At 31.4% G+C, this 57671-nt stretch carries 46 protein-coding genes (2 of these 46 running past the window's edge); 2 read left to right on the top strand and 44 right to left on the bottom strand.

Going from position 1 to position 57671, the window contains the following annotated elements:
* From D1816_RS16055 to D1816_RS16065, 3 genes are all read right to left on the bottom strand, one after another.
* On the bottom strand, window positions 1-2478 hold the 5' portion of the coding sequence (locus D1816_RS16055) for a hypothetical protein (RefSeq protein WP_233565202.1). 156 nt of this gene lie to the left of the window's left edge; the window shows 2478 of its 2634 coding nt (coding positions 1-2478); its start codon is at window positions 2476-2478; its stop codon lies off the left edge, out of view.
* A 258-nt stretch (window positions 2479-2736) separates the two neighbouring features.
* A complete protein-coding gene (locus tag D1816_RS16060) occupies window positions 2737-3432 on the bottom strand; it encodes an ABC transporter ATP-binding protein (protein WP_066312269.1) in 696 nt (231 codons plus the stop codon).
* Between the two features lie 5 nt (window positions 3433-3437).
* A complete protein-coding gene (locus D1816_RS16065; RefSeq protein ID WP_118504122.1) occupies window positions 3438-4910 on the bottom strand; it encodes a DUF5687 family protein in 1473 nt (490 codons plus the stop codon).
* Window positions 4911-5140: 230 nt separating this feature from the next.
* Here D1816_RS16065 and D1816_RS16070 point away from each other — a divergent pair, with 230 nt between their 5' ends.
* Window positions 5141-6193: a ferredoxin--NADP reductase gene (locus D1816_RS16070; protein ID WP_118504124.1), complete on the top strand. Its 1053-nt coding sequence runs from the start codon at window positions 5141-5143 to the stop codon at window positions 6191-6193.
* 8 nt (window positions 6194-6201) lie between these two features.
* Here the strand turns inward: D1816_RS16070 and D1816_RS16075 are convergent, their stop codons facing one another.
* The 3 genes from D1816_RS16075 to D1816_RS16085 form a co-directional block, all read right to left on the bottom strand.
* On the bottom strand, window positions 6202-7254 hold the full coding sequence (locus D1816_RS16075; RefSeq protein ID WP_233565203.1) for a glycosyltransferase family 9 protein: 1053 nt from the start codon (window positions 7252-7254) through the stop codon (window positions 6202-6204).
* On the bottom strand, window positions 7241-7849 hold the full coding sequence (locus tag D1816_RS16080; RefSeq protein ID WP_118504128.1) for a DUF4254 domain-containing protein: 609 nt from the start codon (window positions 7847-7849) through the stop codon (window positions 7241-7243). Before D1816_RS16080 ends, D1816_RS16075 begins: the two co-directional genes overlap by 14 nt.
* A gap of 182 nt (window positions 7850-8031) precedes the next feature.
* Entirely contained in the window at window positions 8032-8892 is an 861-nt protein-coding gene (locus D1816_RS16085; protein WP_147405004.1) for a DUF6427 family protein, read from the bottom strand.
* Window positions 8893-9079: 187 nt separating this feature from the next.
* Here D1816_RS16085 and D1816_RS16090 point away from each other — a divergent pair, with 187 nt between their 5' ends.
* The gene (locus tag D1816_RS16090; protein ID WP_066312283.1) at window positions 9080-9316 is read left to right on the top strand and encodes a uracil phosphoribosyltransferase; all 237 of its coding nucleotides are present in this window, start codon (window positions 9080-9082) and stop codon (window positions 9314-9316) included.
* 82 nt (window positions 9317-9398) lie between these two features.
* Here the strand turns inward: D1816_RS16090 and purD are convergent, their stop codons facing one another.
* From purD to D1816_RS16280, 38 genes are all read right to left on the bottom strand, one after another.
* Complete coding sequence (purD, locus tag D1816_RS16095) at window positions 9399-10670, bottom strand: phosphoribosylamine--glycine ligase (protein ID WP_066312286.1); 1272 nt, start codon at window positions 10668-10670, stop codon at window positions 9399-9401.
* 303 nt (window positions 10671-10973) lie between these two features.
* Window positions 10974-11855 (bottom strand): hypothetical protein, encoded by an 882-nt coding sequence (locus D1816_RS16100; protein WP_118504132.1) that lies wholly within the window; start codon window positions 11853-11855, stop codon window positions 10974-10976.
* 324 nt (window positions 11856-12179) lie between these two features.
* On the bottom strand, window positions 12180-12761 hold the full coding sequence (locus tag D1816_RS16105) for a HEAT repeat domain-containing protein (RefSeq protein ID WP_118504134.1): 582 nt from the start codon (window positions 12759-12761) through the stop codon (window positions 12180-12182).
* 11 nt (window positions 12762-12772) lie between these two features.
* Complete coding sequence (locus tag D1816_RS16110; protein WP_118504136.1) at window positions 12773-19345, bottom strand: putative toxin; 6573 nt, start codon at window positions 19343-19345, stop codon at window positions 12773-12775.
* A 14-nt stretch (window positions 19346-19359) separates the two neighbouring features.
* On the bottom strand, window positions 19360-19818 hold the full coding sequence (locus D1816_RS16115; RefSeq protein ID WP_118504138.1) for a T9SS type A sorting domain-containing protein: 459 nt from the start codon (window positions 19816-19818) through the stop codon (window positions 19360-19362).
* The gene (locus D1816_RS16120) at window positions 19808-20848 is read right to left on the bottom strand and encodes a tail fiber protein (RefSeq protein WP_118504140.1); all 1041 of its coding nucleotides are present in this window, start codon (window positions 20846-20848) and stop codon (window positions 19808-19810) included. Before D1816_RS16120 ends, D1816_RS16115 begins: the two co-directional genes overlap by 11 nt.
* Before the next feature lie 28 nt (window positions 20849-20876).
* Window positions 20877-22070 carry a tail fiber protein gene (locus D1816_RS16125; RefSeq protein ID WP_118504142.1) on the bottom strand — a complete coding sequence of 398 codons (1194 nt, stop codon included), beginning with the start codon at window positions 22068-22070 and terminating at the stop codon, window positions 20877-20879.
* A gap of 194 nt (window positions 22071-22264) precedes the next feature.
* On the bottom strand, window positions 22265-23584 hold the full coding sequence (locus D1816_RS16130) for an O-antigen ligase (RefSeq protein ID WP_147405005.1): 1320 nt from the start codon (window positions 23582-23584) through the stop codon (window positions 22265-22267).
* A 99-nt stretch (window positions 23585-23683) separates the two neighbouring features.
* On the bottom strand, window positions 23684-24658 hold the full coding sequence (locus D1816_RS16135; RefSeq protein ID WP_118504146.1) for a UDP-glucuronic acid decarboxylase family protein: 975 nt from the start codon (window positions 24656-24658) through the stop codon (window positions 23684-23686).
* Between the two features lie 2 nt (window positions 24659-24660).
* Window positions 24661-25974, bottom strand: coding sequence for a UDP-glucose/GDP-mannose dehydrogenase family protein (locus D1816_RS16140; protein ID WP_118504148.1), 1314 nt, complete (start codon window positions 25972-25974; stop codon window positions 24661-24663).
* A gap of 14 nt (window positions 25975-25988) precedes the next feature.
* Window positions 25989-27359, bottom strand: coding sequence for an exopolysaccharide biosynthesis polyprenyl glycosylphosphotransferase (locus tag D1816_RS16145; protein WP_118504150.1), 1371 nt, complete (start codon window positions 27357-27359; stop codon window positions 25989-25991).
* Between the two features lie 659 nt (window positions 27360-28018).
* Complete coding sequence (locus D1816_RS16150; protein ID WP_118504152.1) at window positions 28019-29269, bottom strand: glycosyltransferase family 4 protein; 1251 nt, start codon at window positions 29267-29269, stop codon at window positions 28019-28021.
* A gap of 528 nt (window positions 29270-29797) precedes the next feature.
* Complete coding sequence (lhgO, locus tag D1816_RS16155) at window positions 29798-31006, bottom strand: L-2-hydroxyglutarate oxidase (RefSeq protein ID WP_118504154.1); 1209 nt, start codon at window positions 31004-31006, stop codon at window positions 29798-29800.
* A gap of 4 nt (window positions 31007-31010) precedes the next feature.
* On the bottom strand, window positions 31011-32105 hold the full coding sequence (locus tag D1816_RS16160) for a DegT/DnrJ/EryC1/StrS aminotransferase family protein (RefSeq protein WP_118504156.1): 1095 nt from the start codon (window positions 32103-32105) through the stop codon (window positions 31011-31013).
* A gap of 442 nt (window positions 32106-32547) precedes the next feature.
* Window positions 32548-32709, bottom strand: coding sequence for a hypothetical protein (locus tag D1816_RS25770; RefSeq protein WP_158597687.1), 162 nt, complete (start codon window positions 32707-32709; stop codon window positions 32548-32550).
* 766 nt (window positions 32710-33475) lie between these two features.
* Window positions 33476-34237 (bottom strand): bifunctional 2-polyprenyl-6-hydroxyphenol methylase/3-demethylubiquinol 3-O-methyltransferase UbiG, encoded by a 762-nt coding sequence (locus tag D1816_RS16170; protein ID WP_118504160.1) that lies wholly within the window; start codon window positions 34235-34237, stop codon window positions 33476-33478.
* Window positions 34238-34473: 236 nt separating this feature from the next.
* A complete protein-coding gene (locus tag D1816_RS16175; RefSeq protein ID WP_118504162.1) occupies window positions 34474-35598 on the bottom strand; it encodes a hypothetical protein in 1125 nt (374 codons plus the stop codon).
* A gap of 90 nt (window positions 35599-35688) precedes the next feature.
* Window positions 35689-36141, bottom strand: a complete 453-nt coding sequence (locus D1816_RS26250; protein WP_199729925.1) for an acyltransferase — start codon at window positions 36139-36141, stop codon at window positions 35689-35691.
* A complete protein-coding gene (locus D1816_RS16185) occupies window positions 36134-37159 on the bottom strand; it encodes a Gfo/Idh/MocA family protein (RefSeq protein ID WP_118504166.1) in 1026 nt (341 codons plus the stop codon). Before D1816_RS16185 ends, D1816_RS26250 begins: the two co-directional genes overlap by 8 nt.
* A 73-nt stretch (window positions 37160-37232) precedes the next feature.
* Window positions 37233-38333 (bottom strand): glycosyltransferase, encoded by a 1101-nt coding sequence (locus D1816_RS16190; protein WP_118504168.1) that lies wholly within the window; start codon window positions 38331-38333, stop codon window positions 37233-37235.
* A gap of 11 nt (window positions 38334-38344) precedes the next feature.
* Window positions 38345-39385: a hypothetical protein gene (locus tag D1816_RS16195; RefSeq protein WP_118504170.1), complete on the bottom strand. Its 1041-nt coding sequence runs from the start codon at window positions 39383-39385 to the stop codon at window positions 38345-38347.
* A gap of 226 nt (window positions 39386-39611) precedes the next feature.
* Complete coding sequence (locus D1816_RS16200; protein WP_118504172.1) at window positions 39612-40868, bottom strand: O-antigen ligase; 1257 nt, start codon at window positions 40866-40868, stop codon at window positions 39612-39614.
* Window positions 40869-40909: 41 nt separating this feature from the next.
* Window positions 40910-41908: a PKD domain-containing protein gene (locus D1816_RS16205; RefSeq protein WP_118504174.1), complete on the bottom strand. Its 999-nt coding sequence runs from the start codon at window positions 41906-41908 to the stop codon at window positions 40910-40912.
* Window positions 41909-41939: 31 nt separating this feature from the next.
* On the bottom strand, window positions 41940-43019 hold the full coding sequence (locus D1816_RS16210; RefSeq protein WP_199729926.1) for an N-acetyl sugar amidotransferase: 1080 nt from the start codon (window positions 43017-43019) through the stop codon (window positions 41940-41942).
* 124 nt (window positions 43020-43143) lie between these two features.
* Entirely contained in the window at window positions 43144-43908 is a 765-nt protein-coding gene (locus D1816_RS16215) for an AglZ/HisF2 family acetamidino modification protein (RefSeq protein WP_118504178.1), read from the bottom strand.
* 5 nt (window positions 43909-43913) lie between these two features.
* Window positions 43914-44522: an imidazole glycerol phosphate synthase subunit HisH gene (gene hisH, locus D1816_RS16220; protein WP_118506276.1), complete on the bottom strand. Its 609-nt coding sequence runs from the start codon at window positions 44520-44522 to the stop codon at window positions 43914-43916.
* Window positions 44523-44526: 4 nt separating this feature from the next.
* Window positions 44527-45810 (bottom strand): lipopolysaccharide biosynthesis protein, encoded by a 1284-nt coding sequence (locus D1816_RS16225; protein ID WP_118504180.1) that lies wholly within the window; start codon window positions 45808-45810, stop codon window positions 44527-44529.
* Complete coding sequence (locus D1816_RS16230) at window positions 45800-46708, bottom strand: hypothetical protein (protein WP_118504182.1); 909 nt, start codon at window positions 46706-46708, stop codon at window positions 45800-45802. Before D1816_RS16230 ends, D1816_RS16225 begins: the two co-directional genes overlap by 11 nt.
* A gap of 2 nt (window positions 46709-46710) precedes the next feature.
* On the bottom strand, window positions 46711-47976 hold the full coding sequence (locus tag D1816_RS16235) for an MBOAT family protein (protein WP_158597688.1): 1266 nt from the start codon (window positions 47974-47976) through the stop codon (window positions 46711-46713).
* Window positions 47977-48138: 162 nt separating this feature from the next.
* The gene (gene rfbD / locus D1816_RS16240; protein ID WP_118504186.1) at window positions 48139-49026 is read right to left on the bottom strand and encodes a dTDP-4-dehydrorhamnose reductase; all 888 of its coding nucleotides are present in this window, start codon (window positions 49024-49026) and stop codon (window positions 48139-48141) included.
* Complete coding sequence (rfbC, locus tag D1816_RS16245; protein WP_118504188.1) at window positions 49019-49573, bottom strand: dTDP-4-dehydrorhamnose 3,5-epimerase; 555 nt, start codon at window positions 49571-49573, stop codon at window positions 49019-49021. The genes rfbD and rfbC overlap by 8 nt, the downstream gene beginning before the upstream one ends.
* 1 nt (window position 49574) lies before the next feature.
* Window positions 49575-50432, bottom strand: a complete 858-nt coding sequence (gene rfbA, locus D1816_RS16250) for a glucose-1-phosphate thymidylyltransferase RfbA (protein ID WP_118504190.1) — start codon at window positions 50430-50432, stop codon at window positions 49575-49577.
* Between the two features lie 44 nt (window positions 50433-50476).
* Window positions 50477-51490, bottom strand: coding sequence for a dTDP-glucose 4,6-dehydratase (gene rfbB / locus D1816_RS16255; RefSeq protein ID WP_118504192.1), 1014 nt, complete (start codon window positions 51488-51490; stop codon window positions 50477-50479).
* A gap of 48 nt (window positions 51491-51538) precedes the next feature.
* Entirely contained in the window at window positions 51539-52513 is a 975-nt protein-coding gene (locus tag D1816_RS16260) for a type I phosphomannose isomerase catalytic subunit (RefSeq protein WP_118504194.1), read from the bottom strand.
* A 20-nt stretch (window positions 52514-52533) separates the two neighbouring features.
* Window positions 52534-53574 carry a hypothetical protein gene (locus D1816_RS16265; protein ID WP_118504196.1) on the bottom strand — a complete coding sequence of 347 codons (1041 nt, stop codon included), beginning with the start codon at window positions 53572-53574 and terminating at the stop codon, window positions 52534-52536.
* A gap of 104 nt (window positions 53575-53678) precedes the next feature.
* Window positions 53679-55373 carry a hypothetical protein gene (locus D1816_RS16270; RefSeq protein ID WP_066312387.1) on the bottom strand — a complete coding sequence of 565 codons (1695 nt, stop codon included), beginning with the start codon at window positions 55371-55373 and terminating at the stop codon, window positions 53679-53681.
* Window positions 55374-55396: 23 nt separating this feature from the next.
* Window positions 55397-56896, bottom strand: a complete 1500-nt coding sequence (locus D1816_RS16275; RefSeq protein WP_118504198.1) for a GH3 auxin-responsive promoter family protein — start codon at window positions 56894-56896, stop codon at window positions 55397-55399.
* Window positions 56897-56902: 6 nt separating this feature from the next.
* Window positions 56903-57671, bottom strand: partial view of a M23 family metallopeptidase gene (locus D1816_RS16280; protein WP_118504200.1) — the 3' portion only. 104 nt of this gene lie beyond the right edge of the window; the window shows 769 of its 873 coding nt (coding positions 105-873); its start codon lies beyond the right edge, outside the window; its stop codon occupies window positions 56903-56905.

Below are 57671 nucleotides of genomic sequence, written 5' to 3' on the forward strand. Positions count from 1 at the left end.
TCTACTATCTTCGGTTTTTCCTAAACTTAGTAATTCTCCTAGACCTTCAGCTCCTAATCTATCTCTTCTAGTATGTACAACTAAAAATTGTTGATCTTTAGTATATGCATCTAAAGAAACTTTCATTTTATCATATCGAAGTTCTTTGATAATATTCTCTAAATGTTCTTTTAATGCAAGAGCTTGCTCGTTTTCTGCGGTAGAAAAAGTGTACATTAATTTGTGGTTCTTTTCTTCATCTACACCTTCTACAAATACATTATTTTCTATTTGGGGTATTGTTACTTGATAGATTATTTGTGCCTGCTTACCTTCTGGGCTCTGAGGATAATTTAATGCAACATAATTTAAAGCTTCCTTATATGCTTCAAACCCTCTATATCTTCCTATAGCTTGCGCTTTCAATAATTCAAATTTTGGCAAAAATTCATCTTCACCACCATATTTTGTAATTAACTCATCGCTTTTACTAATTACTAGGGCATACTTTTGATCTCTAAAGTCTTTATACAATCTATTATACACAGCATTAGGACTACTACTATCATCTTGTAGTTCCTCTTCAGGATTCAGCAAAATCTTTGCATATCTAGAATCGCTATGATTTGTAATGATGTTATTTTTAAACTCATCGGCCTTGCTAGTATTACCTTGTAATTGGTAAATCTTGTATAGATTATATTTTGCAGGAATAATCAAACGCTGTTCTGGATCATTTTGTAGTAAATCTTCTAATTTACTTGTTGCCAATCCATATTCTTGGAACTTTTCTTTATAGATTACTCCTAATTGATAATATGCAAAATTAAACTCTGTCTTTAAGCTATCTAACACATTTTGGTCTGTAGGGATTTGTGCTATATATGTCTGCGGATCAAACGCTGGATCACTTTCTATAGAATATTCTTCTTTTCTCTCTTGATCGATATCTGCCACTGCGGCTGGATTAGTAATACTTGAAACTCTCCAGTTATCTTGTAATTCTCGATTTCCAAAAGTTCTTTTAAAAGCCGTTTTACCGTAAGCTACTACAGTTTGATTGTAAAAATAAAATTTAGCTCCTTTACTTGTTTCTTTACCTCTTCTAGCCCCAGTTCCGTTTTGATTAAAACGTTGCTCTGTTGGTAATTGGTTTTTAATCTTAGCAATCTCTTCTGCTTTTTCTGCAGCGATTGCTTCTGCTTTCAAGGCTTCGGTAAATTCTGAGTAGTACGCTATTCTTTCATCTGGTGACATTGCTGCTACAGTAAGAATACTATCGTTTGTTTTTGCAATACCTTCATACAAAATAACGTCATCTAGGTTAACGCGTTTTTTCTTTAATACTCGATATCGTTTAGAATCGACAATCATACGTTGTAATGTACTGTCATAATATGCTCCAGAAATAGCATACTCCTTATTATCAAAATTAATATTACCTAGCGTATAATAATTTATGGATTCTAAATATTTGTCTTCAGAATTTGTACGCAGTGATTTATTATAATATTCTACCGCTAAATCCATTGAATCTAACGTTTTAAAATAAACTGCTTTTTGATTGTAGATTCTGTCTAAAAAAGGCCTGTTTTCTCGATTTTCTTCAAGATCTGTTAATAGTTCTAAAAACTCTTCTTTATTACCGCTATCATAATCAAAGTTTCGGGATTTAGCCATATGCGCATTGATCAAATATCTTCTAGGTGTTCTTCTGTTAAGATCTATTACTTGATCAAATGCCCAATTTGCACTATCCTTATGTCCTAATTCATTTAATAACTGTCCTTTTATATATAAATAACGACCTTTTTCTTCAAAATTTTTGGTATGAATCGCTGCTTTATTAATAAATGTTACGGCAGAGTCTTTTTGTTTTAAATTAATATATGCTTGCGCCATCATTGATACAGCATCTGCATAATCTTGAGGTTTCATATATTCTTGCTCGATCATCCTAGTAAGATCTTCAATAGCCTTCTCGTTGTTATCTAAACGAAGATTTGCCTTGGCTCTCCATACTTTAGCATGATTGATTGTGTTACTTGTAGGGTATTTATATAGAATATAATTAAAGGCCTCTAGTGCAGGAATAAAACGTTGTTCAAAGTATCTTGATTTTCCTAGAAGTAAGAATGCTTCATCGATTTTAGGGTTACGTTCCCTGTCATCGATCAACATACTATGTTTTTGAATTGCTTTTACCGCTTTTTCTTCTGCCTTGTCAAAATTTTGGTTTAAAACTTCGCTTGGTAATCGAACATCTTCACTAACGATCATTCTTTCTATCGGCAGTACTTCCCAAAAATTATCCTTGTACGTATCAACAATATCTTGTCGACCTAGATCATAGGCTATCCGGCCATTATAAAGTGTGTTGTTCTTTGTTGTAACATCATGCCAAGCACGATTTACAAATTTGTCTTTTTTACGAGAACAAGCAAGTGCAACGATTGCTAAAAGCAATACCAACGTGATTTGTGATATTTTTTTCCCCAAAGCCAGATAATTTATATAGTGTGATAACTAAAAAACAAGTTTTTTAGTGTATTTGACCCACAAAAATATTGTGTGAAACGTAAAAATACATTTCTTTCGTTAAAAAACAGGTTGTTAACATCTTTTTCTAAGTTTAAATATGATTTTTATTACGCTTTTTAAAGTTGTTAACAACAACGTCATCACAAAGAATTTCTTTGTTTCCTATTATTTATTACTGGTTCTAAGAAAATATTTAAATTCTAAAACGGTAATATATTACTTATTAAAATGTGCTTCAAGTTCTTTTAGTGTTTGCTCTGAGGTAGTAATATCTTTCACTACTTCACCTTTATCCAAAACGACTATACGTTCGCAAACCTCAGTAACATGCATCAAATCATGACTAGATACCAGCACAGTGACCTCTGGGTTAGCGGCCAAGTCTTTTATGATCTTTTTTAATCGTATTTGTGTCGTTGGATCTAAGTTAGCAAAGGGTTCATCAAGAATAATCACCTCTGGGGTACCAATCAAGGCAGCGATAATCCCTACCTTTTTTTGATTTCCTTTAGAAAGGTCTCTCAAGTACTTTTTTTGTCCTAAAATTTCTCCGTGAAAAAAATCCTCAAAATCTGATAACAAACCATCAACATCTGCCTTGTTTTGCCCTCTTAATTCTCCTATAAAATAAAAGTATTCCTCTGCTGTTAAATATCCTATCAAAAAAGTTTCATCAATAAATGCAGCAGTAATAGATTTCCAGTCTTCACTCTTGCTCACATTAAATCCGTTATTTTCTATATGCCCTGTACTTGGGTTAATAAGATCTAAAAGTGCACTAAACAAGGTTGTTTTACCCGCACCATTATTGCCCACAAGTCCAAAGCTATTTCCTTTTTGTATTTCTAGGTGCTCTATATTTAGAACTGTATTTCCTGTGTATGTTTTTGTAAGATTATGTACTGTTATCATTATGCTTAGTTTTTTTGTTTATAGGCCGCTATGGTCTTGTACTTTTCTGATCTATAGATTCTTTCGATTTTATTAAAAACTGCATCCTTAAATGCAAATCCTGCCACGCCGGCAATAGCTACCAGAGCATATCCGGCATAGGGACTATATGCATAATATCCAATAGCATAAAGGATCATAGGCAATGCCATTTTAGGTAAGGATAATAATAGTGTTTTGGTATTAAATGCTTGTTTATCGCCAAATGCCTTCTTGTTACTTGTAAGGTCTATCGGCGTTTTAACATAGGCTCCTGCCCATAATACCACATGAGAATTAACTCCAATATTGTACAACGCTGCTACCAATATTGCCAGATACACATCCCACCCAAAATATAAATATCCTGAGGCTAAAATTGTAGATATCAAGGTTGCAATTACCATTAACCACCATTTAGAAGATAGATATTCTTTGTATCTAATATTTTGACTCATCATTAACGGGTAGTATGAGCTATCCCAACTGGGAACAAATTGTCCAAAACTGAGCAAAAAGCCTCCTGTCACAAAAATTGCCGCAAAGATTTGCCACACTGGACCTTTGTACGTTTCTACGGCACCTGTAAAAAACAGCAATCCATAAAACAAAAACAAAACACTAACCAGGACTGTAGATCTTGCTCTTTTGTTTCTCTTAATAAGCTTAATATCATTTTTAAGAAATGTTGCTGTTTTACCAAATCGATCCAACCAATCCAGATTCTCTGTTTTTATAGTTTTTGCCTTTGTAGCCAAACCGGCATCTAAATACAAATCTTTTACAAAAGATCTGAAAGAAACCCATAGCAATCCAACAGTAATTACAATCGGTATTGCTACAAAAAATGAAGTATCGTATAAGCCTTGAAAAAATGGTGCGGTATACGTAGTTATATTAAAATAGTCATAGTAGTGCAATCCCCCAAGTACTATCATTATCCCACCTATAATAAAAATAAGGTTGTCTTTTTTATTAAGAATAATATTTAGAAAGTTATTACCATAAATCAACGCTATTAAACCTAAGTTCCACAACAGTACATTTATGACTGGATATTCGTTACTAATCAATACTATAGAAAACGGTATAAAAAAGAAGGCATGAATTACATTAAAAAACGAAAACACTGTTTTTCCAAATGCAAAAGAAACAATCTTATTTTTTTGAAAAGGCAGTAATAGAAGTGGTTTTATATTAATCACCGGCATTTTTTGAAGCGCATATCTAAACACTAAATCAAAAACCAACCAGTATATTAAAAATTTATTTATAGTTTCTAATGGCTCTAAATGAAGCTTTTCTTTAATTAATTTAAAGATAGCGGCACCACCAACTGCAGACATAAAAGCAATCCATAATGCCCAGAATCCCATAAAAAGCTTCATGAAAAGTCCAGAGGTTAAAGATGCAGATCTCCAAAAGGATTTCCATTGTAAAACGATAAAATGCTTGAACATAGTAGAAGGTATTTATACTATTTAGTAATCAAAAGTGAAGTTTTGTTACAAAATAGATTCAGATAAATTTTTCTTAAACGCCTTTTGCTGTTCGCGCATTTACTATTTTTGCAACAAAAAGTAGAACATTCTATATGTTGAATTAATTTCAAAGAAAGTATAGAATACATTAACCTTCTAGTTCAAGAAATTTATACGATAATCAGAATTAGAATTTCATTAATAATTGCATGTCAGATTTTCATAAACTTACCATAAACAAGATTACAAGAGAAACCTCAAAAGCGGTTTCAATAACATTCGAAGTACCATCAAACCTAAAGAATATTTTTTCTTTTTCTGCAGGACAGTATATCACTATTAAGACTGAAATAGCAGGAAAAGAAATCCGTAGAGCTTACTCTATCTGTAGTACTCCTAATAGCGGAGTTCTTAAGGTTGCTGTAAAAGAAATCCCTAATGGTACTTTTTCTTCTATTGCTAATAACCAATTAAAAGAAGGAGATACCCTAGAAGTACACATTCCAGAGGGTAATTTTTTATTAAACACTTCTCCTGAGGCGAATAAAACTTATGCGGCATTTGCTGCAGGAAGTGGTATTACTCCTGTAATGAGTATGATCAAGGCTGTACTTGAAGAAGAGGAAAATAGTCGTTTTGTTTTAGTTTATGGAAACCAAAATCCAGAAGAAACGATCTTTCTTAATGAACTCTCTAATTTACAAACGAGCTATCCCGATCGCTTCTTTTTAGAGATGGTCTATAGTAGAACCCGAGAAGAAAACGCTCATTTTGGTAGAATCGAAAAGTCTACGATAAACTATGTTATAAAGAATAAATACAAAGATATTTCTTTTTCTGATTTCTATTTATGTGGCCCAGAAGAAATGATCAACACAGTTACCGAAATTTTGATTGAAAACAATATTCAAAAAGACCATATCCATTTTGAATTATTTACCAGTAGTACAGAAACTGTTGAAATTGACGCCGATCTCGACGGAAAAACTCAAATTACTATTTTGGTAGATGATGAGGAGTTTAATTTTGTTATGGATCAGAAAAAAACAATTCTTGATGCTGCTTTGGATGAAGATATAGATGCCCCTTATTCTTGTCAAGGTGGTGTGTGTAGTTCTTGTATATGTAAAGTTACTGCGGGTAGTGCGGTAATGGAAAAAAACAGCATTCTAACCGATGGTGAGATTGCCGAAGGACTAATCTTAGCTTGCCAAGCACATCCTACAAGTGCATCGCTTAAAATTGATTTTGACGACGTATAATTGATTGGTTATATCAATGCATTAATTGTATTAATAACTGTTTCGGGTTTTATACTATCCATTACTTTTTCATATCCCGGCGGAAATTTATTGCCATAAATTGAAGTAGGAATTTGATCATACTTTGCAAGATTAGGTAAGATTGCATTTTCTATCGGCTGCCCAAAAGGCATAAAACCTGCAAAAGGATGTGTAACTCCCCAAAGCGTGATTGTTGGTACACCATACATTGCTGCTAAATGAGCATTACCACTATCCATAGATAGCATTGTATCCAAATTACCTATCAATTTTAGCTCTTCTTCAAAAGATAGTTTGCCCACTATATTGGTTACGTTTTTGTATTTACTATCGATATTATTAAGGATGTCTGCTTCTTTTTTTCCGCCACCAAATAGGAAAATTTCAAACTGATCCCCTTTGTCCAAGGCATCTATAACCTCAACCATATATTCTAAAGGATATGTTTTACTTTCATATTGCGCAAAGGGAGCAATACCCAACCATTTTTTTGTAGATTGTTGGGTTAGTTCTATAATATTAGAAGTAAGTGATTGCTTTTTAGGAAATTCATGATCATTAAGATCGATAGGATATCCTAATTCTTTAAAAACATCGGCATAGCGCTGGTGTGTGGTTTTTAATTGCTTAAATGCTTTATTTACTGGCCTGGTTAATGCTTTTTTTTCTGATCTTCCTTTATCAACCTGAACAACTTTTGTTCCTTTAAAAGAAAACAATGTTTTTAATACGTTTGATCGCAATACATTATGTAAGTCTGCAACAGCAGTAATACCAAGTTTTTGAAGTTCGTTTTGCAATCTTGTAAGTCCAAAAATTCCCTTATGTTTCCCTTCAACATCCGCATGATATACCTCTAGATTATCTATATCAACAAATATTGGTGCGAAAAACTTTCTGGTGAGTACTGTTAATTTTACATCAGGATATGCCGCCCTAAAAACGCGTAATACAGGAACGGCCATTGCAACATCACCCATGGCCGACAAACGAATTACAAGAACGTTCGTTTCAGATGTTTCAGAATTACTTTTCGCCACGCAATACGGGGTTTAGTTCATCATCATTATACATTTTCATCTGTTTATAAACTTTCATATACTTATCACCTTTCTCTATATCACTTAACAGTGTATCAATAGCCGTAGAAAGATCAACTCTTTGTTCTAATAATACATTAAGTTTTGTCTGACAAGCGGCTTTATGTTCTTCACTTGCCCCTTCTCTAACTGTTTCCTCGTGCATATGATATACTTTTAGGGCTAAAATAGAAAGTCTATCTACTCCCCAAGCTGGGCTCTCTGTATTGATAGTCGCATTAGCTTTCGCTTCTACATCCTTATATTGTTCTAAAAAATAACTATCAATATACTCAACCATATCTGTTCGATCCTGATTAGAAGCATCAATTTTTCTCTTTAAAGTTAGTGCAGCTACAGGGTCAATTTCTGGATCACGAATGATATCTTCATAATGCCATTGTACCGTATCTATCCAACATTTTCGATACAATAAATGTTCTAATACCTGAGATTTTTGATCATATGGGTTGGTAAATTCCTGATCTACGCTATCAATTACATGATATGTATCTATAACTTCTTTAAAAATAATATTTGCTTTATCGGTAAACATGCATGTTGTTTTTAATATGTACTTCTATTTTTCTTTACTATATCCTTCAAAACGATTTCAAGCTCATTTTCTGATTCTAATTCTAGAAACTAATGACTATATAGTATTACTTAAGGGCTACAAAGGTATTATATTTTGTATTAGTAAAGGCATCTAATTAGTATCGCTTTTTCAAATCAAAATCAGAACAATAAAATTGTAAACGGAAGTAATGCAAATACCCAAATATTAATTTCTTTGGCAAGCCAATGATACTCCATCTCCAGATATGTCGATCCCATGATAGCAAGTGGTACAGTAATAAAAAACAATTCTGAAGTATTCTTTTGTTCTGAAATCATCATCACAGCAATGGCAATTACCAGATAGGCTATAATTAACTTTAGTATTGGTTTAACGTTCGTCTTTCTTCGACTAAATTTAATAATATAAATCCCTAGAAAAAAGACAATGCATATTGTCAATATTCCTACAGAAAACAATTGACTTTTGCCAATATAACTCTGAAATGATAATGAAAAAGGCGCTATATAATCCCATATTGAAAAAAAAGAATCATATACCAACAAGGTGTAACAGTTTGCAAAAACAAAGACTGTGCATAACCCAAGCCCTGGAATCATCCAGTTTCGATAGTTTTTAGGTTCAAAATAGAATATTGCTAAAAATAATAGAAGTATAAATCCGATACTCCAAAAATGCGCTACAGAGGCAATCCCTATACACAGTGAAGCATTAAACAAGTTTGCTTTTATAAATTTTCCGTTTCTAAGTTCTAACAAACTTCTTAATCCAAGCAGAATAAATGCGCTGGACACAAGCATATGAATATTTGTTAGCCCATTAGGCAACATACTCGTAAAGAATGCATACAATACTATTGTGTACGTTCCTTTTTCTGTGAGCCCTCCTGTTTGAGTAATAAAATTAAGCATAATCATGGGTAATACATAGAACAAAATCCCAATCGAAAACAAAATTATGCTATAAATTTCTGAATCAAAACCTCGCACATAATGCGCCAAAGTATATAGTAAACTCATATACAGAGCTACAACAATATAATTAATAGGTTTAGATTTACTAAAAAAGCTTGATAACACTAGTATTTTTTATATTTTTGCAACAAACTATACCATCGTATGGTTTTGTTATATTGAAGAACTAATTTATATAAGGGTTTAAGATACTATTTTTAGGCTTTTTATAACCCAATCATATCGTGAAATTATGAAAGAATTTTTTGAAGCTATACAATCTCTTTTTGTAGATGGATTATTTTTACCGTTTGATGCATTAAGAGCATTAGAATTAGAAAGCTGGACAATGGCTAATGTTATTAACTGGTTATTTATGGCTATTGGTTTTGTAGCCTTTCTATATTGGATGAAAGAATTGAAAAAGTTTAATGATAATAATGAAGAAAATAGAGATCCTAAGGCACACTCTTTTTTAAAGCCTGACTAAATTTTTATTTCTTTTTATATAAAATTATAAAAGCCACATATTAAAAAATATGTGGCTTTTATTATACTTTACTTTTAAAGTATTACAAATCAAAACCAAGATCTTTTCTGTAATACATTTTATCAAAGTGTAGTTTTTTAATATTATCGTATGATTTTTTTAAAGCGTCTTTAAAATTATCATCAAATGAAGTTACCGCTATTACCCTGCCGCCGTTTGTTACTACTTTATCTCCATCTAGTTTTGTTCCTGCATGAAAAACTATAGATTCTGTAATAGTATCAACACCCGTGATTTCTTTTCCTTTTTCATATGCTTCAGGATATCCACCAGAAACTGTCATTACTGTTGTAGCTGTTCTAGGATCAATTTCGAGATTGGCTTTATCCAAAGTTTGCTCAGCAACATGCTTGAATAATGTTACCAAATCAGTTTTTACTCTTGGTAACACTGCTTCTGTTTCTGGATCACCCATACGCACATTATATTCAATAACTTTTGGATCATCTCCTACTTTTATCAATCCGATAAAAATAAAGCCTTTATAATCGATATTTTCTTTTGCCAAACCTTCTACAGTTGGTTTAACAATTTGATTTTCGATCTTATCCATAAAGACGTTATCTGCAAATGGCACTGGTGAGATTGCTCCCATACCTCCTGTGTTAAGACCAGTATCTCCTTCACCAATACGCTTATAATCTTTGGCCGTAGGTAAGGTTAAGTAATTTTCACCATCGGTTAACACAAATACACTAAGCTCGATACCATCAAGAAACTCTTCGATTACAACTTTTTCACTTGCCGCACCAAATTTCTTATTGGTGAGCATATTTTCAAGTTCAGTCTTAGCTTCGTTGATATCTTGTAAAATCAAAACTCCTTTTCCGGCAGCTAAACCATCTGCTTTAAGTACATATGGTGCAGAAAGTGTTTCTAAGAATTTTTTTCCTTGGTCTACTGTTTCTGCCGTAAAACTTTGATATGCTGCTGTGGGTATATTATGTCTAATTAAGAATTCTTTTGCATATTCTTTACTTCCTTCTAATCTAGCGCCTTCTTTTGAAGGTCCTATCACTGCAATGTTTGTTAATTCCTCGTCTTTTGCAAAGTAATCACTAATCCCTTGCACCAAAGGATCTTCGGGACCTACAACGACCATTTCTATATTTTTGCTAAGTACTAGTTCTTTAATGGCATCAAAATCGGTAACCGATATAGGCACATTGGTTGCTATAGCAGCAGTACCCGCATTACCGGGTGCTACAAATAGTTGATCACAAAGTTCACTTTCTACAATTTTATAGGCAAATGTATGTTCTCTTCCTCCAGATCCGAGTACTAAAATATTCATGATTGAGTATTGCTTAAATTTTTATGGCATCAAAAATAGTGTATTCGTTTTGGTATCACTACTTCTTTGTCTTAAAAACTTGAGTTCTAACGTAACATTTTTCGGAATTAATATTGTAATACCGCAGTTATATCATCTTGTCGTAGAATTAATATGGATACTCATAGTAAGGTTCTAATGGGTTTTGAAGTTAAAAAAAAAGCTAGATCTTAATGACCTAGCTGTTTTAAATCGATACCCTTTTTATAGTTCTTATCAGCTAGGGTTTAGCAAATAATATATCCGTCTGTAACTGTTATTGGATTACAGATAAAAACGTAATCCTGCCGAGATATTAATTCTTGACAATCCTTCTCTATCTCCCGTAGTGTCGACCAGATCAATAGTAGTAACAGCACCATTTTCTTCTACTTCTAATTCATCTAAAGCACCAGTAGTCCACGAAGTCAAAAATTCGAGAGCCATATAATCAGTAAGCCCTATATCATATCCTAAATCAACCGATACTCCAATCGTATCTCCTGTGGTTTTAGACAAACGATTTCCGATTGTTTGTTCGTCTTTATAACTAATATAACCAGCTGCGGTACTAAGTAAAAGAGTGTGTTTTTTATTTTTAGATAAGAGCCTTGTCATTAGTGATGGGCCTATAAAATTAATAGAAACTTTATTTTCAAGCCCTCGGCCTACGTCTCCATTGGGAAAAGAAGCTACTAAATTATTTTCTTTTGCGGTACTATAAAAAGAGTTGAATTTTAAACCTAGACCTAAGCGTTCTTTTAGAAAGTAATGCGCATCTAATCCAAAATTTACTCCTGATTTTAATTTTTTAACATGTTTTTTTAAGGTTTCATCCTGGATCCCTGATATTTTGGCCGTTCTAAAAGCAAAACCTGCATTTGTTCCAACATGTAATCGTTTACCTTTATAATTTGATTCTAATTTTGCTTTTGAAGGTATTCCTGAAGTTTTGTAAAAATTCTTCTCGTAAACTTCTATTTCTGAAAGTGGAAGCAATGTTTTTTTAAGGTTGCCATTTTTCATATATCGAAAGTTTACTTTACCTTCTTTAATTTTAGTGATTTTGGCATTGATACTGTCATTTTGTGAAGTAATTATTAAATCTTGCGCGTTGATATGCTGCATAAACACAATCATCATTGTGCTAATCATAATTTTTCTCATAGGTTTTAAGTAAGGTTGTTATTTATTGTTAAGACACAAACCTATTCAATTGTAGTTTCATTTTTTGAAACTGGAATTATAAATGTTATAGGAATTTTTAATATTGTAAAAAGAATAAGTAGAAGTGTAAAACAACTTACACTTCTACTTCATAAACACCTATTCTCAATTGTATTTTTTTGATTAAAGTCCTATCTATAGTGTTATTAAACTATATTATATCTGCAGAACTAGTCTGCACACTTTAGAATACTATGAATAATAAAAAAAACAGTCATATTTTTAACTAATATGACTGTTTTACCTGCAACTTGAATTTATAATTTAAAGTTTTATTTTTTTCAAAATTTTTTCAGCTTCTTTAGCAACTACTTTATTATCACTATTTAATAAAGAGTTAATTTCATTAACAGCAGCTTGACATTTTAATTTACCTAGTGCTTTAAGAGCATGTAGAGTTAATCCTTTTTCTTTCAAAGATTGTATTAAAACCTCTTCAGATTTTTTTCCTTTAATTTTTCCAAGTGCCAAAACAAACATTTGTCTTGCATTACCTTTAGTTTTATCACTAATTATTTTAATTAAATCATCTTTATCTTTAGGCTCTACAATTACATGAATAGTGTTTCCAATCGCCCAGTTTAAAATAAACTCATCATCTGCGGTCGCTTCATAAAGTTCAAATAACACTTTATTTGCTATACCCTTTGCTTCCTTTACCGCCAATGCTCTAACAATACCTTCTATAATATTTGAATTAAAACTTAACTTTTTATTCAATAATTCGATTAATATCGGAATAGCCTTAGGATATTTTTCCTTAGTATTTACTAAATCATAAATACTATTTATAGAAATACCCACAGCTAGTAATCTTTCTTTAATGATATTCTCGTCATTTATCATAATTAATTAATTTACAGTCCTGGAATATTTCTTCTAATAATATATCCATTTTCTATTAACCTCTTTAGAGGAGTTGAAAAGGTTGTTGTTGGTCGTGTATGCAAAATAAAGCTTTTTCCCGTTTGTTCTGAAAATAAATGAAAATCTTTAAGTTGTCTAGTCAAACTCAAATGTTTAACATTTTTGACTTCATGTAATGAAAAGTTATTTAACTTATCTGGGATCCTATACTGTGCAGTTTCGGTTAGAGATGGAATACGTGCTTTAAATCCTGTTGTTCCAACTGCTTGTTCTCCTTGAATCCCTAATTGTCTAGCCTCTAAAAGTGGATCGTCAACCGCCTGTAAATTTAAATTTCCACTAAATTTTCCATCAGGTGCAGTATTTATAGTCGGTCCTTTAGAATCTGGTGTAGGAGCATTACTTTTTGGTAGATTAGAAGAAACTTCAGGCTTTGAAGGTTTAGTAGTTTCAATTCCATTGGGCTTTAATGTGCTAACGTTAGAAACACTAGGGTTAGGAGCTCTACCATTCCAAATATTATGACCTTTTGGAGTTGTTACACCGCCAACAACACCGCCAATAACAGCACCACCAATGGCACCACTAATAGCACCTTTCTGTAGGCCTTCCCAGAAGTCCCCACTACCACCTGGAAGTAGACTCATAAATCCACCTGAAATAGCTCCAGAAGCCAAACCACCTACAGCACCGGAGATAGCTCCACCAATGACTCCTCCTACCGTTAGTACGGATGCTACACCAGCAGTTACTGCGGCTCCTACACCGCCGGAGACGCCGCCTATAATGGCGCCTCCTACTACGCCTAACCACGTACTACCACTACTCCAGTTCCATTTTATAGGATTCCAATTGCCACCATTAGCCTGAACACCTCCAAAATAAGCACCTGCAACTGCACCAATTACTATAGCCGTAATAAAAATAAACTCGCCACTAGCATCATTAAACATTAAGGGATTGTTCCACACATATCCATATCTATTAAAACTTTTTGTACTATAGGGTTCTTGTATGAAGTTATCAGGGGATAAGAATCTTCCGAGTTGGGCATCATACATTCGCCCGTTCATATGTATCAAATTTACCGTAAAGAAATGTTCATGACCAGTGTATCCTCTACTAAGTAGTGAATTATGTGTAAACGAATTTATATTACCTATGCCCCAAAACTTATCTATAGTACCCCAGGCACCAAATTGACGTTTTTCTACTACTTGACCACTATCATTACTGATTGCCAAGATGCTTCCCAAATAATCTCTATGCAAATAATGGAATTCGTTTATTGTACTATTAACTGTTTTTTTGATATGCACTATGGGAGCTGTATAAGCATCACCCATGACATAAGTCATAAATTTGTAACTGTTATCCTGACTATCATGTACAATTTCTACTGGAGCAATTGATGAATATTGTTTGTGATATCTGCGCTCCAATTTATCTTCGTCTAATCCACCATACCAAGCATTACTACGATTCATCATTGGGCCATATTCAAAGCTTACACGGCCATTGCCGGCTTCATGAATTTCTATTGGTTTTTTAAATGCATTGTAGGTAATTTGTTGCGGTGAATGTTGCTCATAATATTGCTCTCCTTCGTTATTTAAATTGATTTCTCTTAACCTGTACCTACTACTTGTTTGGTATTTATAAGTTCCTACATCAGAATTACCGGTAATTCTTCCTAATGGATCATAGGTTTGAGTTTTAGATACTGCACCAGTAATTGTAGTTAAACGATCTTGACTATCATGACCAAAATTTTCTTGCCAATTAAAACTATGATTCTTTCTGTTATTTAATATACCTCTTGCCGCATTAAATACATACGTAGTGTGCATCGCAACAACATTTGTATCATCATGAACGTCCAAAACCTTCTTTACCAACCCATAAGCATCATATTCGCGATTTTTTGTAATTCCATTTCCAAGTTCAATAGTAAGTGCTTGCGCTCTTTCAGTTTCTTCAACCAATTTCCACAGTGATTTTCCAGAAACCGCATCTAGCACTTCTTTTTTAATTCCTGCAGCATCATATATATTTCGGGTTGTTATAGAACTTTCTGCTCCTCCTGCAGAGGAAATAACTTTTTCTGTATTTGCCCTACCATAAGCATCATACGTATAACTCTTTTCGAATCTGGCAGACCCTATATTCTCTATAACTTTAGATGGTCTTTGTTGTGCATCGTATGTATAATTATAAGAATATGACTTATTAAAGAAATTATCTTGAGCACTAATAGAATTTATTAACCTGGTACTAGTATTGTAAGAATAGTTAAGATCCAGAGAAGTATTTTCTCCTTCAATTGTTTTCTTTGTGACCTTACCAAAACCATTATATTCATAAGATGTTGCCCCTCTTGGTGTAGTTTCTTTCAAAAGTTCACCCATAATATTATAGCTATAAGTATATGTGCCAGCAGATGGGTCATTCATTCTAATTTTTCTTCCCCAACCATCTATATCTACAGTTACTTTATGTCCCCCATAGTTTGCGGATTTTAAAACTCCATTAGCATAATACGTATAGGCAATAGTTCCTCCTAGATCTGTAACCTCTGCTATATTTCCAACTGCATCTTTAGTAGTTGTTACTGTTCTTGTTCCATCATTGACTGTGACTGATAAACCATTGTATGTAGTATTGATAGTTTTTCCTGTAGCTAAGCCGTTACTTATTAATCTTCCATATTTATCATAGGCTATATTATTCCATAAAGATGGTGCTGTAAAATATGGTTCACTCTCACGAATTGTTCTACCTAATACATCATGTTCAGTATTTTTAGACACCCATTTGTTATTTAAGCTTAAAACACTTTTCTTCACTTCCCATCCAAATACATTCATAAACCTTTTTTCATCTTTATCCTGTGGATAATCTGTAAGTACTGACATAAAGATATTACCTGATTCTTTTATATAAGTAGTGTAGGTGTTTTTATTCAGGTAATTTGTTTGTTGAATTAAGCGATTCCAACCATCATATATGTAAGTCATTTTCTGATTATATGGATTCGTTTCTGAAAGAACATTACCCTTACTAGTATCATAAGAAAATGTGTTTTCTAACCCTTCAACATCAACAGATTTTGTCATAAATCGACCACTAGAATCATATTCATAAGTTTCTCCTCTACTATTTATACCCAATCCTGATAAAGTTTTAGAAATAACATTACCAAAGTTATCATAAACCAATGTCTCTGTTAACCAATCTGTATTATGCCCTTTTTTCTTCATTGTAGTAGGAAGATTATTTGTGTAATCATAGTCTTCCTGAGTACTAAATGTATTTCCATACAATGTCGAACTATCTACCTTTTTATCAATTCTACCTATATAATAGTTCTGATCATAGGCACTGCTGTTGTGCAAATAAGAATACGTTTCTGTATTGGATCCACCAGAAAAGATAGTTTTTATTGTAAGTGGATTATTATATTGATCATAAGTGTACGTCTCGGTACTTGTAAGATCTAGTAGATCATCACTAGTAATTATTTTTGTTGGTACTATACTAAATACTTTATCATTTGATATTGATGATGTGTAGGTATATTGTGACCTATTTATATAATTACTACTTGATGTTGAATATGAAGATAGTGATGTCCATTCTTCTTCTAATGCTCCTCTAAGTTGAGGATTATGTTTAGCAATATTCCAAATATTCGATACTCCACTACCATCCCAATTTGTACTTTTAAAAGTTCTAAACCCTAAGAAACCTAGTCCCTGTGCATGCATCGTTGCATTTTCGTACATAAACTGCTTTCTCCGTTCTACTCCAGAACCACTTTCTTCTATTTCTGTTACTACTTTAAAAGAAGGAGCAACTTCAATATTGATATATGGGTATTGATCTGGATACGTGTTATTATAAGGTCCATAACCATCATTTCTTTCTAATGTACTGTATTCAATTTTTTGTGTAAGTCCACTATTTGTAATCGAATTAAGTTGTATATCAGTTTGATGATCTTTGGTAAACTTGTATGCAAAAAGACTATTAACTCCCAAATATCCATATGCTGGAGATCCATTACTTTGATTAATATCTAAAAATATAGGAATCCCGAATTTATGATTGCCTTGATTTCTAAAAGTCCTATTGGACGTTGATGTAAAAGAAACTGTATTATCATTTTCTCCAAATGTATTTGTATACTGAATTATTCTATCAAATGAACGATCATAAGCTCCAAATGGCGTAACGACTTTATGCTTTAAAATATCTGTTTTCCCATCTCTATTAAAATCTTGATTGATATAATGAAACTCTATAAATGGATCGGCAATACCTTCTTCAACTCTCCCTGGCTCTCTGATTGATGTATTTTTCTCATATTTTACACCAATATCTTTGTTATAAGAATAAAATGAAACTCCGTTAGCTGTAAAAAACCTCCAAACAGATGAGTTTTCTGCCGTTGGGGTTGCAAAATCGATTTTACTATCTCCATTAAAGTCTCCTAAAAGTTTTGGCGTCTTAGTATCAATCTTGTTATCACTATAGTCAACTAATTTCACTAGATTATTGTTTTTATCTAATGAATAGACCTGTAATCTCTTATTTCCAAAGTGAAACAAATCGGATTTTCCATCTCCATTAAAATCTCCTACACTAAGTTCCCCTGCATCCTTAATAGAATGTTTAAGGGTTCCCGCAAGCTTCGAAAAATTTGAGGTTGCAGAAGGATTAAGGTTTATAAAATGAACTTTGGGATCTCGTCTTGTAATAGGGTAGCATTCTACATATGGTCGATCATCGTATGGATCCCATTCTTCAATGCATTCTTCTCCATTTTGATATGGTTTTTGAATCGCTAGCACATCCATAATCCCATCTCCATTAAAATCTCCAGAAATGTAAGCTCTTGGGATTTGTTTTCGTTTAGAGATGTCTATAGCACCATTAAAGGTGTTCCCTGATTTGGTATGAAAACCTGGTTTTAAAGTCACTGCATGCGAAGCAGAATACGTTACATTCGAACTATTGTATATTCTATTCGTAGCATTGATATAATCGTCTTTGTACGTTCTAGAAAGCCCATTTATATCTGCAGATATGCTTCGCACTCTTGGTTCTTCATCTCTAATTTCTATAAATGTAGGTGCTTGCCAAGTCTTATCATATCCACCAAACCCAGAAGGGATTACTGCTCGAACTCTAAATTTAACTTGAGAAGTCGAAGTATTTGATGATTTTGATTCGTTAATCAAAACAAATGAATTACCACTTAAAACCTTATTTTGATGATTTACAAAAGAGCCCGTTATAATCTCATCAAAATCTACATTATATGTTGCTCCTATTGTAGTTCCTTGTCCATAGTTACTACTATCAAAAAACCTATCGTAAACTGTAATTTTATCTTTTTTCTTTCTATCATAGGTAATAAAATCCATTTTCCCATCCCCGTTAAAATCCCCAGTAGCAAGATTATGATCTTTTGCGGAAATTCCAGGAAAAATGTCATATGGCTCATCAAATAAGGTAAGTAACCCATTATATGTTGTGTTATAATTGAAAGTAATTGGAGCAAAAGATTTTCCTTCACTATTAAATTCTTGAATACGATACAATCGTTGATACCCCAAATTAGTAGTGGTATGAGTTAGTTTATATTCCCTAAATATTTTACTTGATCCGTACACACGGATATTGTCTAAAACCTTTGTTCTCTTAAAAGTCTGCCCACCTATATAAGATAATTCTGGTCTACTTCTGTTTTTATATGAAAACGAGATTATATTGGGTGAAGTAGTACCTGTTCTAGAGCCGTAAGCAATATCCTTGATTCTAATTAGAGAATTTGAATAAGAATATGTATACTTTATAAAATTACCTTGAGCATCTTCTAATCTATTAATTGCCCATTCTAACTGTCCTCTAGAATTATCGCCATTTCCATACCAAGCACGAGAACCGTTTGGATAATACACTATAAAATAAGAAGGGCCATATTGAGCTCCAAATGGACTTGTTCCATATCCTTTAATTTTTACATTAGAAAAATTCTCAGTTTGGTATTCTGAATTAGCAACTCCATAACTACCGGATTTTAATAACAAACGTTGACCATCTAAAGCAAATCGATCTTTATTATCAAAATCTACCGGGTCTATTTCTCCATCATGATATTTGGTTGAAGCTACTCTAGTAATTGTTGATAGACCCGAAATGTTCCATCCCCATCCAGCTATTCCATTTGCTGATTGACTATTGAAAGTTAATTCGACGTTAGGTACAACATCTTTAATTCCTGGTGGAATTGCAATAGGAATTCTATAGGTAGCCGCTCCTGTTGGAGTAACTGTTAAATCACCAGGTGTAGCTCCTGCTTCAGTACCATTTAATGAAGAAGATTTAGAAGTAACACTTTCACTGCTTGATATTATAGCTTTGGTTATTGGTTTACTTGCTTTAAGTATAGTATAATCGCCATCGACTGGATCATATTGAACCCCAGTTTGTTGCGCATTAGAGGTCATTAAAACCGCTAGACAAAAGATTATTGAAAAATATTTGTGAAGTTGCATATCTAGTTTACTTATTACTTTTTAATAATTTTTTTCGTTAGAGAGTTTCCGTCGGTAAGAAGGAATCTTACCACATACAGGCCATCTGGCCATGAGGACAAGTCTATTTTAGCCTGATGGTTTCCTGGTGTATATTTTACATTATATACCTTAGAAGCCACATCAATCAATATGATTTCTTTGATTGTACTACTATATTCTTGATTCCAATTGATTGTTAAAAGTCCTTTGGTAGGATTTGGAAACACCGCTATACTTTTGTCAAATTCTGTAAGCTCGCTTATCTCCTCTTGGATCTCTTCTTTGATTTCTTCCTCTGGAGCTGTTTGTCTTTTGGTATTACAATCTCCATCTTTACAATATTCTCTCTTTACTTGATTACCTGCCGTATCATAAGTAAACACTAACTTAGATTGCGAAAATCCGAGTGTTGTAATTAGAAAAATTGATATCCTAAGTATGTTATTCTTCATTTGTTGATGTGTTAAGTAAATTCTCAATTATTTTTTCAAGATCTTTAACTCTTTGAGCCAATGATGTATTTTGCTGTTGTTGTTCTTTAAGTGTTTTTATTTCTTTTTCTTGTGCTATGGTATATAAGGTTAACTCTTCTATTTTTTCAAGTAGTTTCATATTCATCGCTCCTAGTTCGATACCATTATTCTCCATAACTTCTGCAGACGGAATATTTGGTAAATGACCTTTTTCTTTGATGTGCTGTTGAACCTCATCGATCGTTAATAACTCATATTCTTTTTTGAACACATAATCTGGTGCAGGCACGCTTAGATCTATCTTTACCTCCTCGGCATGAATTTTTCCTTTTACAGTAAGTCTAGCATCTGGAGTTGCAGTACCAATACCTACATTACCATTAGCGATAATTCTCATGCGCTCATAAAACCCGCTATCATTTCCTTGATTATGAAGCCTAGTTTTAAATACTAAACCTCCTTGATATGTACTTGAATTATTACTTCTTTCATCAACTCCAAGAATTTTGGCTAAACCTATATTGGTAGAAAATTCGATACTAGGACCACTATTTTTCTTAAAAACAGCACCTTGATTCTTTAGTTTTAACATAGCTGCATTTCCTAAATCTTCGGATTTACTTAGTTCTAATAATACATTAGGATTGTTTGTTCCAATACCAATATTACCATTGGATGTAATTCTCATGCGTTCATAAAATCCACTATCATTCCCTTGGGTATGAAGCCTAGTTTTAAATACTAAACCCCCTTGATATGTACTTGAATTATTACTTCTTTCATCAACTCCGGCGATCTTTCCTAATCCGATATTGGTTGCAAACTCAATAGCAGGACCATTATTTCCGTCATAGACACCATTATTTGTTTTCAATTTTAATAGTGAATAAGGTTTTTGGGGTTGTGATATATTTTTATTAATAGTTAATATTCCATTAACCGTTTCATCTTGTGCCTTTGCAGTAAGTACAATTGTGAATACAATAATTACTAATATTACTTTTTTCATTTTCTTAATATAGTTTATGAATATTATGCTATCTAGACTCAAGTATTTCAAGTCTTGATTGTAACTCAAGAAGTTTTTTATTTAACAGTTTTAATTCCTTAATCTCTGTTTCCTGCTGAATGGTGTACAGGGTTAGCTCTTCAATTTTTTCAAGAAGTTTCATGTTCATAACACCTAGTGCTACTCCATCATTTTCCATAACTTCTGCAGATGGAATATTAGGCAAATGTCCTTTTTCTTGGATATGCTGCTGAACCTCTTCAATAGTTAATAAGTCATATCCTTTTTTGAATACATAATCTGGTGCAGGAACACTCAAGTCTATTTTTACTTCTTCGGCATGGATGCTTCCTTTTACAGCAAGTCTTGCATCGGGTATAGTCGTTCCGATACCTACATTTCCATTAGTTTTAATAGTAATTTGATCCTTACCGTATCCTGCCATTAAACGTAAATCATGATTACTTTCTGTTCCTAATCTTCCTACTACACCTTTCCAGTTAGCACCGTGCGAAAAGATCCCTGTTTTTACTCCGGCGATATTACTTGTAGCAAGAATCTTTGAATGACTTGCTCCTCTTACATCTAATGCTCCATGCCAACCCTGAGCATTGCTAGGGGTCTTAGTTCCTATACCCACATTGCCTTTATTATTAATACTAAATAGTGCTTTTGTGACCTTATTACCTGTATTATGAGATAGACTTGATGTTAAAACATCATGATTTGTAAGATTATCTCTTCGATATATCACAAATGTATCTGATCCACTATAGGGTCTACCAGCGAACCATTCGTTTTGCCCTCCTGTATCGTACATAAACATTCCGAGACCTCTTTGATTAACACTACTTCGTGCTTTAAGCACTAGCCCTGCATTGATAGCACCTGTATGATCCCCAGAGATTGTAAGTTCAGTGGTTCCAGGAGAGTCTAATGCTAACAAACTACTAGGAGAAGTTGTTCCTATTCCCAATCTACCTTTAGATGTTAATGTCATATAGTCTAACCAGGTTGCACTATTATGTCTTCCTTGAAACTTTAGCAAAGTTTGTCCTCCAGGGTCATGATTAATAATTCTATGACCAAATCCAGATCCATAGTTGGAAGAAAACCAGGTAATTGATTTATTGATTCCATAATTAGCGATTAGATTATCAAAGTTTTGAGCATTTACTATGGTTACTCCAAGCACTATTACTGTAAAAATGTACCTTTTCATACGATAAGCGAGTTTTTTATATTTATCTATGTTTTTACTATGAGAAATGTTACCTAATATTTAATACAAATTTTATTATCCATTGTATTCTCTAATATGTCAACCACAATATTCCTTATAATCAATATCATCTTTTGAGACTGATGGATCATCCTTTATTTAGTTTTGAAGGGAATTACGAACTGGCTTAGTTCTTAATCATTATTCTTGTTGGAAATATTTCGAATAATTCTACTGCTTAAAATGCTTCTTTTTTTAAGTAGTAAGGGAATGACAATAGAGAAAAATACTATCCCATTAAATCTAACTAGCATAGATTCAAAAAACAGAGATATAAAGAGTATTAGAAAAACAGAAAATTCGTTTCGGCTTCGTCTCATTCTTAGAGCAAGTAAAATAAAAATAGAAATCAAAATTAGAAACCCTATGATTCCTGTTTGAAGAAAAGTTTGTAAAAATTGGTTATGTGCATTGTATTTATTTGTATAGTTGCTTACATAGTTTAACTCTTCATATTTCTTCATCAAAACATCATTAGTATCTCCTATACCATAACCCAACAATGGTGCTTCTTGTATTAGTTTTATACTGGCATCCCAAGTTAACAATCTAGATTTTTCTACGGTAGTATTATCGGTTTTTGTATTTTGAATTGTGTTATCAGATACATTCTTATAAAAAACAAATACTCTAGGGTTCTGTAAAAAAACTATAAATCCCAAAATAAAAAGTATTGAAACTGTGTACTTTTTGCTTTTTTCAGAAATGTTAAAAATCAATAGCAAACACATAATTCCTAAAATAAGATATGCTGCTATAGACGCTAATAAGAAAAGATAAAGAAACAATACAACAACGATAAACACTTGTATTTTGGACTGTAGTTTATTTTTAAGGTAATAACTTAATACCAGTAAAATATACAATGACACATAGTTAGAGTTAACCAATCCTGAGAACTCTACTCTTATAAAATAGTTCCAGGCATTATTTAGAGCTCCTAATAGTATAGATACTCCTTCTAGAGAAGCTTTAAACGATTCAAAATTAGCCTTAAGAATTGGGGAGATACCACAAAAAGCATAAAAAACATTAATAAAAAAAGATACAATTAATCCTAACAATAGAAAATCAAAAAGCTTTTTTACTGTGGATGCGTCTTCTTTAACAAAAAGGAAAATCACAGGAAAAAACAATAAAGATAATGACCTTTGTAATAACTCTATTCCATCTGAAATGTTATCTGTATAAATCAAACTGATCGCCATGATCATAAAATATAATGGAAATAGAAAAAGTACTTTATTACCTGGGACCACCCTTTTTCCGGTCTTAACAATATGAATTAATCCAAGGATTATAGAAATAATAAAAAAGGGGGTTGGAAGATTAATTCCTAATGGTAATAAAAAGAAAGCTGTGTACAGACTATTCCAGAAAATAGTTAATACCAAATTGTTTTCTTCGATATAAAACATTCTCGTAAATCGGAATAGTATTTTGTTAAGATCCACAGAATTGAATGTGTTTTTATGTTTTACAAGTAATTAAAATTCTAAATCTCTTCTTAAAAACATAACATAAATTAAATATCCATGTTACACCCTAACTTCTTACTCTGAGAAATCTCTATGGTCACTTTTATGAAGTTCTTCTTTTGATAGGCTTTTAAAATAATCTAATGTATTGTTCATCCCTTCCGCCCTTCCTATTTTGGGCTCCCAATTTAAAATTTCTTTAGCCCGAGTTATATCAGGTTGTCTTTGTAAAGGATCATTTATAGGAAGTGGTTTATAAATAACCTTTTGATCTGTATTCGTAAGTTTTATGATTTCTTCTGCAAAGTCCTTTATTGAAATTTCATTGGGGTTTCCTATATTAACAGGATACACATAATCACTAAATAGTAATTTATATATACCTTCAATTAAATCATCTACATAGCAAAAAGATCGAGTTTGTAAACCATCTCCAAAAATTGTAAGATCTTCTCCTCTTAATGCCTGACCAATAAAAGCAGGAACTACTCTACCATCATTTAATCGCATTCTGGGTCCATACGTATTAAAAATACGAGCTATTCTGGTCTCTAAGCCATGACAGGTGTGATACGCCATGGTTATTGATTCTTGAAACCGTTTAGCTTCATCATATACTCCTCGTGGACCGATAGTATTTACATTACCATAATAATCTTCAGTTTGTGGATGTACTAAAGGGTCTCCATACACTTCACTTGTTGACGCTATCAGGATTCGTGCATTTTTTTCTTTTGCCAATCCTAAAAGATTATGAGTTCCTAAAGAGCCAACTTTTAAGGTTCGTATAGGAATCTTTAAATAATCAATAGGGCTTGCGGGAGATGCGAAATGAAGAATATAGTCTAACTCATTAGCGACGTGTATAAACTTAGATACATCATGGTTATAAAATTCAAAATTCTCTAGCTTAAACAAGTGTTCAATATTCTTAAGATCACCTGTAATAAGATTATCCATTCCTATAACATGAAAACCTTCTGCTATAAATCGATCACAAAGATGAGACCCTAAAAACCCCGCGGCACCAGTAATTAGAACTTTTTGCATAATTACAATTCAATATCTTTTCGCCCTATAGAATAATATGAAAATTCTTCTTTTTCTATATCGTGAAGATCATACAAATTTCTACCATCGAAAATAACTTGATTTTTTAAACTCTTTCTTATTCTATTAAAGTCAGGTGTCCTAAAAATACTCCATTCTGTACAAATAATTAACGCGTCTGTATTTTCCAAAACATCATACATTGACACTGAAAAGTTAATTTTTTCTCCTAGTTTCCGTTCTACATTTTCCATAGCTTCTGGATCAAACGCTTTAACTTTTGCTCCTTCTTTTAACAAGCTTTCAATAATATCCAACGATGGTGCTTCTCTAATATCATCGGTTTCGGGTTTAAATGCTAATCCCCAAATTGCAAAGGTTTTCCCTTCAAGCGAATCATTAAAATATTTTTTAATCTTAGGAATTAGAGTTACTTTTTGATTCTTATTAACTTTGATAACAGCATCCAAAATTTGAAAATCATATCCATCATCATTTCCAGATTTATGTAAGGCTTTTACATCTTTTGGAAAACAAGAGCCTCCATAACCAATTCCAGGAAATAAAAATCGTTTCCCAATTCTAGAATCTGTTCCCATTCCTCTGCGCACTTGGTCTACATCTGCTCCTACTTTTTCACAATAATTTGCGATTTCATTCATAAAAGTAATTTTTACTGCCAAGAAAGAATTTGCCGCATACTTGGTCAGCTCTGCAGACTTTTCATCCATTATAATAATAGGATTACCTGATCTTACAAAAGGTTTATAAAGCTTCCTCATTAATTCGGTTGCTTGTTCCGAGCTAGAACCTACAACTATTCTTTCTGGCTTTAAAAAATCATCAACCGCAAAGCCTTCTCTCAAAAATTCAGGATTCGATACTACATCAAATTCGCATTGCGCATTTTTTGCTATAACCTCTTGAACTTTTTCTGCTGTACCTACAGGAACCGTACTCTTGTCGACAATTACCTTGTAATCTTTGATAAGTTTTCCTATTTGATCCGCTACACCAAGAACATATGACAAATCTGCAGATCCATCACCTCCTTCAGGTGTAGGTAATGCTAAAAAGATAATTTCACCATGTTTCAATCCTTCATCTAGAGAGGTTGAAAATTTCAATCTACCGGCTTTAATATTTCTTTCAAATAACACATCTAAATGTGGTTCGTATATTGGGACTTCACCACTACGCATTTTTTGCACTTTTTGTTCGTCTATATCTACACAAACAACTTCATTACCGGTCTCGGCTAAACATGTTCCTGTTACCAAACCTACATACCCGGTTCCTATTACTGATACTTTCATTTAACTTTTATATTTTACACCCCTCTTGAAAACAAGATTGTAGTTATTGTTTTAAATAAGATTCTTATATCTAATGTTACTGATCTATTTTTTATATAGTATAGATCGTATTCTAATTTTTTCATAGAGTCTTCTAAATTTTCTCCATATTTATATTTGACTTGTGCCCATCCTGTAATACCAGGTTTTATAACATGCCTTACAGAATAAAAAGGATTCATTTTGTCTAATTGATCCACAAAAACTTTTCGTTCCGGTCGAGGTCCAATAAAGCTCATATCCCCTTTAATAACCGAAATTATCTGAGGTAGCTCATCTATTCTGAACATCCTAAGAATCTTTCCAAAAGGTGTTATTCGTGCATCATTATTAGTAGCCATTTTCGCTCCAGACTTTTCTGCATCTACCACCATTGATCTGAATTTGTAAATATTAAATTCTCTTCCTTTTTTACCTATTCTTTTTTGAATATAAAAAAGAGGTCCTCTATTAAAAAATAAATTGAGAAGTACTACAAATGGAACTACTGAAAAGAAAATCAAACCTACAAATAAACATAAAATAATATCAACTAGTTTAGTAAATAACTTTTGAATATAGTGTGATCTCTTATTCTTTAAATGTAATACTTCATAAAAATTATTTCCTAATAAGTTAAGCGGTAGTGCCTCATATGTGGACTCATAAAAAGAAGTAAATGTGAAAACTTCTTTTCCAAAGTACATTGATTTAGTCAAAAAGTTTTCTACTTCAAATGGCATATTCTGATAATCCTTAATTCTAATAATTACTGTATCCACCTTATCCATTGCTTTATTCAAGCGTTTTGGATTTTTTGAAAAAGTATCATGGCACGTCGAAATACTAAGTTTAACCTTATAACCATTAGAGTTTTTAATTCCTTCTATATCATTTATATTCTCTAATTTTTCATCTTCAAAGGAGTTTTCAAAAATAAAAATTGCATTCTTCAAAAAAGGTTGAGAAATAAAAAAGTTAGAACAAATTAACCTCCAAGCTGTTAATGAAAATGGCATTAATGCAAGAAACACTATTAAATAAGGTCTACTTACGGTAGTATTAATTAATAGAACTGTCAAAAAAAACAAAGCAAAAGAATACAAAACGCCAACAACAAGCGATAATCTAAATATTGAAATTGGTTTCGATGCTCTCTCTAAATTGTAAATATCAATTACATATGCAATAATTGAAAAAAGAACAACACCCATAATATAAATTGTAAGACCATGTCTATCCTGATCAAACGTGCCCCTTAAAGTTCTATCTGTAAGTAAATAGAGATAAAAGAAAACTATAGTTAAGTCACCAATAAATAGAAATAACTTTCTTTCTACCACATTAAGTGTAAATACTCTATTCATTAATTATTATTTTTATATAATATTCTAATTCTAAGATTTCGCAAAAATAATCTTTTAAAATTACAACACATAAAAAGACTAGGAATAAACTCACCTTTACTACTTATGCTTTTTGATTTTAAAAATAAAAAATTAGGCATTTTACTATATAGTAGTAGATTGTAATCATAAAACAACAATTTAACACCTGAAAATTTCGATTTAAATTTTCATAATACAAGCATTAGGAATATACTTTCTGATGCCTTTAACAAATTCGAAGATTACTTATTATTGATAGTATACCTATATAGTTTATAAAGCGTTTAGAAGCTTTCTTCTCTTAAAATATATAAGAAAGATAAAGATTTACTAGCCCACCGATATCAAAACAAGTTATGACTGCCATAAATTATATGTGTTTACTCGGTGAAAGAAATATTCAAAAAAAAATAATATCATTCTAACATCGGTACACCTCATTAACCACTCAAAGGTTATTAAGCATTGGCTGGAGATAGAGGCCTCATGTCTTTGGAATATCAGTTTAATACTTATTTAACCGAACAATCAACAATATTAAAATGAGTACAACCTAAAATTCACAATGAGTCTATTTTAAAAATATCCAAAAGTAATATCGCTATTATTTATAGGCATCAAAATTATATTCGGTTATGTTAGGAAATATTGATCGTTTCCTCAAAAACTTCATCAAAAGCATTACTAATTTTGTCATAAGTACAATTCTTTAATAAATAATTATACCCTCGCTCTCCATAATTAAATCGTTCATCTTCTGATAGACCCTTAAAATAAAGTATCTTATCTCTTAAAGACTCCTCGTCTTCTGGAGGTATTACGTATCCTGATTTCGAATAGTTAACTGGATTTTCTTTGGAATTTAAAGCCTGAATAATAGGTTTCTTTGCAAAAAAATAATCAAATGTCTTTAACTGCGAAGTCCCAAAATCATAAATTTTGGTATCTTTTGTTCCTTTACCCATAAATAAAACATCCATTTTAGATAAAAACAATCTCACAAACTGCTTAGGAACTCTATCTAAGAAATGAATGTTGTTGTAACCTTTTGCGAACTCCATAAGTCTTTCTTTTTCTGGTCCGCCTCCAAGTATATAGAAATGAATGTTATTTTCTTTTAATTTTAAAGTAACGTCAATTATGGTATCTAATGGGTTTGCAATTACTAAGGTTCCTGCATATCCAATATTAAAAGTATTCGTGCTTATTTTTTCTTCAAAAATATCTTTTGTTTCTATTTCATCGTCTATCGGTATTTCAAACCCATTTGTAATCCATTTATAATTAAAATTTTCATGGCCCAAAACACTTTTAATATGTATATCGGCTCTTGGAATAACAGAAATAATTGTGTCTGCTTTAGAATATGAAAGACGCTCCAAAAAGGATAAAAATTTCATAAAAACATTTTTCTCAGAATAATTACCTAATTCAATTGCTGATAATGGCCATAAATCTCTTATTTCAAAAATAAATTTACATTTTGGGTAGAACAATCTTTTAAATACTAAAATATTTAAGATAGGTAAAAGAGGTAATGATGATAACACAATAATATCCGGTTTGGGCACTTTTTTTCTAGAAATAAAAGGTACTATCAGTAAATTAATTGAAAATATTAACCAACTTAAGATTCTTCCTTTTCCATGAGATTTCTCATAACTATTCCCTTTTAAAATTAGTGTTGGAATGTCTTTATTCACAAACTTATATAGACCTCTAATTTTATTATGTCTATAGGGAGCATGCGAAAAAGATGATGTAACCAAAAGTGTATTATACTTTTCTTTTTTTTGTAAATGTTTTGCAATATAATAGTGCCTGTATCCTTCTCCATCAATATCAGGACTTGTTATATATTGATTTATGATCCAAACATTTTTTTTCATTCTAATCTAATGTTATTCAAACTAATCTCTTTACTTTTTGCGTAGCCTCGAAATATTCCAAGATTGAATTTTTCATAAGTATTTAAAGTAGGTGTGAAATTCGTAAATAAATAAAATTCATTTCCGCATTAACGGATGAGGCTTTTCAACTCCTACCACCTCGCTTGTAACTAAATAATCAAACAATTTATCAACCCTAGTTTTTCAATTTTTCTATACTGTATATGCGCTGTTAAATCTGTAAGGATGCATATTTTACCTCCTTTGTTTTAATAATTTTCAAGAATCTCTTTTTTCCATCCTCAAAAAGAGTCATCTTACTTAAAAAAGTGTCCCAATAAAAATCATAATACTTGAATGCATAGGGTAAACCATTTATTCTATAAAGCTCTAATAATTCTTTGAATGTATAACAATCTATTATGAGAAGCTGCCCTAGCTGTTAAATCAATATGCGTTTTTTTTCTTACAATACCGAAAGTACTTTTTACCTCCTCAAAATCAATATCGAAATCTAATATTAAGTTTTTAAATTTCATTAAAAAAATTATCCAAAATTATAGACGAAATCTCTTTACCGATATTTAATGATGAAGTCGCTGCTGGCGAAGGAGCATTTATTACATGAACGGCATTGTCATTTTTCTTGATTAAAAAATCGTCTATCAGGTTACCTTTTATATCACATAATTGTGCTCTAACTCCAGCTTCTCCGATAATTAAATCTTCTTCTTGTATTTTAGGGATTAATTTTTGTAGTGATTTAACGAAGGCTTTTTTAGAAAATGATCTATACATTTCGAAGGCGCCAACTTTCCAATATTTTAAAGCAACTTTAATAAATCCAAGATACGAGATGCTTTCAAGAAATTCCATTAAATCTATATCAGATTTTGTGTACCCTTCTCTCTTAAATGCAAGTACTGCATTTGGTCCTGCATCTACTTTTCCATTAATTCTTCTTGTAAAATGTACTCCAAGAAACGGAAAACTTGGGTCAGGCACTGGATAAATTAGATTATTAACAAGTTTAGCTTTTTCTTCTTTTAACAAGTAATACTCTCCTCTAAATGGTATGATTTTGGCATTTAGATTAAACCCATCCATTTTTGCAATTTTATCTGAATAAAGTCCTGCGCAATTCACTAAAAATTTAGTGCTTATAGCTTTGATATTAGTGTTTATTAAATAACCTTCATTTTGTTTTTCTATTGAAACAACTTTCTTGTCAAAAAAAAAGTCCACACCATTTTGTTTGCCTATTTCAAAAAGTTTATGAGATACTTTTTTATAATCGACGATGCCGGCTTGAGGAACAAAAATCCCTTTAGTTCCAAAAACATGAGGTTCTTTTTCTTTGAGTTCTTCTTGATTCAATATCTGTAAACCAGTTAACCCATTTTGTATACCTCTATCATAAATATCTTGTAGTTTTTTTTCCTCATTACTATTAGTTGCAACAATGATCTTACCACATATTTCATGATAAATTTGTTCTTCTTTACAAAACTTTAAAAGAAGGTCATATCCTTTTCTACAGTTTATAGCCTTGGCACTACCTGGTTTATAATAAATACCTGAATGGATTACACCACTATTATGTCCTGTTTGATGAGAAGCAAATGATTTTTCTTTTTCTAAGACCGCTATCTTAAGACTGGGGTTTGATTTAGAAAGGTTATATGCCGTAGCAAGGCCTACAATCCCGGCTCCAACAATTGTAACATCATAACTCATCTTATTAAAAAAAGTTTTTTATGGCCTCGACTACTATTTCAGCATCATCTAATGTTAGATGTTCACCAATAGGTAGGCTTAGCAGCAAAGTATCTGTATTATTTGCATTAAAATTTGTTTTGGCATGACCAACATAGTCATACGCCTTAAGCTTAGGCAAGGCAATAGGGTAATGAATCCCTGTTTGAATATTTTGCTCTCCCAAATATGCTTTTAACTCTTCTCTTCTATCAGTTCTTATAACAAATAAATGATATACTTGCCTTGCCCATTCTGATCTTTTGGGTAGTACGATCTCTGAAACATCTTTTAGGTTTTCGAGATAAAAGTCAGCTATTTTAATACGTTGGTTTGTCCAATTTTCAAGATGTTTTAATTTTACATTCAATATAGCTGCTTGTAAATTATCTAATCGACTATTTCTACCCTCAAAAACGTGATTGTACTTTTCTACTCTTCCATGATTAGCAATCATTTTGCATTTAATTGCCAATTCTTCGTTATTAGTTACAATTGCACCTCCATCTCCATATGCACCAAGGTTTTTTCCCGGATAAAAACTAAAGGTTCCTATATCTCCTATAGCCCCTATTCTTTTTCCTTTATACTCTGCTCCATGTGCTTGGGCACAATCTTCAATAATTCTTAGATCATGTTCTTTTGCAATATCTAAAAGCTCCCCCATATCACATGGGTGCCCGTACAAATGAACAGCAATAATTGCTTTTGTACTTTTGGTAATTAATTTTTTAAGGCTATCAATTGAAATAGTATAGTTTTCGAGGTTGCAATCACAGAACACTACTTTATGACCCGATCTTGTAACAGCTTCAGAACTAGCAATAAAACTATTAGCCGGAACTATTATATCTGAATTAGGTGGTAAATCCAATGCCTCGATAGCAATTTCTAAAGCGTCTGTACCATTCGCCACTCCTATACAATGTTTTGCACCTTGAAAAGATGCAAAGTTTTTTTCAAGTTTTTTTAATTCTTCTCCGCCGATAAAAGCCGAAGTTGTGATGATATTTTCGATAGCAGTATCAATGTCTTTCTTAATAGTTTTATATTGATGCTGTAAGTCAAGAAATTTTATCATAAAGTTATTTTTTTTCTATACCTGTTTAAAGTACAAATGTAGCTCTATTTTTGGAAAGATTATAATAGAGTCTATACAATGTACAAACAAAAAACACTATTAAATAGGCCAGAAATTAAGGAAATATTTATTGGTTAAAAGACTGTCTTGATTTGAATTATGAATACCTCATTTTTAACTGTCTATCCAACAGATATCAATTAAAAAAACTCCTATTAATAATGGTTATTACTTACATCCTCTTGTGATTAGTTCTTCTTGAGTGGGATTATATGCCTTAAAGAAAATGGAATAGCCCACTTCTATGATTGTGTTTTCTAGCCCGCAAAAGTTTCTTAATTGCGAATTAGCGTTAATACTTAGATCTCATTTAATTAAAGTTAGATTTTTCAATCCATCAATATTGGATAACGCATAATTCCATAAAAGTCTCAAGTCTTTTTTATTGAAGTAAATTTTGTAATCCATTAACATTCGTAAGAGAAAAACATCTTGAAATTTTAATAGAATTTCCAACAAAAATTAGATTCCCCAATGGATCAATATTCATCATTTGATTCTCATTAATAATCAAATCCTGTCCAATAGAAATTAAGTTTTCCAAGCCCTCTAAACTTTTTAACTCCGAATTTATATACGAATCGAAATTATCTACTGCATCTGTTATATTATTACTTTCAAATCTAGTACGATAGCCTATAATCAAACTACCTGTAATTTCTTTTATCGTAGATAAGGAAGATAAATCATTCGTATTGGTAATAGTAATTGTACCATTTATCTTAGTGTATTTTAAGGCTTCTAATTCTTCTTGATTCTCAATGACTTTATCTCCGGTAAATATATTTTCTCGGAAATGGTTTCATCATCTTTACTACATTCTAGAATAGTAAGTATTAATAAAAAAAGAATAAGATTATATATTCATATGTTTATTTTAGCCAAAATAATTTAATTTGTGGTAGTCTGAATAATTGATTTTTAACAATACCCGTATATAACTTCATATATCGTTATAAGTACATATCGCATTGGAGCAAAATGTTATAGCCATCTACATTTGCTGCGCTGATTTCGATTTCATATCTTTTTTCTTTCTAAAATCTTTGTGCAATGAAACATACAATAACCTTTGGGCTATAAGCTTAGCTACTATGACACATACTTGCCGTTATAAAGCTTATTTATACTTCTTAAAATTTAACTTCTTTTGCTTTTGACATTCAGCTAATTATGTTTTTTTATCAAACCTATCAATTTTCGTCAAAATTTTGATTGATTTTTTTCTCGTTAGCTCGAGGAATTAATCGGATTCTGATATAGTAAATGTTGTTGAACAAAATTATAACTAATAATGTTTGTTTTTTGATTTACTTCGGATCAGAAAACCTTACAACGACTTGCCAAGAATATTTTTTCAAAAATGGAAGAACAGTGAAAATCACTTTATCGAATCCATCAAAAAAATCAATAAGAAATTTAGGAGATTTACTTTTAAACAAAATAGGCAGTGCAAGAGTAGAAAGGAAAAAATGTTGAATCTTAACTTTGCCAAAATATTTCTTAGCCAATTTAAAATCTTCCATCATAAGAGGGTGTTCATCTTCAGTTCTTATATCTGGAGTTTTATTTCTAAAATTGTTAATCAAATAATTATGGCCTAACGGTTCTATAAAAATTGCCTCACCTGATTTTTTAAGTTTTTTTGAAATACTTTGATATGATTTTTCTAAATCCAAATGGTGTAGAATTCCGGCTCCATATATTATATCAAAACGATTATCCTCGAAAGTCATTTCTTCAGCATTCATAACTTTATAATCAATATCAAGTCCCTCTTTTTTTGCCTCTTGTGACAAGTGATTTATGGCAAAATCCGAGATGTCTATACCATGAGCGACCGCTCCTTTTTTTGCTAGTTTGACTAACCTATTTCCTTCCGCCATACCACAACCATACTCCAAAAAGACTTTTTCTTTTGGATTCTTAAATATTAAATTTTCGTATGTTTTATGGATGTTTTTGTTAATAGAATAAAACTTGCCAACAGATTTCCTTGTCTCATTTTCAAAAATTTCATTGTGAAATTTTTGTTCATCTTCTAATCGTTTTTCAACTGTTTTTGTTTCCATAATATCATGATATCGGTTAGCGTTATTTACTGGTGGTAAAATACAAAAAAATAAGATAGACTAGATCTTTCTAAAAGGTTTTAATTACAATCGTGGCCAATAATGAGACGAATCATCTTTTTTCCAACTATAAGTGGGGTTATTTGGGTCAACGTCTTCATCGACCTGTACAAATGTTAGATTTGGATTGTTTTGTAAATTGTTGTCTAATACAATTACTTACTATTAAGTGTTTTTTAAACCCCAACTAATTTTAAATTATCAAGTGATAATTTAGAGTTCACAGTAGGAAGTTCCCAACCTAAAGTTAAATACATAGGGAAAACATTATCATTATCATAAAGGGATGATGTGCGAAAAACTTTTGAAAAATATACCCAATCATTAGCCTCAATTAGGCTTCCAGAATTGCTTATTAAAGTCATACCTCCTGGGTAGCCTTCGGCCCAAATACCCAATCTAAAATTGGCAAGACCTCCCTCTAACTTATAATAAAAAGATAATTCTATCTCTTGACCTGCCGATACTGAATATGGTTCGATTTGCCCTATCTGATCCAAACCTATTACACAAATACCAGGTCCAGTTCCAATTATTCTATCAATTTCAATTGAGTTACTGCTATTATATCCCGTATCTGTTTTAAGTTCAAATTCATAATATGCTCCACAATGAATGCGGTCATAATCCCAAAATTCTATACCATTAGTTTCAAAATCACCATTAACAATCAAATCTATCGTATCCGTTTTACCTGAAGCCAAATTACTACCCCCGAGCAAACCCAAATTATCCATGACATAGACTCTGTAATAATAATTTCTACTTGCTGATAAATATTTATCCTCAAAAGTATTGGTAGATTTATCCGTAGATACAAAAATTAATTCTCCTGTAGTTTCATCTAGTCCGGGCGTTGTATCCCTGTATAATTTGTACTCTCTAAAATTTGAATCATTAGAAGTATTCCATTCCAATGATATTGAGGAGGTGGACTTATCTGTTATTTTTATATAAACTGGGTTAGGTAGCGTTATGTTATCTAAATTAGTATTTCCTTGTATATCTACATTGAAATTCTTTTCACTAAATGATTCTCCTAATTGTGAAGAAAAGTTTTTACTAATTTTTACATTTTTTTCTCCACTAGAAATATTCTTTATTTCAAAATCTCCATTTACATCGGTAGTGACTGTAAAATTCTGAAAACCATCAACAGAAACTGTAACATTACTCACAGGTTCATTATTTGTCATAATTTTTCCTGATAATATAAAACTATCATTTTCGCTATCATCTGAACATGAACAAATAACTATTCCCAAAGCAAGTAAAAGGTAATATTTTATTGAAAAATTCATTTTTTAGTTTTTAAAGAGTTCTTATATTATTTAATATATAATTGGAAAAAGAATTAAGATAATAATACTTTTTTTAACCTGTATAGATAATTATTTTAATTTTCTTGCTGGATTTCCAACATAGGTTCCAGGTTCTATGATGTTTTTTGTTACAACCGACCCTGCTCCTATCACTACATTATCACAAATTGATACTGGCAATATTGTAGCATTAGATCCTATAGAAACATTATTGCCAATTGAAGTAGATTTCCATTTAGATTGATCACCTCCCGCTGGTCCTCCTTCACTAAACAAGTCATTAATAAACATTACGCCATGACCAATAAAACAATCATCCCCAATATCCACTAATTCACAAATAAAAGAATGTGATTGAACTTTTGTATTAGATCCAATAGTAACTTTTTTTTGTATCTCTACAAATGGACCAATAAAGCAGTTAGCACCAATCTCACAACCATAAAGGTTCACGGGCTCAACAACTTTTACATTTTCGCCAAATTTGCAATTAACGATTCCTATTTTTAGACTTTTATACACTTTTATTTCTATCTTCTATTTTTTGATATATTCTATCAATAATCTCAACTGTTTTTAAACCTTCAAAACCATTAGCAGAAATTACCCCATCATTTGTGAGTACTTCAACTACGTTTTCATATACCTTATCATGATTTGACATTGACCCTTGATATTGGCCATAGTTATTTGCAGTGTTTCCTTTTGCCAGGTTTTCTATTTTATACCCTTCAATATTTTGATATTCGAGTTCATTAAGATATTGCCCCCCAATTTTTACAGTTCCTTTGTCACCAAAAATTGTTAGTGACCCTTCCATGTTTTTACCATGGCTATTTACAGTATAATTAATTGTTCCTAAGGCTCCATTATAGAATTCTAATGCAATAGCTCCATTATCATCAAACTCAATTATTCCTTGATGATTAAAGTTTCCTCCAAAAGCTTCTACATTTTTAACATCACCGACAATCCAATATAATAAATCAACAAAATGACTGAATTGCGTATACAAGGTCCCCCCGTCTAAATCAAGAGTACCTTTCCAAGAGTTTTTATAGTAATCCGGATTTCTATTCCAGAAGCAGTTTAATTGGGCCGAATATATCTTTCCTAATTTTCCTTCGTCTACAATTTTTTTTACTGCTTCTACTGGTGGATTAAAGCGATTCTGTTTAACAATCATCAACCTCTTATTAGCTTTTTCTGCTTCTTTGATCATCTCTCCACAATCATAAACATTAATAGCCATTGGTTTTTCACAAAGTACATGAAAACCTGCTTTTAAGGATTGAACTGTATGTTTGGCATGTAATCCATTTGGAGAACATATCGCAACCAAATCCACATCTGACTCACTTGACAACATTTCTTCAATAGAAGTATAAGGTGTTGCCCCATACTCTTTTGCAAGCATTTTTGCCTTATCAAACTCTATATCACAAACAGCTTTTAATACACCATTGTTACTAATATGGCCTGCATGTCTGTTTCCTATTCTTCCGCAACCGACAATTGCGAACTTTAATTCTTTATTCATAAATATTATTAAAAATGCAAAGTTAACTTTTATTTCTAGAAAAGGTCAACAAGACACACAACAATGTATCTCATTAATTAAGACTGTTATAAAGTCTTATAAGTTTTATTTCTTCATTTTCCCAATTTAAAGATTCTTCTACAGCTTTTCTTCCATTGTTTCCTAATTCTCTTTTCAAGTCAGGATTATTGTTTAGATATTTAATTTGATCTGAAACCGCTTTTGGATTATCGGGATTAACATTAATTCCGCAATTATATTGTTCATTAAAATCCACCCAATCTCCAAAATTTGGCATAATTACAGGAATACCAAAGTACATGTATTCAAAAAGCTTAACTGTATATGCATAATGAGATTGTCCCACATTTTCAAACAAAATCAGTCCTACTGTTGCCTGTTTGTGATATTCTTTAATTTCTGAATATGGTCTTTTACCCAAATAATCAACCTTACTCCATCCTTCAAGGCTTTTTGATGCTTCAAATAATTTCTCACTTCCAAATTTTCCTGCTAATATCAATTTTCCTTCGTTCAAATACCCAAGGGCATTTATCATATTTAACACCCCTCTTTCCTTAGATAAAGTGCCAGGGTGAAAACATAGTTTGTTGTGGTAATCTTTGGTGTTTAAATCAAAATCATTGTCTATTATTATGCTATTTGCAATAAACTCTGTTTTTTCATTAAGGTGATTAAAAGATTCTACCATTCTTGTTTGTGGCATTAATAATGCGTCAAATCTTTTCATAGCATAATCTTCATACTTTGCGAAGGAAAAAGAAATTACCCTTCTTAAAAACTTATTTATCCATGGTTTTATTCGAATCTGCGTTCTATAATCTTCATGGACATCGTATACTACCTTTTTGTTTTTTGATTTTAACTTTAACCCAGAAGGTATTAATTCTGGATCATGAAAATGATAAACATCTGCATTGAGTTCTACTGCTTTTTTGTATACTTTTTTAGTAGCTTTAAAAAATCTATTAAATCTTCCACTGCTAGATCCTACATCATATATTTCTACACCATCCAAAACCTCATCCCCATTACCATCTGCGACTATAAGGCAAACTTTATACCCATTCGAGGCTAAAGAACAACATTCTTTAAAAAAAATACGATTATCGTAACGACCATGCACTGATGTCAAATGACAAACTTTCTTCATTTACTTGTAAATTAATCCATTCTTTGTTTTGTATTTTGGAGGACAAAAATAGCTAATAAAAGTAACAAAATTCCTCCATGTGTCAATAAAATCGTACTTAATGCTCCGTTCAAAAATGAAAAGACTAATAGTACGAACAATCCAAAAAACTTAGGGCTAATATTTAATGAATTTAAAATTGAAAAATATAGTGATGTCAATATAATACTAATAAGAATGCCCCAGGTTCTTAAATTCTTAAATCCATCTGAAATAATACCAACGTTAGCATTCACATCAGGCTTATTAAAATAAACTTCACTTATAACATATTCTGGAAGCACATCGTATTTATAATCTACAAAAGTGGACAAAAATGAATGCGACCAATATAAAGGCTCATTATATGTAAAAAAATCAAAATAACAATAATCCAATAGTGCTGTTAAAATAAGTACTCTTCTAAAAGATACATCCCATAAATATGTAAAGTCGAAAAACAAAGTGGCTAAAAGTGAAATGCATATAAAACCGGTCATTACCAACAGAAAATATCTTGTTTTTTCTAAGTAATCATATTTATAAAAAATTAAAACAAAAATTAACCCTATAAAGACCATTTTATGAGCTCCACACAGATAAAGAAAAAGTAGTAATAAAACTGATAAAATCAAATTTTTCCTGTTCCCAAAATAAATGCTCAAAACTATAATTATGGGGAGTATCATTCTCGAAAACCAAGAATACGTATAGGCTGTATAAGTGTTTTTAATGTTTTGACTAACCAATGTTCTGGTTTCATAAACATCTATTAGAAGTAAGTTTTTTAAATTGATATAGGGAGCATATTCGACTATGAATGGAATAATTCCTATAACAGTAATTGTAAGCAAAACAGGACCTGATTGATGAAATTTTAAAGTAGGAGAGTTAAAATTCCACTTAATTTTCGAAAATAAATATGTTGTATAAAAAAAGATGTTATGATATAAAAATATGCTAGGCAAGACTTCTGAACTTGAAGCAAAAACCAAACCTGCTGGCACAACAAAAAAGAAGAGTATTAAATTCATAATAGAATACATAAAACCCGACAACCTTGCTGTCAAAAGAAAAAGAACATTGAGAATAATAAATAGTGACGCTATGAAGTACCTTCCGCTATGAAAATAAAATGTTATATTTCTATAATAAGACACATTATTAAAATTATCAAACCTGATAATATAATTGAAGTGTATAATAGACAAAACACCGAAGAAAACAAGAAAAAGACAAGCATTAATATATTTTGTTCTATTAACTATAAATTTCATCTAGTTCTCTTTTATTTTTAGTGGTGATAAGTAAGCAATAAAAAAAAGACACAAAAGAGATTCCAATATATCTACTAAAATAACTTTCAAACATAAAGTTAAACAATAGCAAAGTTGTAAATACAAATAATAAAACTTTTTCTTCAAAAGGAACATGCGCTACTTTTCTAAAAAGAAAAAAGAAAATCATCGTTAGAGCTATCAGTCCAATCATTCCACATTCAACAAATATTTGCAAAAACTGATTGTGACTATTTAAATTATCCCTTAAAGCATAACTATATCGTTTCTCTTCATATTTCTTGTTTAATTCTTTTTGGGCATTGGCCAATCCAACTCCCATTACAAAATTATCCTTTATAATAGCTACAGAAGCATCCCAACTTAAAAATCTAAGCATTACTCCATACCTTTCTTCTGGGTTAAGTTCTATATTATATTTAACAACATCGTTGACCAAAGCCTTGAATCTTGGCTGAATGAAATATGCCAAAATAATTAAGCATCCTATTCCACCATATATCATGAATTTGTGCTTTCTTTTATTGACTATAAAAAATGTTAAAAACAAAATAGCTATAAACAATCCTCCAAATGCTGCAACACTCATAGTTTGCAACACACCTAGTGAAAGAATGAACACTATAAACATGGAGTATCTTTTAAAAATACTCTTTCTATATATAATGGTAATGCATATAGCTATTGTAAGATAAAATCCAAAATAAGAAGTTTGAATTAAAATTGAGAAATGCTCGGCAAAAAAATAATTCCCTTCATAAACGATAGCTTCAAAAAAACCTTTTGAGGTGTTTATTAAAGGGTTAAATGTTAATTGGCCATCAATAAGGTTAATAGAATTAAAAATAGTATTTGCCAAACATATTATATAGGCTATCAAGCAGCCAAACACAAAGAATTTTAGCACTTTTTTAAAATCGATATTGCCTCTTCCTAAAAAAATTATTGGAAATGCTATCAAAGATGCTCTTTGCTCGAACCATTTAAAACGATAATCATCTGAAAACAGAAAAATAGAAACGGAATAGACTATAAAAATTATAGGAAGTATATATATTTCTTTGTTTGGTTTAAGTTTTATTTTTTTCAAAAAAAAACTAATACCTAATGCTAGTATACACACAAAAATTAACAATGTAGATATCTTTTCACTTATTGGCATAAAAAAAGCGAAAAGAGCCACAAAATTTCCATAGGTGATAATTTTCTTAAAATCCATTTTTAATTAATTAATAGATTTTTCTTTTTTGCTTTCTTATTTTACTCAACTGTGTAAATCTTTAAATCTTTTAAAATTATAATATTATTGAAAAACACTGGATATGCCTCATCTGGTCTAGTTCTTATTTTAACATAATTTTTGGGGCTACTACTAGGGTTGACTTCTAATGAATATGAAATATCTCTATTATCTATACAAACAGAATATTCATTTGACCCTAAATCATAAAGAATTATTACTTTTTTATTATCTAAATATGGATACCGAATTCTAGGTCTTACATTGTCATTTCCCCATGATGGAATATAATTTGCTTTAAAATTTAAAACAGTGTTAAACAAAACAATATCAATATTGGTATATAAATAATCATTTGGATCAAAATCAGAAACTTGTAAATACGGCCTCTTAAATTTTTCTATATCTATCTCAAAGTAAAGTTTAGAATTTGTAGCTATATTTAAATTATCCAAATTTAACGTAGCTGATGCATCAACAATCTCATCTTTATTTCCCGAATCTATTATCAGCTTACCATCTGTTATTGAAACACTAGAATTACCTCTTTCACCAACTTCAAAAACCCAATCATCTTGTTTATCAAAACTATTATCAGACAGCAGTTTAAGGCTTATATCCTCTTCTATTCCACAAGGTATAGAAACAGCTTTTATCCTAACCGTATCTTTGGATGACTCTCCTTTTGAGTCTGTTACATTTAATTCAAATATGTACTCACCTATATCAGGAATCGTTATAAGGTTCTTGATCGAATCATTTTTGTTATTAGGGAATATATTGATATTGTCTTCGAATTTATTATCAATAACTTTCCATTCATATTTAACAATATCATTGTTCGGATCATTACTTTTAGAGCCGTCTAAAACAAATTCTGATCGTTCTTCTATGGTAATATCCTCGCCCGCATTTGCTACTGGTGGACCATCTGGTATTATATCATCATCATTATTATCACAACTTAATACGATAATAAGTATTAATAACGGATAGATAGATTTATACATTTTAAACATAATTCTAATTCTTTTAATTCGGAATATTTTGTTATTTACCTTTTAAAAAGTTTCTAATTTTAAACCCTAACTCATATAATTTTTTATTATTTCCATAATCTTTATAAGATTTATTTGGCATGTTTATTATTTGCTCAAACTCTTCAAATGGCACTCCTAATTTCTTTGCAACATATTCCATATCTTCAATATGAGAATCATTAGGGTAAATTTCTTGATTCATTTCTTTTAAGGCTTCCTCTCTAGATAGTTGATCCGAAATAATTAAACTAGACAAATGCGCTCGTCGTTTATCATAATTAAACTTATGTGGCAGATAATATGCTTGAAAAAATTTTGTAAAACGAGATTCATGATGCTTTCCTCCATAATATTGCCAATCTAGCTCTTTCTTCATAATTTCAATCGCTTGATCTTTATGAAAAGGCATAAGGTTAAGAGGGCGCACTATCTTCATTCTGCGTAGATATGGAAAATAAATATATTGTTTAAAAAAAGTAACATGTGGATACTTTTTTAGTCTTCTAGCACCAAATTTTTTATGTATTGATTTTAAGCTTTTATAATCTAAATTAATATACCCCCAAGATTTTGGTAAAATACACTCAGTTGCAAAATTACTTCCGTTGAACACATATTTAATTCTATTTTTTACAGCATAACTATACAATGCAGAAAATATAGCATGATCCTGTGGTACATCTTGATTAGCTACATTGGCTTTAAAATATGCAAGCTGCAGATCTTTCATCTCCTGCCAATCTACTACATGAGTGTGTAAGTCAAGATTTAACTTTTTAACTATATTTTCTACATTTTTTACAGCTAGTTCAGAGTTCCAACCACAATCAATATGTACTACTAGTGGTTTTAATCCTAATTGCACAATCTTATAAGCCAAATAAGAGCTATCCACCCCCCCACTTAGTCCTACAATACAATCATATTCTTTGTTTTTTTGGGTTTTTTTTATTTCTTCTGCTATTGTTTTTAATTTTTGTTCTCCTTCTTTATTAGGAAACCACATTGTTCTAGCTCTTTCTATAGCATCATTACAATGATTGCAGTTTCCTTTTTCATCAAAAACAATTTCTGGATCTGTTGTATCCATGATACAACGATTACATATTTGATACTCTCTTTCTTCCATCTGTTTTTTTATTCTTTTTTTCAGTATATCAAATTAATACTAAAACTTATTTTGTTTTATAGTAAATACAAAACCTTAATGAGTTTTATACTTTAATAATTTCTTTTATTTCTTTGGGGTCTGGGTATGAAATAAGAACACCTCTTTTCTTGCCTTGAAACACAAATAAACTTCCTGCTGCAACTGCTGATGCTTTACCTTCTTTAAAAGCATTTTTGAAATCATTTAACTCCCCGGCTCCACCACATGCAATTACTGGTATTGATACTTCTTCAGAAATTTTTTTTATCAGATCTATATCATATCCATTCATCATTCCATCTTTTTCAATCGAATTCAAAAATAATTCACCTGCACCAAGTTTTTCCATTTCGAGAGCATAGGTTAACGGATCTTTCTTAGTACTTTTCCTGCCTCCATTAACATAAACCATTTGTTTGCCAAATAGATTTTTCTTGTAATCAATGGAAACTACTATAGTAGAACTACCAAAAACAACTGCGGCCTCCTGAACAAACTGTGGGTTATAGAAAGCCTCTGAGTTTATTGCTACTTTTTCTGCTCCTGAAGCTATAAGTCTACGTATTTGATCGATAGTTTTTATTCCTCCTCCATAACAAAATGGCATAAAGCATTCTGTTGCGATATCATGAATTAATTGATAAGGGGGCTCTTTTCTATCATTAGTAGCGTCAATGTCAAGAAATACTAATTCATCAACTTCTTTTTCATTAAATATCTTCACTGCATTTATAGGGTCACCTATGTATGTAGAATTCTTGAACTTTATTGTTTTCACTAGCCCACTATCTCTTAATAATAAACAAGGAATTATTCTTTTTAGTGCCATACTTCTTAATACTCACGTACAAAATTCTCTAATAATTTCATGCCAAACTTATGGCTTTTTTCGGGGTGGAACTGAACTCCCATTATGTTTTCTTTTTCAACCGCAGAGTCAAATTCAAAACTATATGTTGTCTTTGTTAAACCTGAATTATCATTAACATCCATATAAAATGAGTGTACAAAATAAAACTTAGGATCTTGATACATACCCTTAAACAACTTGCTATCTTTTTGTAAACTTGTATAGTTCCATCCTATATGTGGTACTTTTAACATCTTATCTTTAAACTCAAATCTTCTCACTTCAGCATTAATCCACCCAAAACCATCAAGTTCCCCTTCTTCACTTTTTGTGCATAACAATTGAGCGCCAAGACATATTCCTAGAATCGGAACTTGTTCAACTAATGCTTTTTCATTAAGAATGTCCCATAAATTATATTTTTTTAAGCTTTCTATCCCCGAATCATATGCTCCTACTCCTGGCAAAATAACTTTTGTAGCCGATTTAATTTTGCTTGGATCAGAAGTAATTTCAGATTTAGCCCCTATTTTTTTCAACATATTCTGAATAGAGCCTAAATTTCCAACTTTATAGTCTACAATGGTAATCATCTTTTTATTTTTTATTTCCTTTTGCAAAAGAATATGAAAGGTATATATTCAACATGTATAATAAAGAATATGATATTACAAAAGAAATTAAAGCAGTTTTAATATCATTGTAATGAATTCCTATTACAAAAGAAATTACGGCAAAAATAAGCAATCCTATCTGCCAAAACATATCATAATGTTGTTTTTCTGCAATATTGAACATATAGCTTAATGGACTTGCTGTAAATTTGAAGAAGAATAATATGGAAAAAATCTGTGCAAATTCCCCTGCCATTGACCACTCTTTACCAAAAATAAAACCAAAAATAAAAGGAGATAAAAAAAACAATAAAATAGTAGGGAAAATCGATAATAGCATTAGGGTTTTAAGGGTTTTTATAAAAATATCCTTACAATTTCCATACTTCACATAATCTTCGCTAGCCCTTTGTTTAAAAACGTCTAGTACAGATCTACCCAATAGACTAATTGGAGCATTGAGCACCCTTTCCATTAATGAATAATTCCCTAGAATTGCACCTCCAAAAAACTTTCCAATTACAAATATTGGCAACTGATTGGACACAACATTAATAAACTCTGCAGGCAAGGTGAAGTAAGGGAATCTTTTATATCTTTTCATAAGTAATACCATACTGTTCCTGGTTACCTTAGCGAATACTGAATCATTATCCCTTCTAAGTTTATTGACTAGATATAATACAGAAAAAATTCTTCCCGACACAAAGCCCAGTAGTAATCCTATTGGAGTATAACCTAAAACTCCTGTGCCTATTTGAGTTCCTGTCAATCCAGCAGTATTTATGACCTTACTAGTCGCCATTCTTTTATATAGTGTTTTTCTATTAAACCAAAAGCTAATAGCATTAAAAATTCCCATAAAAAGAACTGAAAGAGGAATGAAATATAACCATTTGGAGAAGACCTGAACATCGTCATTTTTCTCAACCAAAAAAACAGCTAACTCCTGATTAAAAAAAAAGATTATTAAAAATATTATTGTGCTCATTACAAAAGCAATAACGATAGACAACACAGTAATACCTGCCGAATCTTCATCTTTTTCAGGAATAATAATAGCAACATCATATTTTAAGGAAACAACAACAGAGATAACGGCAGCCAAAGACATATATGTAGCCAATATTCCGAAGTCTTCTGGAGTGTAAATCCTTGTCAAAATTGGAGATAGTGCTATAGGAATTGATTGTGCCAGAGCAGTACCAGTAACCAAAGTAATAATGTTTCTGGTAAACTTAGATTTAAAAGAAAATTTATTTTTCATTGATCACTTCATTAATTTTCCTTCCTATATACGACGAAAATATTCTTGCAGACTCTCTATCCAAATGACTACCATCATATGAAACATAATCATATCTATTATCTACTTCTATCCATTTAGCACCTATTTCCTCTATTGATTTTCTTATTTCATTTTCTTTAAACCCACTTAATTCATTTTCCAACTTTTCCATTTCCTCGGTAGTTGGCATCCTCAGAGCAAAAACTTTTATGTCTTTCTGTATCCATTTTTCAATTTGCTCAAATAGATTTTTTAGAACATCTTCCGAAACTATGTTACTCTCAAAATCTTTTACATACCCAGGTAAAGCCGCTTTTGGATTGAATGGAATTTTTCTGGACTCAACCCATCCATTCTTTTTAAATCTTTCGTAGTATCCAGGAATTGTATCATTATAGTAAATAACATCTGTAGGTTTAATTGGGTCAAAAAATGAAAATAAAGGATTAATAAATCGTCTATTAAAAACATCTTTTTGAGATCTATTCTTTTCTTGTAAATAGTGCTTGTTTGCTTGAGCTTTAGGAGTTAAAGAATATGGGGTTAATCCCAAAACTATTATTTTATCATTTCTCAACCTATTCTCAACTTCTTTAAAAATTAGCTCATTATGTCCTCCAGAACTAAAACCAAAGTTTAAGACTCTTAAGCCTTTTAATTCTTTGGAAACCGATTTAGGATCTATTCCTCTATATATTCGAGAGTCCCCTTCAAAAATTAGGTCATATTTATTCGTTGAATGTACCTTGTCTGACCAAAATTTTTCTTTTTGAACCTGTGAACTAATAGGTTCTGGCCTCAATTTTCCAACAACAAAAATCCCTACTGCCGAGATCAAAACTAGTAAGAAGAAACGATATAAGTATTGTTTTTTCATTTTTAAAATTGAAAATAAATAAATTCTTGTTCAGGACCTCTGAAAAATACAATTGCACAAATCATTAACGAATACTGAAAAACTTCTAAGTCATACTGTTTCTTAAATCTTTTAAATGACGCAACCTCTCTTTCAAAGTAATAACTTCCTTCCGCAACAAAAGCAAGCAATAAAAATATTAATGGATTTATGTTTTCCTCAATAAAATTGTAATTCAAGTTTAATTGAAACATTTGACCTAAAACTGTTCCTATTTGCTCTATAGAGGTTGACCTAAAAAACACCCAAGCAATTAGTACATATATTATTGTAAGTGCTCCCGTAATGAAGCTGGCTACCTTGATATTACTTTTAGTGAAAAATTGCTTAATTATTCTTTCTATACTTAAACCTGCTGCATGAAATCCTCCCCAAAGAATAAAGTTAATATTTGCACCATGCCATAAGCCAGATAGTAACATAGTAATCCACATGTTTATATGTGATTTTAATCTTCCTTTTTTTGAACCCCCTAAAGGAATGTAAACAAAATCACGAAACCAAGTAGAAAGTGAAATGTGCCAACGATTCCAAAAATCTCTTAAAGATATTGCCAAATAAGGATGATTGAAGTTCATTTTAAAATGATAACCCATTAACTTAGCTAACCCCCTAGCAATTTGGGAATACCCGCTAAAGTCAAAATAAATTTGAAAAGCAAAACATAGCATAACGATCCACCAATATAAACCAGGTTGATTATTGACTCCTGCAAAAGCATGATCAACAAAAACACCTAAATTGTCTGCAATTACCGTTTTTTGAAAATAACCTATAATGATTAGTTTAATTCCATTCCAAAACTCGATTCCTGAAACCTTCCTTTCACGATTAAGTTGCTCTAAAAAGTCTTTTGCTCTTATTATTGGTCCAGCAACTAATTGAGGGAACATTACTAAGTAAGAGAAAAAATGCAAAACATTATTAGTAGGTTTTAAATTTTTCCTATATACATCTATTGTATAGCTCATAGATTGAAATGTATAGAAACTTATTCCAACTGGTAGAATATAAGTGAACTCTGGGAGCTTGTCTTTGAGCTGTATAGAAATTGAAAATATTTCAAAAATGTTTTCAAACTGATCTGCTAAAAAGCTACTATATTTAAAAACACTTAAACTCATTAAATTAACAAAGAAAGAAAGTATTAAAAATAACTTTGCATGTTTTCTATAGCCATTAATGAGTATAGCTGCAAAAAAATCAACAAATCCACTAAAAACAATCAAAAACAAAAATCGCCAATCCCACCATCCATAGAATATAAATGAGCTTACTATTAAACACAGATATTTTATATTTGTTTTTTTCTTTAGTTTAAACCAAAAGAGAAAAAAAAGCAATATAAATACTAAAAAAGGTAATGAATTAAATGACATTTAGGAGTTTATTTAATTTAATTTTGAAAGAAGTTGTTTCTTTAAAAATTTGCTAAGGCTACTACCCCATTTAATTGGTGAAACAAAAAAAGTTTGTTTGGTTTTTACCATATCTAAAATACTATATTCTGGTCTAGGTGCAAAAGTAGAATAATTATCTGTTTTTTTTAGTATTACAGATTCCAGTTTCCCCAAAACGCTTAAAATTTTACTTGCAAAGTCGTACCAGGTTGCTTCGCCTAGATTGCTGTAGTGATAAATCCCATATCTATAAGTATTCGTAAGAATTACTTCTATTATAAACTTAGCCAAATCATTGGCATTGGTAGGAGTACCAGTTTCTGAGATCGTAATTGTGAGCTCTTCTCCTTCTTCTGCTTTTTTTAATATTGTTTTCAAGAAATTGTTCCCAAATTCTGAATACAACCAGGAAGTTCTAATAATAAAGTATTTCCGACAAATATTCTGAATATACTGCTCTCCTTTCAGTTTAGATTTTCCGTATTCGTTTATAGCGTTAGGGATGTCTTCTTCTGTATAAGGAGATTGTTTTTTCCCATCAAAAACATAATCTGTAGAAACATGAATCAAAGTAGAGTTCTGCTCTTTACATACTTCTGCCAGATTTTTAACCCCCTCGGCATTAACCAAAAATGCTTTCTCAGACTCTTTTTCGGCCTGTTCAACATTAGTATAGGCTGCACAGTTAATTACGAAATCAAATGATTTGTCTACAAAAAAATGTTCTATTTCCCTTTTTTTTGTAATATTCAATGCTTGTGAATCGGTAAAGTGCATTTTCAAACTAGGATAGTTTTCTTCTATTTTTTGAATACATTGTCCCAATTGCCCTGACGCACCTGTAACAAGAATTTTTGTTTTATCCTGTTCTTTAGACATCCTGTACATCTATGTTTTTGAAAAAAGATAATTCTCTATCTTTTTCTGATAATTGAATTTCAGAATCGTCTAATCTCCAATTAATATTTAATTTTGGGTCATTATAGATAATCCCAGATTCTGCTGATTTATGGTAATAATTATCACATTTGTAAGAAAAAACAGAATGTTTACTCAATGTGATAAATCCATGCGCAAACCCTCTGGGAATAAATAATTGAAAATTGTTTTTATCGTTCAAAACAATCGAAAAATGCTTTCCGTATGTTTCAGAATTAAACCTCAAATCAACAACAACATCTAATACTTCTCCCGAAATTACTCTTACTAACTTTGCCTGCGCATGGGTTCCTTTTTGAAAGTGCAAACCTCTTAATACTCCTTTCTTTGAGATTGACTGATTGTCTTGCACAAAGTCCGTTCGCAGACCTGTTACTTCATAAAACTTTTTTTTAGTAAACGTCTCAAAAAAAGAGCCTCTACTATCCTTAATCTCCTTTGGTTTAATAACAAAGCATCCTTTTATAAAACTGGGTTCAATTTCCATCTTAATATAATTGTAATAAATATTGACCGTAACCACTTTTCAATAAAGGTTGTGCCAAATTATGAAGTTCTTTCTTATTAATAAACCCTTTTTTGTATGCTATTTCTTCTATAGCCCCTATTTTAAGCCCTTGTCTTTCTTCAATAACCTGCACAAATTGCGATGCTTGCATTAATGAGTTAAAGGTTCCTGTATCTAACCACGCTGTTCCCTTATCAAGTATACTTACTTTTAACTTTCCTTTTTTAAGGTATACATTATTTACATCTGTTATTTCAAGCTCTCCTCTTTTACTAGGTTTTATTGTTTTTGCAATTTCTACAACGTCATTATCATAAAAATAAATTCCTGGAACTGCATAATTTGATTTAGGTTCAAGTGGTTTTTCTGCTATAGAAATCACATTACCATTAGTATCAAAATCTACTACTCCATAGCGTTGTGGGTCTTGCACGTGATATGCATAAATAATCCCGCCGTCCGGATCGTTATTCCTCTCTAAAAGTGTTTCCAAACCAGAACCATAAAAGATATTATCTCCCAATATTAGTGCAACCTTATCATTGCCTATGAACTTTTCTCCTATAATGAATGCTTCTGCCAAGCCATTTGGCTTCTCTTGCGTTTCATATTCAAATCTACAACCATAAACTTCACCATCTCCTAAAAGTTTTTTAAACAACGGAACATCTTGTGGAGTAGAAATAATAAGAATCTCTCTAATCCCTGCAGACATAAGAGTAGACAGTGGATAATATATCATAGGCTTATCATATACTGGCATTAGTTGTTTACTCACAGCTAGTGTAAGTGGATGTAATCTTGTTCCTGATCCTCCTGCTAAAATTATTCCTTTCATTTTTTAATTGTAAAAACATCTATCGATAGACTGTATCTTAGATCTTATAAATATTTTTCTAAATACCAAACTACTGTTTTTTTAATTCCAGAATCAAAATTTTCATTAGCTTGCCAACCCAGTTCATTTTCGATTTTTGATGCATCAATTGCATAACGTAAATCATGACCGGGTCTATCCTTTACGTAGGTAATCAATTCTTTATACGACACCCCATTACTTCTAGGCTTTTTTTTATCCAATAAATCACAAATTTTTAAAGCAATGTAATTATTATTGTGTTCGTTTCTTCCGCCAATATTATACGTTTCACCAGATATTCCTTCTTTATATGCCAGCTCAATCCCTTTACAGTGATCCAATACATACAACCAATCTCGAATATTTTTTCCATCTCCATAAATAGGAATTCCTTCTTGAGCTAATGCTTTTCTTATGATAGTGGGAATCAGTTTTTCGTCATGTTGTTTGGGTCCATAATTATTAGAACAATTAGTAGTTATCACATTGATACCATAGCTGTGAAAATAACTTCTTATGATAAAATCTGACGAAGCTTTAGATGCGCTATAGGGGCTGTTAGGTGCATAAGGCGTAGTTTCTTTGAATAGTCCTTTATCTCCTAATGTCCCGTAAACCTCATCTGTTGAGATGTGATGAAAACGACAATTTTTATAATCGGCTTTATATTGATGTGGAGATTGCATCCAATGATTTTTTGCTACATCAATCAAAGTAAAAGTCCCAAAAACATTAGTTTTAATAAACTCATCAGGACTAGTAATCGAATTATCGACGTGTGATTCTGCTGCAAAATGTATTATTCCTTTAAAATCATATTTTTTAAAAAGCGAGAGTAGTAATTCTCTATCACAAATATCTCCTTTAATAAAAGTATAGTTTTTATGGTCTTCAACATCGCTTAAATTATTTAGATCACCTGCATATGTTAATTTATCAATATTTACAATATACTTATCTGGATTCATATCCAAAAAATACGGAATAAAATTAGATCCTATAAAGCCTGCTCCTCCTGTTATCAAGATGTTTACCATGCACTTACTAATAATTTTGAAATTATTTTAAATTGGTAGTTTTTCTATTTACTTAATATAAACTTCTAAGAGTTTCATCTCGTTGCTAACATTTTCTAAAAACAGATTATCAATTCTTGAGGGAATTAGAACCGTTTCTCCGAGTGAAATTGTCGTAGTGATTTCATTTGTTTTTATTTCACCTTTTCCTCTTACACACATTAGTATTTTAAAAGAATCTAAATCTTTATATGTTCTTTCTGTACTTTGATCGATACTTAAAGTATTTGTAGTAAAATACTTTGATGATATTAATTGGTTTACTTTATTTTTTTCTAAAGCGTATTTTAATTTGAAATCATCTTCTGCTTTGAAATCTAAAGCATCTAATGCGAGATCTGTATGCAACTCTCTGTAGTTTCCTTCTTTATCTTGTCTATCCCAATCATATACTCTATACGTAATATCCGAGGTCTGTTGAATCTCGGCTATTAAGGATCCTCCACCTATTGCATGAATTCTTCCTGCATTAATAAAATAACTATCTCCTTCTGAAATTTCTTCAAAATTTAACAATTCAGTTATTTTACCTTTGTTTAAAAAATCTTCGTATTCTTCTTTATTAGTATCTTTATTAAAACCGATAATCAATTTCGCATTTTCATCCGCTTGTGCTACATACCACATTTCTGTTTTACCAAAAGAATTATGCCTTTTTTTTGCTAGTTCATCATTTGGATGTAACTGAACAGACAAATCTGTTTTAGCATCGATAAACTTTATCAATAAAGGAAACTGATCTCCAAATTCTTGATAAACTCTTTCTCCAAGTATTTTTCCTTTAAACTCTTCAATAAGTTCTTTTAAATTTTTCCCTTCAAACTGCCCATTAGAAACTATGGAAATCTGTTCGTTTACTGTAGAAATCTCCCAACTTTCTCCAACATTTTCTTGAGTTGTTTTTTTGTGGAGGATGGTTTTCAACTTATTACCACCCCATATTTTTTCTTTTAAAATAGGATGAAATTTTAAGGGATATAGCATATTACTAATGATTTATAATATTATTTCGGATTATAGTTTTTCAAAAAACTATTTATTGATAACAATATTAAAAATACAAAAACTACTCCAACTAATAGTATCGGAAGTAATACCATTTTTTTCTTAAAAAAGTCATTTATCAAAACTCCTTTATTAGGGAATGCAGAAATAATGTTAATAGTACTTTGTGTATTTGCCTTTTTATTATTTAAAAGTACAAGTTCATTCTTTAACAGCTTTATTTGACTTAACAATTCTATCTCGGGAGTGCCTTTTGAATCTCCTTCTGCCAGATTAATACTTGTATTTCCTTCTGGTTTACTAGCTTCTAATGTTTTTATTTTTCGATAGAATTTCTGTAATGAATCAATTTCTGTTAATTGTCTAGCCACAATAGAATCTTGCAATGCCAAGTTAACCTCATTAATTTCCTTTTGAAGTCTGAAATATTGGTTATTCTCTATAGAACGCAAAAGTATACTTTGGCATTTTTTTGCGACCTTAGGATCTTTAGCTTCAATAGTAATTTTATGAAATTTTGCGTTGATATTATTAAAGTTTTTTAAATAGTCATCATAATTGACCATTTTTTGAGATATTGTATCTAATCCCTGTATGAACTCACTAAATTGTTTAATCTTTTGTGTTTGATCAGAAAAAGACTCTATGGTGAATTTTTTCAATGTTTTCGCCAAAGTATTATCAATATTAAGGGCCTCCTCTAGTGCTTGAAACTCCTCTCCTTCTGCAAGTTCATTATAAAATTCAATATTATTATATAATTGTTGTACACTATTAAAATTTGGTTCTACTATCATAGAAGATCGATAGACATCATCTGATGAATGATCCCAATAACCGCCTACTAATACACCAATTACTAAAGCTACAGTAAATTTTAAAAAATGTTTTTGTAAGAATTGTAGAAACAATATCAAAAAATGAAATATCCCCTTAAAAATATTTCCTAAAAATCTAAAAAATTTATCAAAAGTGTTACCTATTAATTTAAATAATTGACCTAAGTCTATTTCTTCAGATGTATTCTCTTGGGCACTCATAAATTTATTCTTGTTTTATCCTTAGTTTCTTGGGCAAAGTTACTTTCTTTTCTGACACTACGATAAGGAATTTATATAATTATATGTCCTTAAAAGTCTATTTGTTACCTTTCTTTACAAATTTGTTCTATGATTTTCTCGGTAATCAAGTATGTTGGTTTTACACCTGTAGTTCCTAATCCGCCAGATGCTAATGTGCTTCCTGTTTCTAAAGGGTTATCAGATGCATAATATGCATACCTTACTTTAACCTTAGGGCTTATACTGCCTCTAAGTCTTGATGCAGATTGTATCGCTTTTTGATAATGGGCTCCTTCCATTTCAAGACCTATAACATTCCATGTAGAGTCATGAAAGAACTTCAAAATATCTCTATTTTGCAATGATGTTCCTAAAACTGTAATCATTGCTCCGTCATAGATATCAATACCACATCCTTCGAGGTCTTTTTTTCTTAATTGATTTTTGAATGGATAGTTATCTGCGGTTCCTTCAAAAACATGAGCAGAAGGGATCATAATGTCTCCTTTGCCCCCTTCTAAAATACCAGCCTTACCCATTATCGAAACCGACTTTACATCTGCATGTGTTTTAACACCAAGACTATTTATGTATGGTTTTAAAAGCTCATCCATGGTTTCATAAGCTTGCTCTCCAAAAGCATAATCCATAACTAAGATAACCGGCTTATTAGGTTCTTCTACATCTCTAATTAAGTCTGCATATATTCCTTCTGTATATTTCGCGGTATCGAACAATTGCACATTAATATTAGCACCGCTCTCATCCTCGATATATGTCATCCCTTTTTGCAATGCTAATTTCTCTACTTTAGCTCTTAGCTTATCATTTTTTTGATCACTTAGGGATTCATAGATATCAAATGTAGTCTTGTTTTTTAATTCATTTTTTAACGCAATGGGAGCATAAAGTGTATTCATGACACTATGCATATTGGCGCTAATGATATGGATAGGGCGGTCTAAAAGATGAAGCTCTTCTAATCTTCTCTTGATTGTATTTGCCCAGATCTCACCATGAATATGGTGACCTAATCTTTCTCTAAGTACTGGACTAAAGGTTACTATTCGTTTTTTATCTTCGATAGATTCTTCTATAGCCAACTTACCTAACCAATAAATAATATGTAAAAATCGTTCTTTGTTTTCAGGGCAAGAAAAATCACTATAAATTGTTGAAACCTCTTCGAAAGTACGACCTAATATATTTGCTGTATGCGTTAAGGCTACTTCTCTTTCTGCCTTTGTTAACTCTTTTTTAGTTAACACTGCTTTCTCAAGCTTTTCCCAATCTCTAGTTACATTACCTTGCTCGTTAATCACCACTCGATTCATGACCTTATGTGACTCTATAAAAAGAAATGTAAGATGTGTTAGGATATCATAAATCTCTGAGCGACCACGGGTGATTTCTATATTCATTTGCTCCTGATCAATACGATAGCAATTTCTGCGTCGTTTTGGTGGAACTATTGCTTTAAAATGAGAATTTTTATAGCCTTCTTCGCTAGTTAGATTTATATATCTGCATTCTTCTATTCCGAAAGGTAATCTGTCTATTACATACAAAAGTCCGTTTAATTCGACTTTTTCTTCTGCCACTGACCCGTATATTTCGGGACGTAGTATTAACAGTGCTTCTCTTAATGTATCTCCTGAAACCCCCATAGGTTTATAAAAACCACGATTAAAAAGGTGACGCATAGTAATATACATGCGTTCTATTGCGCTCGAACTTTCCTGAGCTCTAGTTCTTCCTTGTAAGATAAGATTAGCCATAAATTTTTCCTGACAAATATAACTTATTTGTCTATCATAGTGGTGAGTACATCGGCAATTTTTCTATCATTTGATAGCCTTGGTAACTTATTCTGCCCTCCTAATTTACCAATAGATTTCATATAATTCCTAAACCCATCTTTTGGAACGATCGTTACTTTTAACGTTTTAAGAATTTTACCCTCTATTAAATCATCATAATATGAATTCTGATTTCTTAATGACTCATCTATCTTTAATGCTAAAGTATCCAGGTCTTTAGGAGGGTCTTGAAACTCAATAAACCACTCATGGTACGGCAATTCTCCTTCATTTGGATTAACTTGAGGTGCAACAGTAAAATCATTAATTATAACACCGCTAGCATCTGCTCCTTCTTTAAGAGCTTGATCAACTTCTTTACCAATGACATGTTCTCCAAAAGCAGAAATAAAATGTTTTATTCTGCCAGAAACTATAACTCTATAGGGAGCGGTACTGGTAAACTGTATTGTGTCTCCGATATTATATGCCCATAATCCTGCATTACTAGATATTAGCATAACATAATTTACACCAGTCTCTACATCTGCAAGGGTCAAACGTTTTGGGTTTTCTTCAAAAAAAGTATCTGCTTTAACAAACTCATAAAACATTCCTGAGTCTAATTGAAGTAACATTCCTTTTTCTTGTTGACTGTCCTGAAATGCAAAAAAACCTTCAGAAGCGGGATACAATTCGATGCCAGCAACTTTTCTTCCGATAAGTTTCTCAAATGTACTTTTATAAGGTTCGAAATTTACACCTCCGTAAATAAACAGTTCAAACCCTTTAAATAGTTCCCCTATTGTTTTATTTGTTTTTTTCTGAAGTCTCTCAAAATACATTTGCACCCATGGTGGAATACCACTAATGACTCTCATATCCTGATCTACAGTTTCTTCAACAATAGCATCTACTTTCTTTTCCCAGTCATCAATGCAGTTCGTTTGCCAACTAGGCATTCTGTTTTTTTGAAGATATTTAGGTACATAATGAGCAACAATACCGGATAATCTACCAAGCATTACTCCATTTTTCTCTTCCATTTCTGGACTTCCTTGTAAAAAAATCATTTTGCCATCTACGAAATCAGTGTTACCAGTTTCATCTATATAGCACAATATAGCGTTTCGAGCAGCTCGTATATGTGTAGGCATTGACTCTTTAGTCAACGGAATATATTTTGCTCCGCTAGTAGTTCCAGATGTCTTTGCAAAATACAAGGGTTTTCCTGGCCATAAGATATTCTCTTCACCCTCGACAACGCGATTAACATATGTCTTTAATGCTTCATAATCTCGTATAGGTACATACTTGGCAAAGTCAGAATATGTTTTTATATCCCGAAAATTATGATCATTACCAAATGCTGTTTGTTGAGCTGTTTTAATTAAAGTTGCAAAAACACGTTCTTGTGTTTTTATAGGGTCATTGGCCCATTTATTAATTTTTTTACGAATGCGTTTTGCAAAGACTTTAGCTCCAAATGCTTTTAAAGACATAAATAGTTATTGTTCGAAATCAATAAAATTAGTTGGGTTTGTAGGGTACCCATCTCTCCATAATTCAAAATGTAAATGAGGACCTGTGGACAGTTCTCCTGTAGAACCCGCCAATGCAATGACCTCTCCTGCTTTTACTTGTTCTCCTTGTTGTTTTGACAGTGATGCATTATGCTTGTATACCGTTAATAAATTATTATTATGTTTAAGAATAATTACATGTCCAGTTTCTGCGGTCCATTCTGCGAAAATAACAGTACCTGACGAAGCTGCTTTTACAGGAGTTTCTTTAGGAACTGCTACATCTATACCATAATGTTTGTCGTTTACATTATATCCTGATGTAATATTTCCTTTTACAGGTGGAAACAAGGAAAAACCAGAATTTGATTTCTCACTTTCAAAGAGACTATACTTATCTTCTTTTGAAACTTCTTCACGCAGCTGTATATCATCTTCTGAAGGAGTCAAATCTACTTCTTCCGGATTAAGTTTTTGAGACTGTATTGCAGAGTCAATATCAAACTCTACCGTTTTTACATCTCCGGTTAATACTTTCTTTATAGACTTATAGTACTTTTGATTAATATTTATGATCGATTCTAATGAATCTGTCGTAGCGGCTATCTTTGTTGCCTTTAAATTTAGTGATGTAGAAGAGTACCCTGGAATATATTCTCTTAATGGGGTAAATGCTATTAGAAAAGTGGTGCCGGATATCAATACAATAGCAGTAATAGTCACCATTACAAAAACGTTAAGCCTATTTAGTTTA

Source organism: Aquimarina sp. AD10 (assembly GCF_003443715.1).
Taxonomy (GTDB): domain Bacteria; phylum Bacteroidota; class Bacteroidia; order Flavobacteriales; family Flavobacteriaceae; genus Aquimarina; species Aquimarina aggregata.

Bases quoted from the DNA above. Each gene is read 5' to 3' on its own strand.
- D1816_RS16060 (WP_066312269.1), bottom strand. From the start codon at position 3,432: ATGATAACAGTACATAATCTTACAAAAACATACACAGGAAATACAGTT.
- D1816_RS16065 (WP_118504122.1), bottom strand. From the start codon at position 4,910: ATGTTCAAGCATTTTATCGTTTTACAATGGAAATCCTTTTGGAGATCT.
- D1816_RS16070 (WP_118504124.1), top strand. From the start codon at position 5,141: ATGTCAGATTTTCATAAACTTACCATAAACAAGATTACAAGAGAAACC.
- D1816_RS16080 (WP_118504128.1), bottom strand. From the start codon at position 7,849: ATGTTTACCGATAAAGCAAATATTATTTTTAAAGAAGTTATAGATACA.
- D1816_RS16085 (WP_147405004.1), bottom strand. From the start codon at position 8,892: ATGAGTTTACTATATACTTTGGCGCATTATGTGCGAGGTTTTGATTCA.
- D1816_RS16090 (WP_066312283.1), top strand. From the start codon at position 9,080: ATGAAAGAATTTTTTGAAGCTATACAATCTCTTTTTGTAGATGGATTA.
- purD (WP_066312286.1), bottom strand. From the start codon at position 10,670: ATGAATATTTTAGTACTCGGATCTGGAGGAAGAGAACATACATTTGCC.
- D1816_RS16100 (WP_118504132.1), bottom strand. From the start codon at position 11,855: ATGAGAAAAATTATGATTAGCACAATGATGATTGTGTTTATGCAGCAT.
- D1816_RS16105 (WP_118504134.1), bottom strand. From the start codon at position 12,761: ATGATAAATGACGAGAATATCATTAAAGAAAGATTACTAGCTGTGGGT.
- D1816_RS16110 (WP_118504136.1), bottom strand. From the start codon at position 19,345: ATGCAACTTCACAAATATTTTTCAATAATCTTTTGTCTAGCGGTTTTA.
- D1816_RS16115 (WP_118504138.1), bottom strand. From the start codon at position 19,818: ATGAAGAATAACATACTTAGGATATCAATTTTTCTAATTACAACACTC.
- D1816_RS16120 (WP_118504140.1), bottom strand. From the start codon at position 20,848: ATGAAAAAAGTAATATTAGTAATTATTGTATTCACAATTGTACTTACT.
- D1816_RS16125 (WP_118504142.1), bottom strand. From the start codon at position 22,070: ATGAAAAGGTACATTTTTACAGTAATAGTGCTTGGAGTAACCATAGTA.
- D1816_RS16135 (WP_118504146.1), bottom strand. From the start codon at position 24,658: ATGCAAAAAGTTCTAATTACTGGTGCCGCGGGGTTTTTAGGGTCTCAT.
- D1816_RS16140 (WP_118504148.1), bottom strand. From the start codon at position 25,974: ATGAAAGTATCAGTAATAGGAACCGGGTATGTAGGTTTGGTAACAGGA.
- D1816_RS16145 (WP_118504150.1), bottom strand. From the start codon at position 27,359: ATGAATAGAGTATTTACACTTAATGTGGTAGAAAGAAAGTTATTTCTA.
- D1816_RS16150 (WP_118504152.1), bottom strand. From the start codon at position 29,269: ATGAAAAAAAATGTTTGGATCATAAATCAATATATAACAAGTCCTGAT.
- lhgO (WP_118504154.1), bottom strand. From the start codon at position 31,006: ATGAGTTATGATGTTACAATTGTTGGAGCCGGGATTGTAGGCCTTGCT.
- D1816_RS16160 (WP_118504156.1), bottom strand. From the start codon at position 32,105: ATGATAAAATTTCTTGACTTACAGCATCAATATAAAACTATTAAGAAA.
- D1816_RS16170 (WP_118504160.1), bottom strand. From the start codon at position 34,237: ATGGAAACAAAAACAGTTGAAAAACGATTAGAAGATGAACAAAAATTT.
- D1816_RS16175 (WP_118504162.1), bottom strand. From the start codon at position 35,598: ATGAATTTTTCAATAAAATATTACCTTTTACTTGCTTTGGGAATAGTT.
- D1816_RS16185 (WP_118504166.1), bottom strand. From the start codon at position 37,159: ATGAATAAAGAATTAAAGTTCGCAATTGTCGGTTGCGGAAGAATAGGA.
- D1816_RS16190 (WP_118504168.1), bottom strand. From the start codon at position 38,333: ATGAAGAAAGTTTGTCATTTGACATCAGTGCATGGTCGTTACGATAAT.
- D1816_RS16195 (WP_118504170.1), bottom strand. From the start codon at position 39,385: ATGAATTTAATACTCTTCTTTTTTGTTGTGCCAGCAGGTTTGGTTTTT.
- D1816_RS16200 (WP_118504172.1), bottom strand. From the start codon at position 40,868: ATGGATTTTAAGAAAATTATCACCTATGGAAATTTTGTGGCTCTTTTC.
- D1816_RS16205 (WP_118504174.1), bottom strand. From the start codon at position 41,908: ATGTTTAAAATGTATAAATCTATCTATCCGTTATTAATACTTATTATC.
- D1816_RS16210 (WP_199729926.1), bottom strand. From the start codon at position 43,019: ATGGATACAACAGATCCAGAAATTGTTTTTGATGAAAAAGGAAACTGC.
- D1816_RS16215 (WP_118504178.1), bottom strand. From the start codon at position 43,908: ATGGCACTAAAAAGAATAATTCCTTGTTTATTATTAAGAGATAGTGGG.
- hisH (WP_118506276.1), bottom strand. From the start codon at position 44,522: ATGATTACCATTGTAGACTATAAAGTTGGAAATTTAGGCTCTATTCAG.
- D1816_RS16225 (WP_118504180.1), bottom strand. From the start codon at position 45,810: ATGAAAAATAAATTTTCTTTTAAATCTAAGTTTACCAGAAACATTATT.
- D1816_RS16230 (WP_118504182.1), bottom strand. From the start codon at position 46,708: ATGAAAAAACAATACTTATATCGTTTCTTCTTACTAGTTTTGATCTCG.
- rfbD (WP_118504186.1), bottom strand. From the start codon at position 49,026: ATGTCTAAAGAACAGGATAAAACAAAAATTCTTGTTACAGGTGCGTCA.
- rfbC (WP_118504188.1), bottom strand. From the start codon at position 49,573: ATGGAAATTGAACCCAGTTTTATAAAAGGATGCTTTGTTATTAAACCA.
- rfbA (WP_118504190.1), bottom strand. From the start codon at position 50,432: ATGAAAGGAATAATTTTAGCAGGAGGATCAGGAACAAGATTACATCCA.
- rfbB (WP_118504192.1), bottom strand. From the start codon at position 51,490: ATGGTAAACATCTTGATAACAGGAGGAGCAGGCTTTATAGGATCTAAT.
- D1816_RS16260 (WP_118504194.1), bottom strand. From the start codon at position 52,513: ATGCTATATCCCTTAAAATTTCATCCTATTTTAAAAGAAAAAATATGG.
- D1816_RS16265 (WP_118504196.1), bottom strand. From the start codon at position 53,574: ATGAGTGCCCAAGAGAATACATCTGAAGAAATAGACTTAGGTCAATTA.
- D1816_RS16270 (WP_066312387.1), bottom strand. From the start codon at position 55,373: ATGGCTAATCTTATCTTACAAGGAAGAACTAGAGCTCAGGAAAGTTCG.
- D1816_RS16275 (WP_118504198.1), bottom strand. From the start codon at position 56,896: ATGTCTTTAAAAGCATTTGGAGCTAAAGTCTTTGCAAAACGCATTCGT.